Source organism: Mycoplasma sp. CSL7475-4, from assembly GCF_024834065.1.
GTDB lineage: Bacteria > Bacillota_I > Bacilli_A > Mycoplasmatales > Metamycoplasmataceae > Mycoplasmopsis.
The window spans coordinates 1-57,671 of the sequence record NZ_JANUYA010000004.1 but is presented as its reverse complement, the minus strand read 5'-3'; the positions used below and the strand labels follow the sequence as shown (position 1 = coordinate 57,671).

Genomic DNA, 57,671 nt, shown 5'->3' with positions numbered 1-57,671 from the left:
AAATGTTCTTGAATTGATATCAAAACACTCAAAGGCAACTCCACGTGTCGCAATACATTTATTGAAAAGAGTTATTGATTTTTCAATTAAAAACAATGAAAATCAGGTTAGTGTTAGAACCGTGAATGAGACTTTTAAATATCTTGAATTATATGAATTTGGTTTAGGTAGAGAACACCTAGAATACTTAAAATTATTGAACGATACTTTCGATGAGAAAAGTGCATCTTTGGACTCTCTTATTGGAATATTGAATTTTCAACGTGACAACATCATATATGATATTGAGCCGTTATTACTTTACTATCACTTAATAGAGAAAAGTCCACGTGGGAGAAAAATTACCAAAGAAGGTGTCGAATATTTAGTTAAAAATTATAGATATTATTAAGACGTTTTTCAAAGAATAAACGTCTTTTCTTTATTTATTCAGTCTTTTTTCAGTAATTTTATTGAAAAATACCGTTGAATATCTTAGTTTATTGAAATTGAATTATTAATTATTTAAAATTAATACTTAATATATAATTTAAATAATTATGAAAAAAATAGTGCAATTTTTTAAAAACATATTTTCTGTTACTAATTGAAAAAAAATTTTCACCCTTAACAATTGAAAAAGGTGATTTCTTTCTTTTTTCATTGTGACTGCTTCAGTTACAACAGTTGCACTCGGAACAACTCTATATACTTCGAAGAATGTTAAAAAATCTATTAAGTATGGTGGTGGTCAAGAGTTCTTAGTTTCAATTGAAAATGAAGGCGATTCAAAAACCCCTGCTAGCGAGGTTGCACGTTCAATCGAAAATAGAATTGGCGATAGTAACAGTTTTAACGATGTTAGAGTCGATGTAGAGAGTGATGACAAACTTAAAATATCGAAAACCGGTGATTTGAGTGTAAAAGAGCGTCAAACTTTTGAAAATCTTCTAACAACTAAATCTACATTAATTTTTACTGATGTTTCAGGCCAACCACTTTTCAGAAATGGAGTGTTTGTTGAGCCGAATGATAGTAACAAAATTGTTTGAGATGATGTCGTTAATAATGAAGAAATACTAAAATCATTCGTTCCACCAATTAAAGGAGCACGTCAAAACTTTAATTCGTTTGGCAACAATAATAATTTTGTTGTTGATGTTACACTAAGCAATAAAAGTTCTGAAATTGAATGAACTAAAGCTACTCGTTACCTTTCGGAAAAACAACCAGGTCTAAATTTATTGTTAACATGATTAAATATTGATGATTTAATAAATATTGCACGTAGTGAATTTTCTAGTGAATGAATAAAAGCAAATAAGAATCCATATAATTTTGTTTATGTTAATGAAAACCCCGGTCAAAATGAAAACCCAGGAGTTTTAAAAACATATTCGATAAACGCTGATAATTATTTAATTAATAAAGTCGGTGTTAGTTCACCACTTAGAGGCGATAGTTTCAGTATACCTTCGAGTGCTAGAGGTGAAAGACTTTCTGATTCATCATCAAAAAAACTTGCTGAAAATATTAATTTCGGTATTGCTAAATACAACCTAAAAGTTGTTTCAAGTAATTTCATTAGTCCGGCCGAAACCAATGATGCATACATGTTATCATTAATAGCTATTGGAGTAATTTTTGTTCTAATAGCAGTTGTGTTGATAGTTAATTACGGCCTATTAGGTGCTTTAAGTACAATCTCAATGTCGCTATACATATTTATCACAATGTTGATGTTTACAGCTCTTCGGGGTGAATACTCACCGATATCACTTGCATCAATTATGATTGGGTTATTAATTTTCTTCAATTCAGTTGTTGTTACTTATTCTCGTTTAAAACAAGAGATATACCGAGGAGAAAAAATGCGCAAGGCACTAGCCACAACAATGCGTTCAACTCTTCCTACTCTCTTCGATTCTAATATCGTAATTATTCTAATTTCATTTATGTTATTTTATTTTGGGGCACAAGGTATTAGAACATTTAGCATAAGTTTGGTATTCTCAATTATTGGTGTTGCCACCTCTACTATATTGCTAACTAGATTTGTAGCAAGTATGATCGTGAATACTCAATTATTTACCAAAAAACCACAATTACTAGGTATTAGAACTAAAAAATTAGTCTTAAATAATCAAAGCAGACTTGCTAAATTAGATTTTATTTCTTATTCAAAATGATATTTAGTTGCTGTCCTGATTTTTGTTTTCATTGCCGCAATTGTTTTTGGTGTATTTGCTTACATTAACCATAATGTTGCTGGTGGATTTAATCGTGCATTGGAATTTCAGGGCGGAACTAATATTACAATTCAAGGTAGACAAGATTTAAACACAACTATCAATATTGAGCAAGCAACACAGATTAAAAATTACTTGATTAATAATGCTGTGGGCTTAGGTATTAACGATGTCAATGAAGTAATAAATCTAAGTGCATTAGACTCACAAAATAGTGCATATAGTGTTGTGATTAAAACAACACAGTCAATTACTCCAGAACAAATTAGTGCTATTAGAAACGGTGTTCAAGCTATTGCTGGTGTCGATATTCTTTCGTATGGTTTTAACTCACAATCAGCAATTGATTTTATGCTAAAAACTCTTTACGCTACTCTAGCAGCTTTAGGAATCATATTTATTTATGTCTTAATTAGATTTAAATGAACCTACGCACTTGGTGTATTAGTTGCATTGATTTTCGATATTATTTTAGGTATTGCCTTTGTTGCATTGACGAGAATTGAACTAAATACATTAACTATCGTCGCTTTTGCTGCAATCCTAATTGTTTCAATAAACGATAAAATTGTACTTATTAGCAAAATTAAAGAATTAATGTCATTGAGTTTCCATACTGATTTTGTTGAAAAAGAAGGCGTAGACGAAGTGGCTAATAGAGCAGTTCGTAGCAATATGAAACGTAGTATTTACTCGTTCTTAGCAGTTGTACTTATTGCTGGTGTTGTTGCTTTATTCATTTATCCAATAGATTATTCATTCACAATTACATTAATTTTTGGAGCATTTTCTAGCTTAGTATCTTCAATGTTCGTTACAATGTACATTTGAAATAAACTTGAAATTAAACGCCAAGCAGGAATTAAAAAACGTTTCAAAAATAAATATTGAGTATTGCCAGGTGTCGATGAACAAACATTCCCGGGCATCAATGACTTTATTGCTTAATTATTTTCAATATCGCTTCGGCGATATTTATTATTTTAAGGAGACCAAAAATGTTTTTTTTATTAAATAAACCCAAAGGTATATCATCGTTTAAACATATTAAAAATTTTCAACACGAACTAAAAATAAAAAAATGTGGTCATAGTGGTACTTTAGACCCGCTAGCGTCAGGTTTGTTGTTAATTGCTACTGACGAAGACACAAAGTTACTGCCTTATATCGCAGATAAACATAAAACATACATCACTACTATACAATTTGGCAACTCCACTTCTACCTATGATGCTGAGGGGGAAATAACGAATAGATCAAGCAATCTTTTTACTGAAAAAAACATTGAAAAAGCTCTGCAATGACTCAAAGAACAAACATCACAAATTCCACCGGTTTTCAGTGCTAAAAAAGTCAATGGCGTGCGTAGTTATGATTTAGCCCGCAAAAATATTGATGTAGAATTAAAGCCACAAAAAATTGAAGTAAGCGATGTTGAATTTATTGACTTTGATTTTGCAAAACAACAGTTAAAAGTTAAATTAAGAGTAAGCAATGGAACCTATATTAGATCATTAGCAAATGATCTAGGTTTAGCTTTCAATACTTATTCATTTATGGCGGAACTAGAAAGAGTTGAAATTAGTGGTCTTGAGAAAAATATTTTAGCAAATCAAAATTATATTGCTATAATTAATATCCTTCCTTTTTTGAGTATTGATTCATTGGAAGTAAATTCAGAGCAATTAGACAATTTAAGTAAAGGAAAAATAATTACTTATATTGCTAATGATGGTGAATATGTGCTTTACAATAAATCGCAATCAAAATTGGCTCTAGGCATTGTTGAAATCAAAAACAATTATTTAAAAGTAAAAAAACTTTTCGGTAATCGTTTGTAAGGAGTTAAGATGACTAAAACCAAACTAAAAGCTAACATTAAATTGGCTGCATTTGATATTGATGGAACTTTATTGCCATATGAACAACTAGAATTTAGCGATAATGTGACAAAAATGTTTAAGGCATTAAAAAATAGTGGTATTTACAGCGTTTTGGCCACCGCCAGAGAGTTCATTACCATCGGAGAATTAATGAATAAAACACCCGACTTAGACTATTTTATTGGTGCTAATGGTATGTTTGTTTACGATCTTAAAAAAGAAACAATAATTTACGAAAGAACAATATCATTGCATGATCTACGTATAATTTACGAGGCTTTAAAAACAATTCCTCAGTCAAGGGGACTAACTATTACTGATTTAGATTGATGTTATCACACACCTGGCATGAACTTAGATACTTGATTTTTGAGACCACACCACGCTAAAATGCGTCCTATGGACTTTGAAGCTATCGACAAAGAACACTTACATATAATCACAATTCAAACAAATAATCAAGAAGAAACCGACATTGTCGTTAAAGAGATTAAAGCAATTATTGAAGAAAATAATCTAGATGTTGAAATTAATTCAACATGACATCGTGGTTTGTTTATTTGCCCAAAAGGTGTTACTAAATCACACACTATTGACTGATTAGCAAATCATTTAAAGTTGAGTAATACACACAATGTTATTGCTTTTGGAGACAGTTCAAACGATGTTGAAATGGTTTCAAATGCTGCTTGAGGTGTTGTTATGGAAGAAGCTGATGAATCATTGAAAAAATTAGCAAATGATATTGCTAAAAGTGTAAAAGTTGATGGTGCATATTTAAAATTAAAAGAATTAGAACTAATTAATTAATTTATAATATATCTATGTCTTTATATATATATAACTTAAAAAATTTACCTAAACTCAATAAACCAATCTTTATGATTGGTTCTTTTGAGTCATTTCATGCAGGTCATAATTTATTGTATGAAAAAGCAAAAGAAATTAATTCAGACATAAACAATCCTCGTGATATAGTTATTGTTTATTTTAGCGATGTTGAACAAATGCCTAAAAATGCCGGCAAGAAATTTACTGACCACATGTTTAGATTGAATTCATTTGCTCATCTTGGGTTTAAACACGCATTGAAATTAGACTATAAGCTTATTCGTGGTTTAAGTCCAGATGATTTTATAGATTTAATCATTGATAAACAAGACGATTTTGATATTGTTATCGGAGCGGATTTTAAATACGGAATTAATGGTAGCGGCGATGTTAAAACTCTAAAAGCGAGATTTAAAAATAAAATTCATTCAATTGATATTATGAAATTGAATAATGAACAAAAAGTTTCTACTTCATTTATAAAAGAGGCATTAATTGCTGGCGATATTGATTTAGTGAATTTATTAAACCTTTACAAATACGGTTTTAATGCTCGAGTTTATAAGCAAAGCGATGTCCTAAATATTGAATTTGATCAAGATTTAGTTCCTATGCGTCCAGGAGTCTATAGCGTCAATATAATTATTGAAGACACATCATATTATGCTTTACTACTTATAACAAATGATAACAAGCGTCAAATTGAAATGATAGACTTTCAATGAACATCATTATCTAAACATGAGTGTCAAATAATTGTTCATTCATTCCTACGTCCTTTCTTTATAAATTCGCAACAAGAAAGCAATGATGATGACTTTAAGCGAGCAAAAGAATACTTTGCATTTTTATTGAAATAAATATTCCTAAAAACACTATTTTTAAATAATTAAATAGTGTTTTTTTTCATATTTTCCCGTGAGGTTTATAATTCATATTATGAAGTTAGGTGTATTAGAACATGGGTTATTAACCAAAGAAAAAAACTATAAAAAAACATATCAAGAAATTATTGATTTGTGCAAATACGCTGAAGAATTAAATTATGATTCTTTTTGAGTTAGTGAGCAACACAATGTTAATGCATTGATTATTTCTTATCCACTTATACTTCTAAATCATTTGGCCAATCACACTAGCAAAATCAAAATCGGTTGTGGGGGAATAATGTTAAAAAATTATCAGCCATATTCAATTGCTGAGCAAATTAACACATTGAATATACTAAACCCTAACCGATTTATTTTTGGTTTTGGTAGCAATCCGGGCACTGACGAGGTTCAAACATTGTTTAACTCACAAAATAGTGAAAGTTACAATAAAAAGATTGAAAAAGTAGTCCATTTTCTCAATAACAAAAACAATGAAACTATTAAAGTAAATCCGAAAAATGACAAAGCGACTACACCTGTATTGTTAATTACCTCAGAACAAAGTGCAATTTTTGCTGCTGAAAATAAATTTGACATTATTTACGGCTGATTCTTAAATCCATCAATAATATATTCTCAAATTGTTATTGATGCATATATAAAAACTTACGAAAAAAAATGAGGAACAAAGCCTACTAATATCGGAGTTTGTGTGAATGTTGTTAGCGGTTCTAACGAAATTGAAGCCGAGCAAAACAGAAAAACTCTTGCCGCTTTTAGAAAAGGCTCTAACAATTGAAACGAATTCGAATACTATCCTGAGTTTGCTGATTTAAACGAAGAAAAATACGTCAATGATACTGATTTTCAAAGATTTTATAGAAATATATTTGTAATTAACTCAGTTGCTGATGTTAAAGGCCTAGATCAATTTTGCAAAAAAATTAATGCAAATCACTTGTTACTTTTACCAACTATGTCGAAACAACAAGATAGAAAATTAGCATTAAAATATGTTGCAGATTTTTATAAAGAAACGGAGAAAAGATGAAAAAAATAGCAAAATATCTAATTATTGAAAAAGTAGAATCAAATTTATATTACTTAAGAATGACTCCTGAAATGCAAGATGATATCGGTACAATTGGATTTTTACAATTCAAAAACACTGATAAAGCAGAATTAAAAGCAAATGATGAATTTGCATCACTTGAAGCATCTAAAGCAGTCTTAACATTGAAAATGCCACTAGATGCTAAGGTTGTTGAATGAAACGAAGCTGCCAAAACTGATCCAAAATTAATTAGCTCAGCAGATGATAAATTAAATTGAATCATGAAACTTTCAGATATTGAAAAAGATGTTTTTGAAGCTTTAGAAGACTTTTAATTATGTGAAATAACGATATTAAAAATAATAGTGAATTACTAAAATTGATAAACGAAGCAGATGCAATTGTTTTAGGTATTGGTTCAGGTATGACAAGTGCTGACGGAATTGGTTATACTGGTACAAGATTTGAGCAAAACTTCAGTGATTTTATTGAAGAATTCAAATTTTTAGACATGTTGCAGGCGAGTGTTTATCATTTTGATGATATACAAAATTACTGAGCATTTCACAGCAGATTTATGGAATTAAATTACTTTAATCAGCCTGCTAGCCACAGTTTTATAAATTTAAAAAAATTTTTAGATAACAAAAACTTTTTTATTATCACCACTAATTCAGACAACGCTTTAGAAGCGGCGAATTTTGACGATCAAAAAATATTCTACATCCAAGGTAAATACAATTTATTGCAATGCAAATCAATGTGTCACAATAAAAGATACTCAATGGATGATGCGGTAAAGGAGATGATTATTAAACAAAAAAATATGAAGGTTCCTTTAGATATTATTCCCCGCTGTCCGATGTGTGGTGATTTTTTAGAAGTCAATAAAAGATTAAAAGAAAAAGGCATGGTAGAAGACGAACAATTTTTTGCCGAAAAGAAACGTTATCTAGATTTCATTGATAAACACAAAAACAAAAAAATATTATTTTGAGAAATTGGTGTTGGTTATTCAACACCAATGTTAATTAAACATCCATTTTGAGATATGACTCAACAATACAAAAATTCTTTATATATTGCAATGAATAATCGTAGTTACCGTATCCCTAAAGAAATAAAAGATCGAACAATTGTTGTTAACACTGATATAAGAGAAGTTATAGATTACTTAGTAAAGGAACAAAATGATTCTAGTAGAACCAATTAGAAATGGTAAATATATTAAAGATGGTGCTTATTGATTAGCTATTCAAGTTTGAGCAATGAATAACCTAAAATTGGATGATACAATTGTTTTCCCTGGTATCGTTGATCCACACGTACAAATCGGATATTTTCAAAATCCTGAAGTCGAAGTTAATTTTAAATATCTACACGATAAAAAGATTGACATAGTCCGTAGAAATACAGGCGGCGGAGCTATTTATATTGATTCAAATTCATGCAATATTTGCTATCTTATACCATTTAAAGACAATGAGTCAATCATTGGCAACTTTCAAAAATTTTACGACCCGACAATTAAAATTTTAAAAGATATGGGAGCAAAAAATGTTACCCAAACTGGCAAAAATGATTTAACTATTGACGGACGAAAAGTTTCTGGTGCAGCAATGATGCTGGTTAATGATGTAATTTATGGCGGCAACACATTGCTTTATAACGTTGATTATGATGCGATGATTGACATTTTGAATCCAAACCGAAAAAAAATCGAGTCAAAAGGCATCAAATCTGTGAGACAAAGAGTCGCTGCACTAAGCGAGTATTTAGATGATGAATTTAAAAACTTAGATATTTTTGAGTTTAAAGACATTTTTATAAAAAGATTATTTAATACAGATGATTTATCTAAAGTAAAAAGATATGAATTGAGTGAAAAAGATTGATCTGAGATTGATAATTTAGTAAATACAAGATACAAAAATTGAGATTGGACATTTGGATTAAGCCCACGTTATTCTTATAACAGGGACGCAAGATTGTCGATTGGTACTGTGAATTTTTCAATAGATGTTGAGAAAAGCAAAATTGAGAAAATTAAAATTTCAGGTGACTTTTTCACTAAAAAAGATCTTTCAATTTTAGAGAATAATTTATTGGGTGTTAAAATGATTCGTGAAGAATTGGCGAAGGCGTTTGAAAAAGCAGATTTTCAATCATATTTCTTCAATGAATTAAACGTTAATGAGATTGTTGATATTATTTTAGATGAGGTTGAATAATGAGTAAATATACTGAACTTTTTAAACCACTGACAATTAATGGTTTTGAGTTAAAAAATAGATTTGTTCTTTCGCCAATGACATTGAATTTAACAACTATTGACGGTAAAATGACACCACAAGAAATTGCCTATGCTAAACGTCGTGCTTATTCAGCACCTCTTCAAGTTACTGGCGGTGCGTATTTTGATGATTTTGGACAATTATTTGAATTCGGATATAGTGCAAAAACTGATGATGATATTGAATCATTAACACAATTAGCTAACGCTATGAAAACTAAAGAAAATAGAGTTATTTTACAATTAGCTCACGCTGGTAAATTTGCGAAAATTGCGTTAAAAAAATTCGGCTACACCTACGGACCTTCAGAAGAACACAATAATTGACCTTTTAAACATGATGTATACGAAATGAGTATTGACCAAATTAAAAACGTGGTTAAAGCTTATTCTGATGCCGCAAAACGTGCCATTAAAGCTGGTTTCAATGGTATTGAAATCTCAATGGCACAAAGACTACTGATTCAAACATTTTTCAGTAAAATTGTCAATAAACGTAAAGATATTTATTCGGCTGAAAATTTTGAAAACCGTTCAAGATTGGCGCTAGAAATAGTGAGTTCAATACGTGATGTTATTGACAAATACGCACCTAAAGATTTTATTTTCGGTTTCAGAGCAACTCCTGAAGAAACATATGGTGGCGAGTTAGGTTATACAATAGATGAATTTAACCAATTAATTGATTCTATAATTGAAAAAGGAAAAATTTCTTACCTAGCAATTGCTAGTTGAGGACACGACATATATTTGAATAAAGTTCGTTCAGAATCAAAACACAAAGGTGAATTAGTTAATAAAGTGATATACGAACATGTTAATGGTCGTATTCCTGTTATATCTAGTGGCGGGATAAATACTCCTGATAAATGTCTTGAAGCTTTCAAATATAGTGATTTAGTTGGTTTGAGTTCAGTGTTTGTAGCTGATCCTGAATTTGTCCAAAAAATTGAGCAAAATGAGATTGAAAAGATTGAATTAACTGTTAAAAAAGAACAGTTAGCTCAATTGGCAATACCAGAAAATTCATTTGCCGGCGTTGTCAATATGTTTGGCTATTGTGAAACAATTCCGAGCGAAACATTGAATATTCTTGAGACAAATGCTAATAATAAATAATCAAACAGCAAGTTAAAACTTGTTGTTTTTATTTTAATGTTTATATTAATATTAATTTTTAATATAATTTTAGATATTAATTAACAATAAGGAGTCATATGTCAGAAAAAAATTACAAAGATACACTTAATATGCCGAAAACAAATTTCGAAATGAGGGCTAATTTAGTTAAAAAAGAACCTGAGTATCGTGAAAAATGATTACAAAATGAGCTATATCAAAAAGTATTAGAACAAAATAAAGGTAACGAAAAATTTATACTGCATGATGGGCCTCCGTATGCAAATGGTAATTTACATATAGGTCATGCACTGAATAAAATTTTAAAAGATATTATTGTCCGTTACAAATCGATGAATGGTTTTTATTCTCCATATGTTCCTGGATGAGATACTCACGGTTTACCAATTGAACACAAAATGTTGCAAGATGCTCATTTAAGTAAAAATGAATTATCGCCACTTGATTTACGTAAAAAAGCCAAAGAATACGCTTTGAGTCAAGTTAATATTCAAATGGAACAATTTAAACAAATGCAACTTCTTACTGATTTCAATAAGTATTATGTTACACTTGATCCAAAATTTGTGGCGCAACAACTTCGTTTATTTAAAAAAATGGTTCTGGATGGACTTGTTTATAAAGGTTTAAAACCTGTATTTTGATCTCCATCGTCACAATCTGCACTTGCTGAAGCCGAAGTTGAGTATAAAGATATTGATAGTCCTTCTATCTATGTTGCATTCGAAATTACTAAACCGGTCAATGATAAATTAAAACCGGGAGATAAATTAATTATTTGAACAACAACACCATGAACTTTAATTGCTAACGCCGGTGTTGCTATTGGGGAAAATTTCGATTATTCACTTGTTGAATTCGAAGGGCAAAGATATGTTATTGCGACAGAATTGGTTGATAAAGTAACTCATATTTTTGACTGAAAACAATACAAAACAATTGAAGTTTTAAAATCAAAAGATTTAGTCGGCACTATTTATACCAGTCCAATTAATTCTAATGAAGCTCCAGTAGTTATTGGACACCATGTTATTCTTGAATCTGGTACAGGTTTAGTTCATATTGCCCCTTTATTCGGTGAGGATGACTTTTTAATTGGGCAAAAAAACTCATTAAATATGATTATGCATATTGCTGATGATGGAAAAATTAATTCTGAAGGTGGCAAATACGAAAATCAATTTTATTCAAAAGCTGATAAATCAATAACTGAATATTTAGAAGAACAAAAATTATTGATCCACGCAACAACAATCAATCACTCGTATCCTCACGATTGAAGAACTCACAAACCAATCTTATTCAGAGGTACTCCACAATGATTTGTTTCTATTGACAAAATTAGAGATGAAATTTTGGCTCAATTAAATAAAGTTAATACTTACCCTGAATGAGCTAAAAAACGTTTAACAAACATGATTCAAAATAACCATGATTGAACTATTTCACGTCAAAGAACATGAGGTGTTCCGTTGATTATTTTCTATGATCAAGACCAAAAACCAGTATTTAATGCACAAATTTTTGATCATATTATTGATTTAATAGAAAATAACGGTGCTGATATTTGATGAGAAAAAGAAGCTGATGAATTGCTACCAGAAGAATTTAGAGGCAAAGGCTATACTAAAGAAATGGATATCATGGATGTTTGATTTGACTCTGGATCTACTTCGTTGGCTGTTGAAATCGACGAAAACGTTGAACCGCCATATGATTTATACCTTGAAGGTAGTGACCAATATCGTGGTTGATTCAATTCATCGTTAATAAACTCTGTTGCTTTTCGCTCTGTTCCACCATATAAAAACTTAATGTCACATGGTTTTGTTTTAGACGGTAAAGGCGAAAAAATGTCTAAGTCAAAAGGAAACACTGTCGATCCATTAAAAGTTATTGCTAAACACGGTGCAGATATTTTACGTTTCTGAGTAGCTAATAGTGAATACACTAATGACATTACAATTTCTGATTCAATCTTGACACAAAATTCTGATTTATACAGAAAAATAAGAAACACAATTAAATTTATGCTAGGGAATTTGGATGGATTCCAATATGACCCTAATTTACCGAGAAAAGGCGTGCATTTATTCATCAAAGAGCAATTAGAGCAAATTAGAGCCAATGTTTTAAAATCTTTTGACGAGTTCAAATTTATCAATGGAATAAAATTAATTAATAATTATGTAATTGAGTTATCTAGCTTTTATTTAAACTTTACAAAAGACATCTTATATATTGAAGAAGTTGACTCAATTAACCGTAAAATGACCCTAACTAATTTTTATGAGATTGTTGAATTTCTAATCACTATTTTGGCCCCTATTTTACCGACAACAACTGAAGATGCATATGATAATTTCAATAAAGAAAATAAACAAATTTCTGTACATCTTGAAAAATTACAAAGAGAAAAAGAGGTTGATGTTGAAATTATTGAACAATGAAATGAGTTTTTTGAGCTTAGAGATGAAGTTAATTTAGCCATTGAAAGTGCTGTTAAATCAGGTTTAATTAAAAGAAGTAATGAAGTTAAGTTAACCTTAAAACCAAAATCAAAATTCATTGAGTCACTTGATTTAAAACAATTATTAATGGTTGGTATTGTTGAGTTTGGTGAAGAGTTGAAAATTGAAACATTTGACTCTGTAAAATGTGAGCGTTGTTGAAATCACTTTATTCCAAATCATGTAGTTGATGGTCTATGTTCATTATGTACAAGAGTAATGAATATCAGAGGTAAAAATGAGTAAAGAAGTTGACGGTACAAAAGTAAAACCTAAAAAAACATGAAAAGAACGCAAACAGGTCATTAAAGACTTATTTACTAGTGTCAAAAATTACACAGTAAAAAGATGAAAAGAAAATAAAAAGAAAATACTTATAAAATATGCAGTCTTTTTATTGATTGCTTTTGCAGCTTACTTCATAGACCAATTCACTAAATTTCATTTTTACCCTGGTGAAGCTCAATATCAAGCATATGAAGAAGGAAATATAACCTATGTTTATCAAGGCGCTTTCCTTGGAATTCGTCTGGTGCCTCATCATGGTGTGACTATTATTCCCTTTAAAACTAATGCTGTTATTATCATTGTTCAAATAATAAGTGTTTTAGTTTTATTAACTTTCACTATATCTATTTTCTTTTTAGACTCATTTTTATGAGTAACTATTATTGCTTTACTTATGGCCGGCACGGCGGGTAATATGACCGATAGGTTTTTATGAGATGGAAATGTAAAAGACATTTTATATCTACCTTACTTTGAAAAAGTAACCAAACGTGATTTAGGTACTTTTAATGTAGCCGACCTGCTAATTATTATCTCGATTTTAATATTAATTGGTTATCTAATAATTTCTTTATTTACTGAATATTTTAGAGAGCAAAAAGAGAAAATTGATAAAAATAGCGATCAAGATAGTAACACTGATGCTAATCAAAAAGTTAATCCATCAAATAATCAAAATCAACATAATTTAGTTTCCTAACTTGATTTGTGATTAAACACCAACAATCTTTTGTGGTTTGTTGGTGTTTTTTTGTAATTTTTCAATAAATTGATTGCGAAAATAAAAAAAATTGGTATCAAGGAAAATTGATACCAATTATTATTTTTAATTAAACGTGTCTTTTTAAGTTGAAGTATGTTTTATCACCATCGAATTTAGAAGTTTCACCCAATTCATCTTCGATTTCAAGTAGACGGTTGTATTTAGCAATACGATCTGTTCTAGATAGCGAACCTGTTTTAATTTGACCTGTATTTAGAGCTACCGCTAGATCAGCAATAGTTGTGTCTTCAGTTTCACCTGAACGGTGTGATACAACACATGTAAATCCTGCTTTGTGAGCTAATTCCATTGTGTCAAGTGTTTCAGATAATGAACCAATTTGATTTAATTTAATCAAAATTGAATTCATAACATCTTTTTTAATTGCTTCACGTAAAATTTCTTGATTTGTTACAGTTAGGTCATCTCCTACAATTTGTAATCTGTCACCTAGACGTTGTTTCATTAATTTGAAACCTTCTCAATCGCTTTCAGCTAAACCATCTTCGATTGAAATGATAGGATATTTATTTACTAGTTGTTCATAGTAATCAACCATTTCTTCAGTTGTGTATTCTAATTTTACGTCTTGTAAATGATCAAAACCTGGACGTTTTTCTTCGATTGCTTGTTTTAATTTTTTGAATACATATTTTTTTGAACTTTCATCATAAAATTCACTTGAAGCTGGGTCCATTGCAATCGCAACAGCTTTTTCACCACTTGTGGCTGGAACTAAACCTGAAATTTTAATTGCTTCAATCATGTAGTCAAGAACTTCTTCGTGTGATTTTAAGTTAGGAGCGTAACCACCTTCATCACCAACTGTTGTTCCGTGTTCTTTTTTCAATAATTTACCTAAATTGTGAAAAACTTTGTTAGCCATTTGTAGAGCTTCTCTAAAGGTTTTAGCACCAACAGGCATAATCATAAATTCTTGCATATCTACGGTGTTAGATGAGTGAGCACCACCGTTCATAACATTAAGCATTGGAACTGGTAATGTTCTAGCGTTTGTTCCACCGATGTATCTGTAAAGTGGTAATTGTGCTTCTGCAGCGGCTGCTCTAGCAACAGCTAGTGAAACACCAAGTATTGCGTTGGCACCTAAGTTTGTTTTATTTTTAGTACCATCTAGCTTAACCATTGTCATGTCAATTAATCTTTGTTGACTAACTTCAAGTCCAAATAATTCCGGAGCGATGATTTGATTTACGTTTGTAACGGCTTTCATTACACCTTTACCACCAAATCAATTGTCTTTAAATTCTGGAAATTCTTTATCTCTTAATTCACATGCTTCTCTTGTACCGGTTGAAGCTCCTGAAGGCACCATAGCCACACCTTCGTAACCTAGTTCGGTTGTTACTTTAACAGCGATTGTAGGATTACCTCTTGAATCAAGAATTTCTCTTGCGTAAATATCTGTTATTTTTGACATATTATTCTCCTTTTTTTTCTATTTTTAATACTTCTATGTTGTTTTTAATTATATTACTTTCGTATTTTTCTAAATCAAATAGTTCATTTTCCAAACTTAAAACATCTTCCAAACGAGGTTTGGTAACGGGCTCTTTGGGCGCAAACATTTCACATGTTTCATTTGCTGAAACAATACTGATATCATAAGTTCCAATTTTTTTAGCAATGTTTATTGTTTCAACTTTATCTTTTGTCAGTAAAGGACGCAATACTAATTTTGAGCTTGACGCATTAATTACTGATAAAGATTCTAATGTTTGCGATGCTACTTGTCCTAAATTTTCACCATTTGATAGTGCAATATAATGTAAATTATCGGCCAGAGTCGATGCTAAACGGTAAAAACTTCGTCTTAATAAAGTTATTTTAAAAGCAGGATTTGAAACTAATGAAATATAGTTTAATATTTGCGAATAATCAATTAAATAAAACATACTTTTTGGTTGAAAATTATTTAATTTTTCAATCAATTGCTTCATTTTATCGATAGTTCTTTGGTCAGTTTGGGGAGGTGAAATAAATGAAAGAAATGAAACTTCCAATCCCCTTTTCATTAATTCAAATGCAGCAACAGGTGAGTCAATACCGCCACTCATTAAATGAACAACTCTACCAGAAATACCAACTGGTAAGCCTCCTAAACCTTGAAATGAGTTTTCGAACACGTAAGTAGACTTATTTCTAACTTCAACATAAATAGTTTGATCGGGGTTATGAACATCCACACTAATATTAGGGAAAGATTTTAAAATAAATGCACCTAGTTGCATATTGATTTCATGTGATGATAATTCAAAGTTTTTATTTGATCTACGGGCAGCAACCTTAAATGTTTTAGTGTCCATTTTTATTAATGATTTAGCAGAATCGAAAATTTTATTCAAGTCATTTTCGACCTCTATTACTGACGAGTATGAACTAATTCCGAAAACATATTGTAATTTTTCAAGATTTTTTTCTGAAAAACTTAAATACATTCTGTCAAATTTAGCATCAGGACGTTCACCGGTAATGTTTTTAACATTACGCGCCAAAACATCAATGAAATTTTGTCTATTTTTTCCTTTAAGCGTTAATTCACCATATCTAATTAAAATTTTAGAGTACATTAATTTTTTCCTTTCTAATTAACTGTATTGTATCTGCGTAAGCTTTTGAAAATTCTTTATTTGCGAGTTTGTGTGAAATATTTTGTAATCTCAATGCTATTTTTTCGTTGTTTATTGAATATTTATTGATTTTATCCATTAGTGCAGTTGTCATGTATTTATATGTTTTTGCTTTTTGAATAACCTTATATAAATTTCGTAATTTTTCAATAAACAAGTTCATCTCATTTGCTGAGGTGGTTTTATTTTTTAAGATTTCTTCATGAAAACGAATTAAGTCACTAAAAATTAAATCATTTTCAGTCGTATTTTCTAAAAATTCGCGTTTAGTTAAAAGACTATAATATCACTCTTCAAGAGTTGTTCAATAAGATTTGAAATACTCATGTTTAAGCGATTCATTTTGCTCGTATCTCGACAATTTATTAAATTCATTTATTCAGTTAATCAAGATATCGACTAGTGAGTCAAAATCGAGAAAAACTGTGTTATTTTTATTGTCGTTTTTTTGAGATAAAATACATTCAAAATCTTTTTTTATGTTAATAAATCGTGCTGAAAGTTCAGCAATTTTTTTCTGTCTGTGTTCGCTTTTAATTACACCAAAATTACTAATTTTTTGCTCTACATTATCAATTATTGACTGTATTTTAACGGTATTATTACCAATATAATCGTCAATTTGATTTTCTATATTATTTTTATTTTTTAAATAATAGTATTTATTCAGTAATTTTTTAACTTCATCGTTTGTGTCTTGAAATGGTTCATTTAAATAGTTGCGCTGTATTTTAACTAATAAAGCCGCTAAATTAGAAACATCTTCGCTTTTTTGATTATTCCCTAATAATTTGTTTAACATATTGACAATAGTGCTAAAAATCAACTTTTCCAATACTAATGCATGGGAAACTTTAAGACCAAACATTCTTAATTTAGGGTCATACTGACTTAAGGCATCACTAATCTCATCCAGTGTTGTTCTATCTTTATTTTTCTCAATATTGCTAAAAATAACTCTAAAGTTTTCTAATTCCTTGGACAGTGTATCATACGAGCGAACAAGTTTTTTCTTATTACTATTAATTATTTTTCTTAAAACCTTAATAAAAGATTGGGCATTGGTTAGCAAGAATTCATTTACTTCGAATCTTACATTATCGAGTTCTGTTTCTAACTGAACATTAAGGAAGGCATCTTCAAATTTTTTGTAAATGCTATACATTTCTGAATTAAGTGCCTTAGCTTTCTTTATGTCACGTTTTTCAATGTGTTTAAGTATAAGACTATTCTTTTCTTCAAATTCATAGTATAAAATGTAGATTTCCTTATTTCAAAGTTCTTTAAGTTTTTCATATTTATCACGATATACTCTATTGATATTCGATAAATCCTTAAATCTTATTGTTCGTACTTTTGTGTAATTATACTGTTTAGTCATTTCATCATACAATTCACTAATTTCTCTTTTGTAATTTTTTAAGTTATTATTACGTGTGAATAAAATGATTAAAACTATCAATAACATTGCTATTAATGATAGTACAACACCAATCATAGAGATATAAATTACTGAATTTTGGTTTAAATTGCTCTTCATATTTTTATATTATATAAAAGTGAATAATTTATAAAAACAAATGCGAAAGTAAATAAAAAAATCTGCTAAACAGATTTTTTTAAAAGTGCACTGGATTATTAGTTGTTACGAGAATTGATACTTCTGTAACCTTCAACGATTTTATCTCTATAAAATCCACAAAATTGGCAAACTCTATGTTGTTGGATAAAGTTAGAACAATTTTTACATGAAACAAGGTTTTGGATTTTTAACGCATCATGAGTACGTCTTTTGTGTTTACGTTGTTTCGAGGTTTTACGTTTTGGAACTATAGCCATTATTCCTCCTTCAAATATTATAAGATCTTATTATTTATTTAAAATAACGTAAAGTTATTATAAGACAAAATGCAAAAAGTAAAAGTAAAAAACAAAAATATATAAATTTTTTTGTTACGTGAAAATTAGTGTAACATTATTCCAGATAACATAAAGAGTTGCCTAGCTCGACAGCGTTGAGGCATGCCAACCCCATTTTGGAAGGTGGAAAGTCAGGAAGAGATTTCTTTAACATGTTGAAAACTTTTTTTGCTTACTCTTTGTTTTATTTGACAAAGGAGTTTTTTTTATGAACAAAAATTTTATTTTAAATGATGTGAATTTATTCACATCTGAAAGTGTTGGACAAGGACACCCAGATAAAGTTTGTGACCAAATTTCAGATCGTATTTTAGATGCTTACGTAAAACAAGATCCTAACTCTAGAACAGCAATCGAAACAGTGGCGACAGGAAATATGGTTATTGTTGCCGGAGAGGTTTCGTCAACAGCTAATATTGATGCTATCGCAATCGCTAAGTCTGTATTTGAAAAACTAGGTTATTCGATAGAAAATGTTAAATTTATCACTGATATTAAACAACAAAGCCCTGATATTAGTCGAGGTGTGGTTTTATCTGAAGATCAAATTGGAGCCGGAGATCAAGGCATCATGTTTGGTTACGCAACTAACGAAACCAAAAATTATATGCCTTTAGCAATTACCTTAGCAAATGAGTTAGTGAAAAGGGCTGATAAATTACGAACAAGTGGCGAATTTAAATGAGCTAAAGCAGACATGAAAAGCCAAGTAACCATCAACTACTCAAACAACACTGTTGATACGGTTTTAATGTCAATTCAGCACGCTGAAGATTATGTTGAAAGAGAATTTAAAGACTTTATTAAAGCTAATATTATTAAACCGGTTTTGACAGAATATAATTTAGAATTGCCAAAGAAAATTTTAATTAACCCAACAGGCCGTTTTGTAATTGGCGGACCAATTGGCGATACTGGTTTAACTGGTCGTAAAATTATTGTTGATACATACGGCGGTTATGCACGCCACGGCGGCGGAGCATTCAGCGGTAAAGATGCAACTAAAGTTGATAGATCTGCTGCTTACGCTTGTCGCTGAATTGCAAAAAACATCGTTGCGGAAGGTTCTTTATGTAATTCGCTTGAAATTCAAGTTTCATATGCGATTGGTATTGCTGAACCGGTCTCAATTAGTGTCAAAACAGACAATAAAGTAAATGATGCTTTAATTAAGAAAATAGTAGAAAATGTTTTTGATTTAAGACCAAGAGCAATAATTAAAGATTTAAATTTAAAATCTCCTATTTTTGGCGATACAAGTTATTTTGGCCACTTTGGTAGAGATGATCTTGATTTACCTTGAGAAAGATTGAATAAAATCAACGAAATTAGAGAATATTTAAAAGCTAACAAATAATCATTATGTTATAATTTCAAACATATTATGTTAAATTAACCACACAACAATGATAAAGGAGTATTATGAGAAAAATAGTTAGACAAAAAAACAAAGAACGTGCTGCTAAAAGATTACACAAATTACAAAAAGAGCAAGCTAGAGATGCTCGTAGAGCAGCTAGAGAACAAGCTTAATTTCTTTATTGGTAAATAAAAACAGAGAGAGCATTTTGTCTCCCTGTTTTTATTTATAAGAAATTGTGATTTTAAATTTACCCATAGGTTGGTCGGCAATACTGAATAATTCATATTGAAAGTGTGCTTTTTCCGGATCGACAATACATTTATCCATTAGCGTTTTTAAAAATAATTTATTTTTGTCTAAATTGATTTGTGAACCACCATGGTATTTTTTGAAGCGCAGTTGCAAGGTAGCATTACTAGTAATAACATTAACACTTTTGGGATTTATTTCAATTCTGGTCAACTGTTGATTTTGTGGATCTCTAAATTCATAGATATCGTATTCAAATTCTTTATTTTCCAGTGGGTGTTTAATTATTTGTTTTGAGTATTTTGCTTCTGCTTCAAATTCGGTAAATTGTTCTTTACCTTCTTGATTGTAATCGGAGCGAAACTTTATTGTCATATTTTTAATCTTTCAATAATTTTGTCTTTACCAAAAAGATAAATTGCTTTAGCTAATTCAGGTCCGTGTTCAGCGAAGGTTGTTGCTTTTCTAATTGGCATAAATAATTTTTTACCATTTACTTTTAGATTTTGTTTAGTTTCATTGATTGCTGCTTGAATGTTTTCGATTGAAAACTCTAAGTCTTTTAATTGTGCAAAAAATTCTTTAACTACATTAATTTCTTCAGCATTTAACTCAAATATTGGTGATTCTTGAGTGTTTTTATACATAAGTAGGTGATTTTTTAATTCACTGATTGTACCAACACTTTCTTTAAATGTTTCAATGAATAATTTACTTCACTCTTGATTAATATCAATATTTAAACTCTTAGCGATTAAGGTGTTATCAAGGTTTTTGAAATATTGTTTAGAGAATCAATGCATTTTAACAATATCGAATTTAGATGGTGATTTTGAAAGACGTTGTGGGTCAAATTTTGCAATGATTTCTTCCTTAGACATTATTTCGCTTGCATCTTCAGATGTTCAACCTAGCAAGGTTAAAAAGTTGAATACTGCTTCGGGAACATAGCCTTCATTTCTATAATCTTCAATAAATTGTTTTAATGATGTATCTCTTTTTGAAAGTTTTTTACCTTCCATATTTGTTATAACAGTTAAATGGCCAAATGAAGGAGCATCTCAACCTAAAGCGTTATAAATAACAAGTTGTTTAGGTGTGTTTGTTATATGTTCTTCACCACGTAAAACGTGCGATATTGACATATCATGGTCATCAATAACAACTGCAAAATTGTATGTAGGATAGCCGTCAGACTTAACAATAACTCAATCACCGATATCTGATGAATTAAATGAAATAGGGCCTCTTACTAAATCATCTCAACCTAGTTCTATATTTTTTGGCATCGACAATCTAATTGAAAATTGACCATTTTTCTCACGTTTCATTTTCTCTTCATCACTGATTTTTAATCAATTTTTATCATATTTGAATGACGGAATACCTTTAGCTTCACTTTCTGCACGTTGAGCTTCTAATTCTTCACTATTGTCATAAGCTTTATAAGCTAGTCCTGCATCTAGCAGTTGTTGGGCTACTTCACGGTATCTATCTAATTTTTCGCTTTGTCTATATTTACCACAATTTGGGTTAGGTTTAAATGGGCTTTCGTCAGGAATAATTCCTAATCATGCTAAATTTTCTAACTGACTTCTTTCGCCATCTTCAACGTTTCTTTTCACATCGGTATCTTCCAATCTGAATACAAATTCACCATTGAAATGTTTAGCAAATAAGTAAGAAAATAATGCTGTTCTCGCTCCCCCAATGTGTAAATAACCAGTTGGACTGGGTGCGTATCTTGTTCTAATTTTTTTGGTCATACTACTCCTTTAAAATCTATTTATAAATTTTATATTAATATTAGATTAAAAACAAAACAAAAACACCAATTAAGGTGTTTAATGTGTTTTTAATCGTTTTGTTATTGTTTTTCCAACAAAATTTATCAATAATATTGCAAAAGTTGCCAGTCATGTGTAGGCCATAGCTATTTCAGGATGATAATTTCTAGTATTCAAATTAGTTCAAATTTTAGTTCCAATGTTTAATTGTGAAGGTGCAAAAATTGAATATGTTATTGAATTTCTAAAAATTAGTTCAAAATAGAAAAATGATAAAGCAATAAAGTCAAATTTAATGGCTGGTAAAACATATTTGAAATAAATTTGATTATTACTAAAACCTTGCAGTCTCATATTCAAAATTATTTCCTCATCTAAATTATCAATAGCCTCGGTTAATTGTTTCGAAATACTTGACATTTCGTGCAATGAAATAATTAAGATTATCAAAAACAATGCCGATTGAAATAAGGGTTGCAAAACGAAGAAATACACAATTGTTGGCACTAATCGTATCAATACATTGAGTATTCTTCATGTGATTGCTCAGTATTTATTATTTAGGTGTAGCGACTGCAATCTTATTGAAATAAGAGTTAAAAGCAGACAAATTGTGAGAGCGAGAATTGTAAAAGACATTGATTCTCATAAAACATAGAATGGATTGGCTAAATTTCAACTTCTGAAATCAAAAACTGTAAAATCTGGTCTAAAAAAGTATTCGAAAAAACCTTTTGTGGCCGACAATTCAAAGAAAAGCCATTTAGTTGTTATTAGTACATAAGCAGTTACTATTAAACATAAACTAAATATTACTGAATAAACGATTTTTCTTACATTCAATTGTCTTGTTAATTGTTTGTAATTAATGTATTTAAATTGCGAATTTATTGAAATTTTCTTTGTTTTGGCCTCAATTAAATATTTTTTAAAAAGAATATTAATTATTTCTAAAAAGACAATGAATAGCATTAGAAAAAGTAGCGGAATACCTAATTCTTTAAAGTTGGCAGTTTGACTAGCACCGTATGAAATTAACACACCAATTCCTGGAAGTGATAGGGCACCTAAAATTGATGATCAACGCATATTAGACTCAAAAGAAAACAAAAACAATGAATAAATTCTATGTTTAACTCTTGGTCATATTTCTTTATAAAAAGCCTTGAATTTATTGTTGCCTTGACTTATAGAATTTCAATAAGAGCTTAAATCAACATTTTCAAAAATCTCAATATAATATTTATGTAATCACAACCAAGTAAATCAGACAAACACCAATAGCAAACTCAATTCATTACGAGCTGTAAAAGTAATTACTCTAATGAACACAAGTTCAGGCATTGCTCTTAAAATCAAAATGATGGATTTAAAAGCAAATGCACTGTATTTATTGGTTGCTTTTGAAAAAGATAATACACTCGTAACAACAGCTAAAATAAACCCGATAAATGTCCCCACTAAACCTAATTTTATTGATATTCAAAGAGCAGTAATTGAATCCATTAATAGTGAAGTGTATTCACCGCTAGTACGCCCAGTGAGACGATAACTTTTGGTGCCAAAACTGAATAAATTCTGTATTTTTTGCACTATAAAACCAGTGTTATCAAATTTTAATTTACTAGATTTTTCATAGAAAATATACGCTAATAAACCAATTGCTAATAATATTATCAAATGAATGAAAATTGGATGTAGTTTTCAACTTGTTTTTTGCTTACTTTTTAAACTTTTGTATCTGTAGCGAAATAATTTTTTTTCTTTTATTATTGAGTTGTTTTCACTGTTTGAATAAGTTCTCATTGTTCAACATCCCTTGTTTTTTTAGCCAAAACAACTTGTTTGTTTTTAATACCAATTACGTGTGTAAAGTGCGATTTGATAAAACTTAAATCGTGAATGTTAACTAATATGGTTTTGCCTTGCTTAGCTAATTTTTTCAACAATTCCAAAACATCTTGACTGGTTTGGTTATCTAAATTTGACGTTGGCTCATCAGCTAAGATTAAATCCACATTTTGAATCAATAATTTGGCTATTTCAACACGTTGCTGTTGTCCGCCACTCAATTCGCTAACACGATAAAAAGATTTATCTAAAATTCCTAATTCATCAAGAGTTTGGAAAATTTTAATTTTTTCTTTTTTGGTTAGTATTCCGAAAAATCTTTGAAAAAAATTTGAATAATTAACATTGGTTCGTTTGATATTTTCAAAGACATTTTCAGTGTTGATCAAGTTGGCTTTTTGTGTTAAAAACCCGATTTTTTTCATCACTTTTTTTCAATGTTTTTTACTGATTTCGTTTATGTTTTGATTGAAAACTTCAATATAACCACTCTGTGGCTTAACTGCCTTAACGATTAATTTAAATAATGTACTTTTTCCCACGCCACTAGGCCCAATAATGGCAACCATTGAACCTTTTTCAATTTTTAAATTTACGTTTTGCAATACAAATTCTGATTTTTTGTTATATGCAAAACTAAGATCATTAATTTTAATTATTTCTTGCATCGGTTATTTCCGGTATTGAAACATTTTTATCATTTTTTGTTTCAGCTTGTACTTGTAAATACATAAATTTTTGGAATGTTTCTAAATCAAGAGGTTGAAATTTATTATAGCCAGTGTAGATACCATAAGTGTTTTCGTTTAGTGAAAGTGAATTAAGGGCTTTAGAAATTAAATCTGCTTGTTTTTGACTAATTCCTGTACGTGCTAAAACAACATCGTAAGCTGCTGGATTAGTTAGGGTTAGCGTTCTAATCACAACGTTATCTTCGCTATCGTATGGTTGATTTGACACAAAACCTTCAGGTTTGAAATATGTATCGTGTTTAGCATTGTTTGTTCAGTTATACACTCCTTCATCATCAAAACCAATTAAAGGAATTATGTTTGAACTATGTCTTTTGCCCAGTGTGTCTTGAATTGATTGACCTTTAATGATGTTTTCTGAATCTGATTCTAAATATGTGTTAATTTCTCTTAAAGATTTGTTGAAGTGTCTTGCTAAAAGAGCAACTTGGTATTTATAGCCACCAGAACTTGTATTTTTCTTGAATGCTATACCGTGCCCAACAAACGCATCTCAATCTTTATTATTTCAATCTTGAATTATTTGATCTCTTTGTGCTTTATTTCCTGCGATATAAATTGCCCCGTGATATACATATGTCAAGGCGTTATTTTCGTAAAATTGAATGAATTTAGAACCGTCAAAACTCAATTTTTTCTCACTGACAGCTTGTTGCCAATCTGGATATTCATATCCAGTATTTTTTACTCAACTTTCATTGTTTCTATCGGCGGCCTGGCGTAATTTATCATCGCTTAAACCATTAGAATATGTATCATTATCACTGCCTTGTCAATTGAATTTCAATGTACTTGTTTGTGAAACAAGTTTAATACCGTGTAGATCATTTACCTTGCCAGTTTGATCGGCAAATGAATTAAGATAAGTAGCATAGTTAGCAATCATCAAATCCAGTGTAGGATTATTACTCTCTAATTTACTATAAAATGTGTCCTTGTCTTGATTTGTTTCAATAAAGAAATTAACATCAGGTAAATCTTTTGTTTCTTCATCCTTATTTTTAAAATCATTGAATCTTTGGGCCAATAGTGTTAAAAAGTTTCTTTCAATTTCGCTTTGACCTTTGTCATTTTCAGATTTGAAACCTGGATTTATTCACGAGTTTACAATTGTGATATTTGTGTCTCACTTGTCGGCAATATCATTTTTATTTTCAACTGTTTTATTAGTACAACTAGTTGCCAATACTGAAATAGATGACATAACCAACGGACTCAGTCATGACACTATTTTTTTATTTATTTTCATTATTTCTCCTTAACAAGGAATAATATTTAAAGAACTAGCAACGCATGAATTACCATGATCCGCTATAGGTATGTTCTCAGCCGTTTTACCAGCACCCTTGTTATTATAATTATAAACGAGCGTGAAATTATTTACTTTACTTTAAATATTTAATTTTCAAATTGTAGTAAATATAAGAGATATTCGTTAACTATTGTATAATTTAAATATTAAAATTTAATATTAATAGCAAGGAGAACAAAATGTCCAATAATAAAGAAGATAAAAAAGACCAAATCGCTATTGAAAATGAGCAAAATAAGCCAAAAATTGAGGAATTTGATGAAAATTCAATTCCAGATGAAGAATTATTCGTAGCGTTTAAGGAAGAAAAAGTAGAAGAAGTTGCGGACGAGGAAGAAGAACGTAGCCCACAAAGCAAAGAAGACTATGTTGTTCAATCACAAATTATTGACACTCCAACTGATGGATTGCATCCAGTTGAAATTGATCGTGAAATGAAAAATTCATTTCTTGAGTATGCAATGAGTGTTATTGTTTCTAGAGCCCTTCCAGACGCAAGAGATGGACTAAAACCAGTACATAGACGTATTCTTTATGACATGAGTGAATTAGGTATCACATATTCAAGTCAACACAGAAAAAGTGCTCGTATTGTTGGTGACGTATTGGGTAAATATCACCCACATGGTGATTCATCAGTTTATGAAGCGATGGTGCGTATGGCACAAGAATTTTCAATGCGTTATCCATTAGTTGATGGTCACGGTAACTTCGGTTCAATTGATGGCGACGGCGCTGCTGCTATGCGTTATACTGAAGCGAGAATGAGTAAGGTTGCATCTGAAATGCTAGACGGTATTAAAAAAGATACTGTTGATTTTGTTGATAACTATGATGCCAGCGAAAAAGAGCCGGTTGTTTTACCATCACGTTTTCCTAACTTGCTAGTTACCGGTGGTTCTGGTATTGCGGTTGGGATGGCAACTAATATTCCGCCACACAATTTAGGCGAAGCAATTGATGCTACTATTGCATTAGCTAGAAATCCTGAAATAACTATTGATGAATTAATGAAATTTTTACCAGGTCCTGATTTTCCAACAGGCGCCACAATTTTAGGTGTTAAAGGTATTAGAGATGCATATAAGACTGGAAAAGGTTCAATTACAATGCGTTCAGTGTCTAAAATTGAAGAATTTAAAAATGGTAAGTCTCGCATCATTGTGACTGAAATTCCTTACGAAGTTAAAAAAACAGCAATTATTGAGAAAATTGCTGAATTAGTAAAAGACAAGTCAATTGAGGGAATTTCTGATTTACGTGATGAATCAAATAGAGAAGGAATCAGAATAGTTATTGATTTAAAAAGAAATGTAAACCCACACATTTTGTTGAATAAATTGTATCGTCAAACTAATTTGCAACTTAACTATAATGTAAACTTTGTTGCTTTGGTTGAGGGCGAACCTAAATTGTTAAATATCAAAGAAGCTATTGAAGTTTATTTAAAACATCAAGAAGAAGTTGTGACAAGAAGACTGAAATTTGACTTGGAAAAAGCAAAAGATAGATTGCATATTCTTGAAGGTCTAAAAATTGCGGTTGAAAATATTGATGAAGTTATCAAAATTATTAAATCATCTAAAAACGATGCTGAAGCCCAAGAACGTCTAGGAAAACGATTTGATTTAAGCGAAAGACAAACTAAAGCAATAGTTGATATGCGTTTAGGTCGTTTAACTGGTCTTGCTATTGAAAATATGATTGAAGAAATGAATCAATTGATTGCGGAAATTGAACGTATTGAATCAATTTTGGCAAATCACGATAAGTTAATTCAATTAATTATTGATGAATTAAACGAAATTAAATCAAAATACTCAGATGAAAGAAGAACTCAAATTGATTTAGAAGGCGGTGGTGAAATAACTGACGAAGACTTGATTCCAGTGCGTGACATTGTAATTACCACTTCTTCAAATGGATACGTAAAGAGAATTGATTTAGAAGAATATAAAACACAAAAACGTGGTGGAGTTGGTATTACAACAATGAAAACCTATGATGACGATGATATTTCATCTCTTATTACCTGTTCAACACACACAGATTTATTGCTATTTTCAAATCTAGCTCGTGTTTACAGAATTAGAGCACACGAAATTCCTGAATTATCTAGACAATCAAAAGGGGTACCTTTTATCAATTTAGTACCAACTCTTAACACAAAAGACAATGAAAAAATTGTCTCAATATTGCCAATTAATGAATATAACGAAAATGAGTATTTATTCACTGCCACAAAACTAGGTATTATTAAAAAAACATCTCTTAAAGAGTATGAAAGAATCAATGTTGGTGGTAAATATGCCTTTAATTTACGTGAAGGCGACGAATTGGTTAGAGCTCTAAAAGTTGATGATAATGCAATAATTATGTTGGCAAACAGTAACGAAAGAGTTGTTAAGTTTCTTTCATCAGATTTTCGCCCACTATCAAGAACTGCGTATGGTGTTAAAGGTATTGCTTTAGATGAAAATGAATATGTTGTTTCTGCTTCGTCGAATTTGGAAGGTGATATCGTATTGACTATTGGTAGTCATGGTTATGGCAAATTGACCGGACATGATGAATTTAGATTGATTAAACGTGGTGGAAAAGGTGTCAAAGGTATTAATACTAAGTTGGCCGGAAACATTGTTTTTTCACGTTTCGTTAATCCAACTGACGAATTATTGATAATCACCTCATCTGGAACAACAATTAGAACAAAAATAGCAGATATTTCGGTTGTTGGAAGAGCAAGCAAAGGTGTTAAACTAATTAATTTAAAAAACAAAGAAACAATCCAAGCTGTTGAAATTATTAAAAATGAAGATGATGTAACAGAAACCCAAACTAATAACGATACTCAATAATTATGAAATTAAATTCAAATAAAAATAACCCTAAAGATTCATTGATGCTAGTCAATAATTCTTTAATTTTTAAACAAAAAACAGAAAAAAAACCAATTTCTAAGTCTTCATTAATTTTGTTAGCAAAAGGAATTAATTCGGTTATTGAAGCTAATTCAAATATTTTAATTTCAATTGAAGGAGTAACACAAAATCAGTATATCAGTAAAATAGCGTGTTTTTTACAACAACAAGGACACAAAATATACGAATTTGATAAGCACATTTCTATTCCACTAATGGTTGATGAATTTGTTGTTAAAAATGAACCGATAGATTATTTAATTAAAATCAGTATTTCTGTTAAAAACAAGTTTGTAAAAGTGCAAATCAAGGACAAAAATTTTGAAAATTTGAACGGGAAAGACATTGAAGAAATCACTCAAATTTATGATCAAAATCCAGTCTTTAATATTGATTATGAATTGCAACCATTCGAGCAAATTGAGTATAAAAAATACTGTGATTTATTGACCTCCAAAGAACAAATATTGAAACCTTTTTTAAACATTAAGCAAAGATATTTATCAACTCACTTGCTTTCATACACAGTTAAAAGTAATTCAAAAATTTTGGAAAAATTACTAATCAATAACGGCAGTGAAGATACATTCAAAACCACTCGGAAAGCGCACAGTTTTAAGTTTTTAAAATTTCTAACTTGGTTTAATAAAAGAAGATTATTAAAAAGAAACATAAATAACATTTTCCATATAGATGAATTATCTGAGTTAAATGTCGGTTTATTGATTAACAATAAATACCGTTTTCTAAATTCTAATTTTCTTGCTCTTCTTTATCTTGATTTTTATTTAGAAGAATATAAGAGAGGAAAAGTTGATGTTTCTCAATTCAAAATTTTAATTCCTTATACTGCTAATTATGCTGTTAAGGATTTGTTATCTCAATACCATATTGAATGAGAATATTTTGACGAAAACACCTATAGAATGTATAAAGACGACAAAAATTTTGTCTTTGCTTACACTGAAAATAATTTTATTCCTAACCCCAAATATTCCCTAGAGTTTAACAATTATTATTTTTTCGCTTGTCTACAATGAATGTTAAATTCATATGTTAATAGAAATAATTTATTGAGTTTTAGATACAACAAACTGATAGAAAATTTTGGCGTTGTTAAGACCAAACATGAAGAATATAAATTACAGCCCAAAAACATAAAATACATTTCTAGTTTTATAAGAAATTTATACAACGGTAAAAAAGACAAGCAATGAGCTCAAATGGAAGTTATTGAGAAATGGGATAATGGTAAATATTATTTATTTAGAGTTGAAACAATTAAAAAACACGAAATATTAATTTATTATGACTTTTATAAAAGCAAGATTTGCGTTGATTTAAAAATGTGTATGATATACGAATATCGCTCTAATTATTCATTCTTAGATCACTCGAATATACAGTTTAAAATTTGAAAAATAACAAACAATCTTAGAAATTATGTAAAAAAACAGAAAAAAATAGAAAAACAAAAGCAAAAAATGTCTATTTAAAAATGAAATTATCTGTTTTGATAAATTTGCATTTATATTATAATTCAAAAGCATATTACAGCTGATAACCATGGCTATGACATATTTGTTCATAATGGATTTGAAAGTAGGATTGCTGAAAACCGAAATCATTAAACAAATATTAATTAGCTGGAGATTATCCCTTTTGACGTTTTATGCAGAAAGAGGAAACATGAGATACACAGGTCCAGTTTTTAAAAAATCACGTCGTTACGGTTTCTCAATTTTGGAAACAGGTAAAGAGTTTTCAAAAGGTAAAAAGAGATCTTACGCACCAGGACAACACGGTAACAAACGTGTAAAATTATCAGACTACGGTCTACACTTATACGAAAAACAAAAAGTTAAATTTGTTTATGGTTTAAATGAAAAACAATTAAGAAAATTATTTGAAAAAGCAGCAAAAATCAAAGGTGTTTTAGGTACAAACTTAATTCAATTACTTGAATCACGTTTAGATAACTTAGTATACCGTGCTGGTTTTGCTAACACAAGAAGACAAGCAAGACAATTAGTTGCTCACAACCACTTTACATTAGATGGTAAAAAAGCAAATATTCCATCTATGTTAGTTAAAGTTGGTCAAAAAATTGCTCTAAAAGAAAAATCACAAAAAAATGTACAAATTACAGCAAACTTAGCTGAAAAACGTACAGCAGGCTGAATGACATTAAAAGAATTCGAAGTTTCTTTCGATCGTCTACCTGAAAGAACCGAAGTATTACCAGAAATTAAAGAAAACCTAGTTGTTGAGTTCTACTCAAAATAATTAAGGTTTAGGAGACATTTATGAAAAAAGATATACATCCAAAATACAACACTGTTAAAGTTGTATGTTCAACATGTAATACAGAATTCGAATTCGGTACAACAAAATCATCAATTTCAGTTGACGTTTGTTCAGGTTGCCACGTAGCCTACACAGGTGATAGAGCTAAAACTAAAGCAACAGGTATGATTGACAAATTCAATCAACGTCTTGCAAAATCAGGCAAAAAATAATTTTTCACTAAAACGCCGATTGGCGTTTTTTGTTTTTGTTGCGTTAAAACAAAGTACAAAAACAAATAAAATAATACTGACCTAAAAGTCAATAAATTGAACGAATAGTATTGCCAACAAAAAACATAAAATATCAATAAATTCAGTAGTTTAATCAATAAAATATTCAGCTTTTTGAATAAAATACCCTTTAATTTATTGTTCTTGTTTTACTAAAGCGTTTGCGTGTTTAATTTAAGGCTAGCCAAAAATAAAGCGTTTAAATATCTTTAATTTTCTTAAAGTTGCAAACTTTTATTTCAATAATATACTCACATTTTTTTGAACTAAATTTAGCACTCAAAAGGTAAATTTGCTAAAAAATGGTATAATAATTTTATGAATAATTATGATTTAAATCCAGACAAACGATTGATTTTAAAATCAGTTATAGATTTGTATATTGAGACAGGACAACCAGTAGGTTCAACAACACTTGTTGAGAGATTTGGTATTAAATTTTCAAGTGCAAAAGTTCGCTATATTATGAACGATTTAGAACAAATGGGATATTTAGAAAAAACATATACATCAAGTGGTAGAATCCCTTCAGTTAAGGGTTATAAATACTATGCAAATTTCCTTGTTCTTCACGATTCATATTCATTAAGAGAAAAAATTAAAGATATTTTTGCTAATCGTCGTGCCAATGTTGATGAAACAATTAAAGAAGCATGTAAAGCTATTTCGGACACAATAGGATTAACATTAATTACCAGCGAAACTAACGAAAATTCAACACTAAAAAGTATTCAATTAGTTCCGTTGAGTAACGACATGGCAACAATAGTTTTAGTTACTTCATTTGGTGAAGTAAGTCATAAAACTGTAAATATTGATTTAACCAAAAGCGACATGGAAGATTTAAGAATTGCTATTAGAATTTTTAAAGAGAGAATGATTAATGTTCCAATTTTAAAATTAAAAGAAACAGCGGACAGTCTAGCTCCAATTTTAGCGGCACAAATTAAAAATTATGAATCAATACTTGAAAGCATGGTTAATAATGTATTTGACTTTGAATTGCAAAATAAAAACGTTGTATATGGAAAAGACAAAATTGTTCTAGTTGACGAAATATCACGTAGAGATCTTTCGAACATTTTATACTTAATAGAAAATCAATCAATTTGAAAAACAATTGAAGGAGACAAGAGCGATGATGATTCAACACTTAAAATATCAGTACGTGATGATCACAGCTCAATAATTACTAAGAAAATTGAAGGCGGCGACAGTAAAATTAGAGAGATAAGTCTAGTTGGCTCAAATAGAATGAATTATCATAAATCAATCGCAGCAATCAAATTATTAGAAGATTTAATTATCGATAAAGGAGAAAAATAATGAAAAAATTAGAATTGGGTTCAAAAATAAAAGTTGATGTTAAAGTATTTAATCAAGGCAAAATTATCAAACAATTAACAAAACGTAATTTTTTGATGACATTAGGTAAAAATCAAATTGCCCCAGATGTTGATGATAAAATCATTCAAGCTGGATGAATGGAAAAATACACTATTTCGCATTTATTTCAGAATACAAATGACCCTGATATTGAAGGTAAAACTTTAAATATTGAAATTTTTAACCTTACTTTCAAAAAACGTTATTCAAAAAAAGAAAACAAAGAGCAACAAAAGATTGACAATTTGAACACAGAAATTGAAAATTTAACCAAAATCAATAAACAACTGAACGAAAAATTTGTTGTTTTGGAAGAAATTAATCAAGATTTAAAAGAAAAAGTGCGTGAATTATCTAATAAAATTGCCGAAAACAAAAGAATTACAGTTCCTGAAGACGAAATTAAAAAAATTAGACAATATGCATTGCAAAAGTTTTTTGAAGAATTTAGCAATCCTTATTCAACATTAAAAGCAGCAATTGCATCAGGAGTTAATACTCCCGACAATAACGTCAAGACCTATGTTAAAGGGTTTGAAATGGTTTTATCAATGGTCGAAAATGTCTTTGGCTCACACGGACTTAAAATTGTTAAGCCAAATATTGGAGATGCATTCGATCCTAATTCTCAAAAAGCAATCGACTTTGTTATTGATAACGATAAAGAAGCAAATACAATTGTGAAAGTAAATTCTGATGCTTACATGCTTTTTGATAGAGTAATAAAACCTGCGATAGTGGTTTTGAGTAAAAAAGAACAATAAATTCAATATTAAATCGGAGAAAAACTTCACTATGAAAAAAGATAATAAACATTTAAATAAATTTAAAACCGCTAGCAAAGATGCATGAAGTTTAGTCAAAAAGAGCAACATGTTGATGTTGGCTATTGGGCTTTTAATCGGGACTTCATTTAATACAGTAGTTAAATCATTGGCTAATGACGTTATTTTGCCACCGATCGCATCATTATTTGGTTTTAGTGAAATTCAAAAATGAACTATTGGCGAGAACATTTTAATTGGTAAATTCCTAGCAGCATTACTCGCTTTTATTATTGTCACAATTGTTATTTATTTAGTAATGATGACAGTGTTTATCATAAAAGCGGTAGTTGATTTTAGAAAATTATTAAAACTTAAAGAAAAACCAAAACCAGATCCAACCACTGAAGAATTGATTTTAGCTGAATTGAAAAAATTGAATGAAAACTTTGAAAAGAGACAATAATTACAAACCGCACAACTGCGGTTTTTTATTATTTTTTTCCTTTTTTGAAAAAAATTTCGTTAAATCGTATATGTCAATTGGGAGGTAAAATGAAATACAATATCAAAAAAATTCCAATCAAAGAACAAGCAAAAATTTATGGAGGTAGCGCGCTTTCGGCATTCACAGCAATTGCACCAATTGTAATATCAGGTTTTAGTGCAATTGCCAATGTAATTAGAATGTTCACTTCTAAATCAGGTGAAAGTAAAACCGGAACCAATTCAATAAAATGAAACAATGAACCGGGCAAAGCGGTAGAAAATTCAATCACAAAAACAAAAAGTATTTATTTAAGTTATTAATTAAATAAAAATTCTTTTCTTTACGGGCTTATGTATTATAATAACAACGTTACTTTTGTAACCATTCTGAACGGGTTTACAAGTATGCTTCGCATCACCCTTAAGATGAGCCACAAAATTCAGGAGATTAATAGATATGATCGCTATTATTGAAACTGGAGGCAAACAAATTTTAGTCAAAGAAGGACAAACAATCTTCATCGAAAAAATCGAAGGTGAAGAAGGTTCAAAAGTTAAATTTGACAAGGTTTTATTGGTTGGTGAAAAAATTGGTCAACCATATCTTGAAAAAGCGTATGTTGAAGGAGAAATCCAAAAACAAGGCAAAAGCAAAAAAATTATCGTATACCGTCACAATGCTAAATCAACTCACAAAAGAAAATTAGGACACCGTCAACCTTATACACGTGTTCTAGTAAACAAAATAGTAGGATAATTTAGAAATGGCACACACGAAAGCCGGTGGTTCTACCAAAAATGGTCGTGATAGTCGCGGCCAAAGACTTGGTATAAAACTAGGTGATGGTCAATTCTGTACAGCAGGATCAATTATTTTCCGTCAAAGAGGAACAAAAATTTTTCCTGGTACAAATGCTGGAATTGGTAAAGACGATACAATTTATGCTTTAATTACAGGATACGTTAAATTTGAAAAACGTAGAAACCGTACATATGCCTCAGTATATGAAGAGAGAGTTGTAACTCCAAAAAACAAATAATATTATAATCAGCGCAAGCTGATTTTTTATTTTCAAATTTAGAAAGTAATAAAAAAGTTCTTTTTTTAAAATAAAAATCAATTTATTTGTTGAAATATCGGAGGTAGAATGAATGAATTACTAATTTATTTCTCATATATCAATAGAGGCGATAATTATAAAATTTTTAAGGATTTAGTGAATAAAAAGCGAGTCGAAGAGTCTAATATCCAACAAGTGTTGAATAATTTAAAAAGAGAAGGAGTTAAATATATCACTGTTTTTGATGACGAATATCCGCAAGCACTAAAAGCACTTAAATATGCACCATATGTAATTTACTATAAAGGCAATTTAGACATTTTGAATAAAAATCTAATTTGTTTAACTGGCGATATAAATAATAATGATACAGACAAATTTATTGAAAAAAGTATTGATAATTTCAGTAAAAACTTTGCATTAATAACAACTGATTTTAGTCAAATGGACCGAAACATAGCTAAATATTTCCGCCAAAATAATAATCAAATATTACACATTCTAGCAAGTGGCCACTCATATTTGAGTCCCAATGTCAATATTGAAAACGAGTTGTATATAAGTCAGTATCCACCACAAGTGAATCCAAAATTACAAAGATTTAAAGAAAGGAATATTTTAACAGCAGCGATCGGAAAGCATTTAGTAATTTATGGTTCAAAGGAAGGCTCGGGAATAATCAATTTAGCATATAGTTTTACTGATTTTGGTAAAAATGTTTATTGTTATCCGAGCACAAATTTAGAAGATGGCAATAATTTTCTACTGAAAAATGGAGCTAACTTGATTACTCATATTGCTGATTTAGTTACATATTAATTTTGATTTGAACAGGAAAAAATATTGCCCGATTATATATAAATATATATACTAAAAAAATAATTTTAATTATAATATCTCTATGAATCATCAAAACAATAAGAATAAAAAAACTGAACCATTGGCAGTTCGTAAAGTGAATCAAAAAATTAGAGAATTTAAAATGGGTTCCTATGCTTATGATTTTGAAAATCCACACGAAAAAGAGGTTAAACATAAACGTAAGTTGCAATATTTACAACGAACATTTTACATGTTTTTGGTGGCCTTTCTTTTCAACTTTGGTGTAATTGTTTTTTTACAAAAATCTGAAACTATTCCCTCTGGACTTTCCGGAATACCAATGCTAATCACTTTGGTTTGATCTAGCACGAAACCATATTTCGCAGTTTTATATTTGGCGTGTAATGTTCCACTGTTTATCGTGTTTTGACGAAAAACAAAATTATCCTTTACACTCCATACTTTAGAATTTATGCTCTTTCAAATTGTAATTAACTTTTTATTAACAATTGGGGGTGAAAACTCGGTGGCCACATGATCACAAAAAGTTTTCAATATTGCTCCTGGATGAGAACAAGTTATTGAGGTTATCAACGAGAAGACAGGAATTTCACAAAAATTTGAAAACCCAATAACATGACCTATTATTGCTAATGGTTTAATTGGTTCAGTTTTTGTTGGTATATCAATCTCACTTGCGTGAAAATTCGGCGGTTCAACCGGCGGAACAGATATTATTGCTTATTACTTTTCAACTAAAAAACAAAAAAGTGTAAGTTGAATGTTATCAGTGTTTGCAATTGTGACTACAATTATTTTCTTAGTTATCTTCTCTTTTGCTCGTAAACATTATCCAGCAGCTAAAGTAATTCACTTTGCTGATGGTACACAGCAATATAAAGTTATCAATCAACGTGTAATTATTGGTATGCGTGAATTAACTACATTTGTTTACATATTTGTTGTAAATGGCTTGATTTCGATTTTATATCCAAAATATAAAAAAGTGAATGTCGAAATTTCGTGTGGTGCATCATTTGCACGTATTGTTGAGTACTTTAAAGAAATTAAATACTGACATGCATATTCAATATTTACCACTGAAAGTGGTTATACTGGGGAAAAAGTATACAAAATCAATACGACAATGCTTTTATTAGAAACGAAAAATATTATCAAAGATTTAAGAGCAATTGACCCCAATATTTGAATTAGTATTAAACCTACTTATCAAATACACGGGAATTTCAATACCCATTACGTGGATGAAAATTAGAATAATTATCAATTTAAAACATCATGGCTTACAACCATGATGTTTTTATTATTATTGAATATCTTCTTCAACTTCTTTTTGTTCATCTGCAACTAGTTTTTTAGCATCAGCTAATTGAAGGCTGAAAAATGTTGTAACACCACGGTTTTGCATTGTTGCTCCAAATAATGAGTCAACACGTGACATCGTACCGTGACGGTGTGTAATTACTAAGAATTGTGTTTTAGCTTTTAATTCTTGTAGATATTCAGCATATCTAACAACGTTAGCTTCATCAAGCGCCGCCTCAACTTCATCTAGAATACACAATGGTAAAGGACGTGCTTTTAAAATTCCAAATAATAGCGAAATTGCTATCAATGATTTTTCACCACCAGAGAACAATTTAATGTTGGCAATGTTTTTGCCTGGAGGTTGAGCTTTAATTTCAATACCTGATTCTAAAATATCGTTAGGGTCGGTTCAATATAATTCAGCTTTACCACCACCAAGCATGGTTGCAAAAACATCGTTGAATGGCCCATTAACATCATCAACAATACCGGTCAATCTTGAAATGATAATTTTATCGTTTTCTTCAATTGATTTTTCAATTTTATTTTTGGCATCAGTTAATTCTGCAAAGCTATTGCTGAATTTGTTAAATCTTTCTTCTTCTTCAACTAAAGCTTCCAATGATTCAATGTTTACGTTTCCTAATTTGTCTATTTCTTCACGTAAATCACGAACAATTTCTTCAGCTTGTTCACGTGGAAGTTCAAGTTTATAATTTTCAGAAGCCGACTCAAAAGTCATTTTGTATTGTGAAGCAAGTCTTTCTCTTGACTGGTCTAATAATAATTTTGAACGATCTTTTTCACTTAATTTGTTAGCGTATGATAAAACTAATTGATTAAGTGTTGATGAGTAATCATTACGTGTTAAATTAGTTTGTTCAATGTCATTGTTCAATAATCTAATTCTTTGTGCTTTAGCATTTAACTCTGACTCAAGAGTTATTTTTTTGGTGTTTAAAGCTTCTAAATCACTCTGTGCTGTTTTGACATTTTCTTTATTTTCGTTGTTCAACGATAAGATTTGAGCATTTAAGTTTTTCAATTTAATTTCAAAACTATCAAGAGCATTTTGCTCGTTAGCTTTTTTAGAATTTAATGTTGAAATTTGACTTTGCAATGATGCTTCAAGTTCGTAAGCTTGTTTTCTCGAGTTTTCAACTTCATGTAATTTAGTTAAAATTAATTGAATTTGAGCATTAATTCCGGGAATTAAACCTTGTAGTTCTTTAATTTTTTCATCAAAACCTAATAAACTTTGAGTTTTATCTTTAGCACCACCAACTATAACCCCACCAGGTCTAATTGTGTCTCCATCTAATGTCACAATCATGTAACGACGCTCTAATATGTTTGCAATTTTGTTGGCTTGATCAATGTCAGTAACAACAATCACGTTACCTAACAAGAATTTTTTCAAAATGTCAAATTCGTTAGTTGTATCAACTAAATCCGAGGCAACGGCCACGAACCCTGGATGACCTTGAATACCCAACAAATGATCATCACGAACAAATTTTGCTTGAATTGACGATAACGGAATGAATGTTGCACGCCCGCCATCATTTTGTTTTAAGAAATTAACAGCTTTCACAGCAGTTTCTGATTTATCAACTACGATATGTTGAGTTGCATTTGCTAAAACTGTGTCAATAGCACGAATATATTGGTTGTCAATTTTAATTAAGTCTGCTACTGTACCTTTTAGTGGTTTTCCGAAAAAGGCTTTATTTTCTAAAATTGTTCTTGTACCTTTAAATAATAGAGTATTTGATTCTTTTTGTTGCTCTAAAACTTGAAGATGTGTACGAATTTTTGTTAAATCGTTATCTTTTTTGTTTCTTTGAATGTTTAGTAAACTAATAGCTTCTTCAGCTTTTTTTAGTGTCATTCTATTTTCGCTGGCACGAATGTTTAAGACTTGAATTTGTCTGTCAACTTGTTGAATGTTTTTAGCGTGCGTTTGGGCTAATTTTTGGTATGCATTAATTCTCTCTTCGTTACTTGCACTAATTTCACCTTGCGCAATTAAACGTTCACGCGCTGTTTCTTCTTTAAGGACTAATTCGATGTTACGAAGTCTTTCGTTTATTTTTTTTAGCTCAATGTCTAGTTCGTCATATTGTTTTTGTGCTTCAATTCTAAAACTAGTGCTTTGACTTATTTTAGTTTCGCACTCTTTAATGCGTTCGTCTAGATTTATTTTTGTCTCTTGCACACCGTCTAACTCTTGCGAAAGAGATTCATATTTTTCGCCAAAAGTTTTGATGTTATCAACTAAAAGACCAATTTCAACTTCTTTTAATTCATCACTTTTAGCAATAAAAATTTTTGCTTTTTCCGCTTGTTTACGTAGCGGAATTAATTTACGCTCGATTTCTTTGATTCTAATATCAATTTTTTCCAAACCTTCTTGAGTACGAGCTAATTTAGTTAATGCTTCTTTTTTTCTAAATTTATATTTTGATACTCCGGCCGCTTCTTCAAAAATTGCTTTACGTTGTTCAGCTGTTGATTGGGCAATGTCTGAAACAGTACCTTGCGAAATGATCGCAAGACTTGATTTACCAATTCCAGATTCCATCGCAATTTCTAAAATATCTTTTTGCCGACATTCTTCACCGTTTATATAGTATTTATTTGAACCATTACCACGTTCTAAAACCCGCGAAATAGTAAAAATTTCGTGTGGAATTGAATTATTTCCTTCTTTATTGTCAAATGTTAAAGTAACTACAGCACGATTCATGGCTTTTGCTGTGGCTGAACCTTGGAAAATAACATCATCCATTTTGTCACCACGAAGTTCTTTAGCGCTTCTTTCTCCTAAAACCCATCGAATGGCATCGTTAATATTCGATTTTCCTGAACCGTTAGGACCAACAATACCTGCTACACCGCCATCGAACGTCAGTGCAATAGGATCAGCAAATGATTTAAACCCATGTGCTTCTACCTTTATTAATTTCATTATTCCTCCTGACTTTTACAAATATTATATTGCGTTTTGTATATTATTCAGTGTTTGCAAGTTTAGTTAAAGCATTTTTTGCTGCATTTTCTTCAGCTTGCAATTTATTTTTTCCATAGCCCTCACCAAATATTTGGTTGTCATGCATTGCTTTGGAATAAAATTTGTTTTCAACCATTACAGTTTCGTAAGTAACTGAGTTACGTGAAAATGATTGAATATATTCTTGAAATAACGTTTTTGAGTCTTTTAACTTATTCTCGTCGATTTCAGTTTTAAAAAGCGTTTGTTGTAAAAATGTATTGACTTTCTGAATACCTTGATCCAAATATAAAGCACCAATAAATGATTCGAATATATCGGCACCAACTTTTTCAGAGCGCATAATTTCTTCATACATCATTCCTGGTCCTGTTAAAAGGAATCTTTTTAAGCCTAATTTATTACTTAAAGAGTTTAAACTTTTTGTTGAAACAAGTTTAGAACGCATTAATGTTAAATTTCCCGCATTTGAATTACTATATTTAGAGTAAAGAAATTTTGAGCTTAAAAACTGCAAAATTGAATCACCTAAAAATTCTAAACATTGATAATCAACTGCTTCGGGTGCTTGCTTACGACTATTTTTAAAGCTTGGGTGTGTGAAAGCTGCTGCGTAATCAGAAAATTTTTTGTAGTTAATTTGGTAAGACTTTAAAAATAAAACAAAGTCATCAATCGTTTTTTTATTCATCATTACTTTCTAAAGCAAGTTTTACTTTTTGCAAAACATCGCCTTCAAGTGCTATTTTGATTTGATTTAATGCACCTGTGTAAGCTTTGTTATCACTACCACCGTGTGATTTAATAGCTACACCATTAACTCCAACTACTCATGCAGCACCAACGTTACGATAATCTAGTGTTTCAGCAACATCTCTAAAAGCATTTTTGGCCATTAAGGCACCAATTTTTCTTCATGGCGAAAGCATGATTTTACTTTTTAGCAATGTTTTAAAACTTAAGACAGCTCCCTCAAGACTTTTTAACACTAAATTACCGCCATAACCATCAATAACAGCTACATCACAGACAGCATTTAAAATTTCCCGTGGTTCTCTAAAACCGATATAGTTAATTTCTTGTTTTTGTTTCAGTAATTGGTGTGCCGCTTTAATGTTTTCAGTTCCTTTATTATCTTCAGTTCCGATATTAATTAGGGCTACTCGTGGAGTGTTGATTTTGAGCATAACTTGTGCAAAAACATTGGCAATTGTGGCTCATTCAACTAAATATTCAGGTTGAACATCAATGTTAGCACCAACATCTAACATGACAAACTTGCGTCCTGTAATAGTTGGCATAATTGGCATAAATGCGGCACGGGAAACATTTTTTAGTCGTTTTAATTTAAATGTGTTTGTCGCTAAATATAATCCACTATTTCCTGAACTTAAAACTGCGTCAGCTTCATTGTTTTTAACTAAATCGATTGCAGTATTCATTGATGTGTTTTCGTGTAAAGAGGCTCTGAAATTTTCTGGATCATTAGCCAAGTTCGGCGAGTGCACAATTGAAATATTTTTAGGTTTCTGGTCAAAACCTTGAATTTTTGTTGCATTAATTTCGTTTTCGTCACCCACCAAAATTATGGTGAAATTAGGGTTTGATTTTGCAAAATTGTAAGATGCTTTTAATGCTGCTAAAATTCCATTGTCATTACCCATAATATCGAAAGCAATTTTAAATTGTCTATTCATTTTATTCAAATCCTATAATAAAGTGGTAATTTGGCTGACTTCCGTTGTATATTTCAACTTCAACATCATATTTACTTTCAATAAAACTTTGAATTTCACTTGCATCTTTTTCTGAAATATTATTACCGTAATATACTGAAATAAATTCGTGATCTTCGGTAATTGTTTTATCAATTAAATCTTTGGCTGCTTTTATGTAAGTTGACTGGCTAGTGATAATTTTACCATCTGCTATACCAATAAAATTACCTTCTTTTATTTTGATATTGTGCATTTTTGTTGTACGAATTGCTTGTGTGATTTCACCAGTTGTAACTGTTTTTATTGCTTCGTTTAATAATTCAAGATTGCTTTGTGCATCTAAATCATGATTGAAATTCAACATTGCGGCAATTCCTTGTAATTGGCTTCTTGTTTGGATAATAAAAACATTTTTATCATTGATAATTTTTCCGGCTTGTTCAGAAGCTAGGAAAATGTTTGAGTTATTAGGTAAAACAAAAACATTTTTCGAATTTACTGAATTAATTGCGTCAACAATATCCTGGGCTGATGGATTTTGTGTTTGACCACTTTCAATAATCGCATCACAGCCCAGCTCACGCATTCTCGAAATTATGCCCGCTCCTAAATTACATGAAATAATTGCGCATTCTTTTTCGTCCTCAGATAAGACAGCGTTTGATAAAGTAACATTTTTATTACGTGTTTGTTCAGCTTGTAAACTCATATTTTCAGACTTAATTTTGATAAATTCACCGTATTTTTGACCAAAATTCAACAAACTACCTGGTTTTAAGGTATGTCCGTGTACTTTTAAAATTTCATTATCTTGAACAACAACTAAACTTGTGGCTTGTTTTCCGATTTCTTTTTCAAAATATTTTTTGTCAAAATTTTTGCAATCATTTAGCTCAATTATAAATTCTGTACAGTAACCAAATTCGCCATCATAAACTTCGCCATCTTGAATGAAAGTATTTACATCACTTGATTCTTCGCTAATTGCAATTGGTTGCCCTTTGATAAATGAATTCATCCCTACTAAAATTGTGTAAAAACCTTCACCACCTGAATCGGTAACGCCAACTTCACGTAAAACTTTTAATAAGTTAGGTGTGTTGTCACAAGCTTTACGAGCAAATTTTTCTGCTAATTCGAAAAATACTTCAAAAGTTGTATTTTTATCAATAATCTTAGTTAACTCCTCGGTTGTTTCACGAATAACGGTTAATATAGTTCCTTCAATTGGTTTCAACACTGAAGCATAAGCTTTTTCAGTAGCTTTTTTAAATCCATTTAACAAACCTAGAACATCAACACTTTTTTCATTTTCGAAAGCAAGTGAAAATCCTTTAAAAATTTGACTTAAAATAACTCCTGAATTTCCACGAGCACCAAATAGCATGCTTTTAGAAAACTTTTTCGCCACTTCTCCCAAGTTAGCGTTGCTGCGGTCAATTGCATCGATAGCTGATTTCACTGTTGAAGACATGTTTGTTCCAGTATCGCCATCAGGCACCGGAAAAACATTTAATGCATCAATTCTGTTTTTTGCATTAATTAAATTATTTGCCCCGGACAGACACAAATCATAAAACATTTTACCGTCTAATTTATTAGTCATTATTTAGACCTCCTATTAAAATATTTAGTTTTCCTAGTTTTTGATTTTTCTTTCTAAGTGCGAATCTTAGTAAAGAATTAATCGAAGTAACAATATTTTTTAAGTTACTATTTTTTAAAATTGTTATTGAAGCTGTAAAATCTCACACGTTATCACGCGAATTTACAATCACACAATCATCATGAATGTGTGATTGTTCATCGTAAGGACATTTAATACTAAAAACGCCAGGTGTTGTTTCGAGAATGTCAATAAAAATTTTGCTTACATCTAATTTATCCACTTTGCCTCCATTACTTTATTTAGTGCCAACGAGTAAATAAAGTTATCATATTATATATTAAATTATAAATATAATGTATTATATAAAAATATGGCAGAAACAATAGAAAACGCAATCATTTTAGGAATCAGTGATTCGCCAACAAGTGTTGACGATTCTTTTGTTGATTTTTTCACTACGAGTGGTCGCATTAGATTATTAGCAAAAGGCATTAATAAAGCACAATCTAAAAACCGTGCTAATTTACAAATTGGCTCAGTAGCACAAATTGAATATTTTAAGGCTCGCAGAATCAATAGTGTTGGCCGTCTTAAACGTTCAAATTTACTCGAAAATATTGATTATAGCAACGAACAAAATTTGAAATTTGTCAGTAAAATACTGGTAATTTTTGAAAAAATTAAAAATAAATCAGTAAGACTTTTCGATGCTTACTGATCTGCAATTCAAAAATTACATGAAGGTTATAATGAAAGATTGCTTTTATTTGTCCTGGCCAATGCCTTATCATATTTTGGTCTTATGCCAATTCCTGATAGGTGTGTTATTTGCCAAAAATACACAAATTTGTGTGATTTTAGTTGATATTTAGGCGGCTTTTTGTGTGATAATCACAAAAAAAGCATTAGATGAAATAAAGAGTTAAAAACAATTTATTTTATGTTTTATGATTTAGATAAATTTCTTGCTATGGCTAATGACAGTATTGTTGCCCTAATAAAGCACGAATTGCTAGACTATTATCAAAGTAACGGAATTTATTTTGATTTTTAATAAATTACAAACTCAGTGTTTCTAATTCGCTGCGCAACTCCGGATTTTGACTCAATATATCTTTTAGGGCTTTTTTGCCTTGACAAATATTTTCGCCTTTATAAGCAAACCAAGAACTTTTTTTAACTAGTACTCCTTTTTGAGTTGCTAACTCAATTAATTCACCCAATGAGTCAATTCCTTTACCAAAAATTATTTCAGTTTGGAATGATTTAAAAGGGGCGGCAAGTTTATTTTTAACAACTTTAACTTTAATGTCATTTCCCACAATTTCTTTGCCTTCAACAATACTTGAAACACGACGCACTTCTAATCTGATCGATGCGTAAAATTTCAAGGCTCGACCTCCGGTTGTGGTTTCAGGGTTACCAAACATTACACCAATTTTTTCCCGTATTTGATTGACAAAAATAATCGTGGTATTAGTTTTATTTAACGATGCCACAATTTTTCTTAATGATTTTGACATCAAACGTGCGTGTAATCCGATTTGGTTATCACCAACTTCGCCGTTTAGTTCGGCTTCAGGAACTAAAGCGGCAACGGAATCGACTATGATTAAGTCGATTGCACCGCTTTTTGCCAAGTAATCGACAATGTCCAGGGCTTGTTCGCCACTATCTGGCTGCGAGATTATGACTTTATTGGGGTCAATTCCTAAATTTTTGGCATAAACAGGGTCAATTGAATGTTCAGCATCGATAAAAGCTGCCACGCCACCTTTTTTTTGCACCTCGGCAATAGCATGCAAACACAAAGTAGTTTTCCCGCCACTTTCGGGTCCAAAAATTTCGATAATTCGACCTTGTGGATAGCCACCAATCCCTAATGCTTGGTTTAATAAATATGAACCACTTGGAATAACATCAACGGTAGCATCTAAATCTTGTGAGTCAAAAAAAGTTATTGCCTCTTTACCAAATTTTTTAGTTATTTCACTGATTGCTTCTTGTACAGCAGGATTTAATTTTATTTCTTTTTGATCTTTGTCCATAATTTCCTTTCGCTATACTAAAAAGTTTTCATGTCTTTTTTGCTAAGAAAAAATTTTTTTATTATTTTTAGCCAAATAACATTATTTTTTTCCGAAAAGACAGCAACATCTATTATTTCTCTTTATTTAATTATTATATTATATTACTTATTATATTTCGTTGCTGCATTCTTATTCAACAACGCTTGTCAGTGTTCCAAAAAAAATGAAAAAATGAGAATCAACAACGCTTATTGGTGTTTCGTGTTAAAAATATTTGTTTTTTTAGTTTCGCTTTTTTTGATTTTATATTAGAATATTTAAGCAACTATACTTAGAAGCGTAAGGTTGTTAAGCGGCCATGAGTTGTTGAGGACTGCTTAAGAAATTTATGTGGAGTATCGTTCAAAAATGAACAAAGGAGACAACATGAGTAAAATCAATATCAAGCTAAAAGCTTTCGAACATGAACAACTTGATTTTGCTGCGAAAAAAATAGTTGAAATCGCACAAAAAAATAATGTTAAGTTCTCAGGTCCTGTAGCTGTGCCAACAAGAAGACACGTTGTTACAATTCTTAGATCTGTACACATTAATAAAAAATCTCGTGAACAATTCGAAGCAAGAGTACACCAAAGAATCGTTACTCTAATTGATGCTGATGCGAAAACTTTAGACCAAATTCGTAGATTCGAATTTCCAGCTGGAGTACAAATCAGCGACATTAAAACAAATTAATTAATTTATTTTAAACAAATCCAACTTCAAATGAAGCAATGGTCGTTATTTATAACGTGAAGGAGAAAATATGAAAGGAATCTTAGGACGTAAAATTGGTATGACTCAAATTTTTACTGAAGAAGGACTATCAGTTCCAGTTACAGTAATCGAAGTTAAACCAAATGTTGTGTCAAAAGTTCTAACAGCTGATAAAAATGGATATGTTGCAACACAATTAGCTGTTGAAGAATTAAAAGCTAGTGCAGTTAATAAACCACTTGCTGGTCAATTTAAACAAGCTAACACAACACCTAAGCGCTACATTAAAGAAATTCGTGGCATGGAAGGTTACGAATTAGGACAACTAATTAAAGCAGATATTTTTACATCAGGACAATTAGTTGACATTACCGGAACTTCAAAAGGTAAAGGTTTCGCCGGTACAATTAAAAGATGAAACCAACACATCGGACCTAAATCACACGGTGGTGGTGGTGGTAGCCAACCAGTTAGACAAACAGGGTCACTTGGTGATATCGCCGGAAACAAAGTTTTCAAAGGTATGACAATGCCTGGACATTTAGGTGCTGTTCAAACTACAGTACAAAACTTAGAAGTAGTTAAAGTAGATGTTGTTAACAACATTTTATTAGTTAAAGGTTCAATTCCAGGACCTAAAAAATCACTAGTTATCGTTAAAGAAGCTGTTAAAGGTTTACCAGCGCACAAACCAGTTGCCTTGGTTGACGTTGAAGAAGTTATTAAAATGAATGACTTAGTTGAAAGAGCAAAAAAATACGGTATTGAAGTTAAAGTTGGAATGCGTTCAAATGAATTAGAACCTCTAATTCTTGAAGCCGAAGCAAAAGAAGCTGCAGAAGGAGATAAATAATGGCTGTTAATAAATTCTATTTATCAGAAAAATTTGACAAAGACAGAAACATCTCATTCAACCTTAAAAAAGAAGGTGTTAAAAAAGCTAAAAACTTCAAAACTTTTAAAGAAGGTTTAGAAGAATTTGAAAAAGATGCTGCTAAACTTGAAGGTGAATCAAGAGTTTGATTCCACAGAGATGGTAAATTCTCTGGTTCGATTGCTACAACTAAAGTTAAAACTATTATCGACACTTTAACATCTAAAAACGTTAAAGATGAAGAAACAATTAAATTCTTAAACGAAGAAAAACTAGTTGATGTTTCAGCTGCTAAAGCAAAAAAAGAAACTAAAGCCGCAAAAGTAGAAGTTAAAAAAGTTGATGAAAATGCTAAATTTGAATTCGACAATTCTAAATTACCTGCTAATGTATTTAGTTTAGAAAAAATTTATGAACAAGCAATTTTTGACACAATTATGTCAGAGAGAGCTTCAAAAAGACAAGGAACTCACTCAGTTAAAACTCGTGCCGAAGTTAGAGGTGGTGGTAAAAAACCATGAAGACAAAAAGGTACAGGACGTGCTCGTGCTGGTTCAACCAGATCACCAATTTGAGTAGGTGGTGGACGTGCTTTTGGTCCTAGAACTGAAAGAAACTACAGTCTTAAAGTTAACAAAAAAGTGAAAAAAGCAGCCTTCTTCAGTGCTTTAACCTTATTAGCACAAGATAAAGCTGTTTTAGTTGATGATTTCAAATTAGAAACCATTTCAACCAAAAACGCAGTTGCTAAACTACAAAGTTTAAATATTGCTAACGTAAAACACGTATTAGTTGTTTCAAGTGATGTTAACGTATATAAATCACTAAGTAATGTGGCTAATGTTGCAGTTATTAAACCAGCATCAGTTACTGTTGAAGCTTTAATTTGAGCTGACGTGTTAGTATTATCAAATGAAGGACTACAAACATTCGAAGGGAGAGCTAAATAATGGAATTAACTCAAATTATTCGTAAACCGATCCTAACCGAAAAAACAAACCTTCTACAACAAGAAAATAAATACACTTTCGAAGTTGATTATCACGCTAACAAATACCAAATTAAAAATGCAGTGGAATTTATTTTCCAAGTAAAAGTGGAAAATGTTAACACAATTAAAGTTGGTAAAAAAGCTAAAAGAGTTGGGCGTTACAATGGTTTTACAAACCGTTACAAAAAAGCTATTGTTACTTTAGCTAAAGAAGACAAAATTGTTTTCTACCCTAACGAAGCAGAAGCGCAAGACGAAGCGAAAATGGCTCAAAAAGCTGCTAAAGCTCAAGAAGTTAAACAAGCAGATCAAGCAGCTGAAGAAAAATTAGCACAAAAAATTGCTGCTAAAAAAACAACTAAAAAATCATCAAAAAAAGATGAAAAATAATTTAAGAGGATTTTAAATTGCTTAAATGACAAATTCCTCATATATATTTAAGCAAAGGAGAGAATAATGGCAATTAAACATTACAAGCCAACTACTAACGGTCATCGTAATATGTCATCTCTTGACTATGGTAAAAATCTTTCAGGACATGCTCCTGAAAAATCATTACTAGTAATTTTGAAAAACCCAGCTGGTCGTAATAACCAAGGGAAAATTACAGTAAGACACCATGGAGGTCGTGTAAAGAGATTTTACAGATTAATTGACTTTAAACGTAATAAAGACAATATTCCAGCAGTGGTTAAGTCAATTGAATACGATCCAAACCGTTCGGCTAATATTTCATTATTAGCATACGCTGATGGAGAAAAAAGATACATTTTAACACCGAAAGGTCTTAAAGTAGGACAAACAGTTATTTCAGGAAACGATGTTGATATTTTAGTAGGTAACACACTACCTTTATCATCAATTCCAGAAGGTACATTAGTACACAACATTGAAATGCAACCAGGAGGGGGCGGAATTATCGCTCGTTCAGCTGGGGCCAGTGCTCAAATTTTAGGTAAAGACGATGATGGTAAATATGTAGTTCTACGTCTAAAATCAGGCGAAACACGTCGTATTTTAGCAAGAGCTCGTGCTACAATTGGTGAAGTTGGAAATGAAGAACATCTACTAGTTAACTTAGGTAAAGCAGGTAGAAATCGTTACAAAGGTATTCGTCCTACTGTACGTGGTTCAGTAATGAACCCAGTAGATCACCCACACGGTGGTGGTGAAGGTAAACAACCTATTGGACGTAAATCACCTCTTACACCTTGAGGTAAAAAAGCTCTTGGTGTCAAAACTAGAAAAACTAAAAAATCTTCAAACAAATTGATTCTAAGAAGAAGAAAGGATGCTAAATAATGGCTCGTAGTCTTAAAAAAGGTCCATTTGTCGACGACCACTTAATGAAAAAAGTCGAAGCTATCGTCGAAGGTGGCGCGGCAAAAAAACCAATCAAAACTTGATCAAGACGTTCAACAATCTTCCCAAATTTTGTTGGTTTAACATTCCAAGTACACAACGGTAAAAGCTTTATTGATGTTTATGTAACTGACGATATGGTAGGACACAAACTTGGTGAATTTTCACCAACTAGAACCTACACAGGTCATGGTGCTGATAAAGGTAAAAAATAATTATGCAAGCAAAAGCACACGTTAAAATTCAACGTATTAGCGTACGTAAAGCTGCTTTAGTTGCCGCTCTTTTCCGTGGAAAAGATGTGCGGGTAGCATTAGGTATTCTTAAAAACACCAACAAAAAAGCATCAGGTTTATTTATTAAATTAATCAATTCAGCAGTTGCAAACGCAACAAACAACCATGGAATGGACGCATCTAAATTATTTGTTAAAGAAGTTTTAGTTAATGAAGGTCCAACACTTAAAAGATTTCAACCTCACTCACAAGGTAGAGCATTTTCAATTTTCAAACGTACATCAAATTTATCAGTAGTTTTAGAAGAAAGAAACTAAGAAAGGCAAAATTATGGGACAAAAAGTTAATCCAAATGGTTTTCGTTACGGCGTAACCAAACAACGTAATACAACATGATTTGCAGAGAAAAAAGAATTTGGTACATTATTAGTTCAAGATGACAAAATTTACAAATTCTTTGATAAATTAGTACGTAAATACCAAATCGGTCAAATCGAAATTAAAAGAACACAAGCAAATAAAATAACTGTTGTTTTACATGTTGCTAGTCCAGCAAGAATTTTAGGTGAAGGTGGTGCTAACATTAATGCATTAAATGTTGCTCTACACAAACACTTAAAAGACAAAAAACTTGATATCAATCTACAAGTTAACCAAATTGCTAAACCAGAATTAAATGCTCGTTTAGCTGCCGAAGCAATTGCGATTAAATTAGAAAATCGTGAAAGCTTCAGAATTGCTCAAAAATACGTTATTAATGAAGCGTTAAAAGCAAGAGCAAAAGGTATTAAAACCGCTGTTTCAGGCCGTCTAAACGGTGTTGATATGGCTCGTACCGAAGGATATTCACGTGGTGAAATGAAACTACACACCTTAAGACAAGATGTTGATTACGCACAAGCAACCGCTCGTACAACATATGGTGCTATCGGTGTTAAAGTGTGAATTTCTAAAGGTGAAATTTTGGAAGGGGGATTAAACAATGCTTCAACCAAAAAGAACTAAATACAGAAAACCTTTCTTATTACGTCACGACAAACGTAAAGCACATAAAGGTAATAAAGTATCATTTGGTGAGTTCGGACTTCAAGCTGTTACATCAGCATGAGTAGATGCTCGTCAAATCGAATCAGCCCGTATTGCGATTACTCGTCGTATGGGTCGTGAAGGGCAAGTTTTCATTAGAATCTTCCCTCACTTCCAAAAAACATCAAAACCAATTGGTGTACGTATGGGATCAGGTAAAGGGTCACCAGAAAAATGATATACACCAGTTAAAGTTAACACTATGATGTTTGAAGTATCAGGTGTTAAAGAAGAGATTGCTCGTGATGCACTTCGTTTAGGTGGTCACAAATTACCTGTTAAATGAAAAATTGTTACTAAAGAAGATTCACAAGGAGGTCAACAATAATGGTTTTTAAAGATTTAAAAGCGAAATCAGTTGAAGAATTACAAAAACTAGTTAATGACCTAAAAGCAGAATTACTAACCCTTCGTTTTAAAAACAGAACTGGACAATTAGACCAAAGTCACAAAATTAACGCAGTTAAAAAAGATATCGCTAAAGCTCTAACTGCTATTGCACAACTTAAAGGAGACAAATAATGGAAAGATTAACAACACGTAAAACTCTAACAGGTAAAGTTACATCTGTTCGTGGTGATAAAACTATTTTTGTCGAAGTGGAAAGCTACCGTTCACACAACTTATATTCAAAAAGATATAGAGTTGTTAAACGTTTTGCTGTTCATGATGAAAAATTACTAGCATCAGTTGGTGACATCGTCAGCATCATGGAAACACGTCCACTTTCAAAAACCAAACACTTCCGTTTAGTAGAAATTAAACACAAAGTACAAAGAGGTGAAGAATAATGGTTATTGAACTATCTAAATTAAAAGTTGCTGATAACTCAGGAGCTAAAGAAGTTGGTGTAATTAGAGTATTAGGCGGATCGCGTAAAAAAACTGCTAATATTGGTGACGTAATCGTATGTTCAGTTAAAAAAGCACTACCTAACGGTGCTGTTAAAGAAGGTCAAGTAGTTAAAGCTGTGATTGTTAGATCACGTTACGGTATTAAAAGACCAAACGGATCACACATTAAATTTGATGACAATGCTGTAGTTATTATTAAAGATGATAAATCAATGAGAGGAACTCGTGTCTTTGGACCAGTTGCTCGTGAATTACGTGACAAGGGATATTTAAAAATTGTTTCTCTTGCACCGGAAGTATTATAGGAGAGCGATATGAAGATGAAATTCAAGAAAAATGACGAAGTTATCGTTATTGCCGGTTCTCACAAATGAGAACAAGGGCGTATCGTTCGTGTAGATGCTAAAAATAACACAGTATACATCAAAGATGTTAACATGCAAGTTAAACATAAAAAACCATCACAAGCAAGCGAAGGAAGCATTAAAAAACAAGAAGGTCCTATCCACGCTTCAAACGTGGCAGTAGTTGCTAAAAAAGGTACTAAAACTAGTGCTCCTGTGTATTCAAGAATCGGATATCAAGTGGCAAAAAATGGTCAAAAAACAAGAATTATCAAGAAAACTAATAAGGAATATTAATTATGAACTTAAAGAAACATTACAATGACAAAATCGTTCCAGCTTTAATGGAAGAATTTAAATTTAAATCAATTATGCAAGTTCCACGTCTTGAAAAAATCGTTTTAAATATGACCGCAGGTAGAGAAGTAACAAATTCAAAAGCAATCGAAGAAGTTCTAAACGAATTAACATTAATTTCTGGCCAAAAACCTTTCCAAACTGTTGCTAGAAAATCAAATGCTTCATGAAAATTAAGAGAAGGTATGCCTATGGGGGGTAAAGTTACTCTTCGTAGAGATAGAATGTGAGACTTTTTAGAAAAATTAATTCACATTGCAATGCCTCGTATTCGTGATTTTCGTGGTGCTAATCCTAAAGCCTTTGATGGTAGAGGGAATTACTCATTAGGTATTAAAGAAGAAATCATTTTCCCAGAAATTGATTTTGACAAAATTAGAAGAATTAAAGGATTAGATGTTCAACTAATCACATCTACAAATTCAGATGCACAAGCTAAAAGATTACTTGAACTACTTGGAATGAGATTTGTTAAAGGAGATAAATAATGGCTAAAGTATCACTAAAAGCAAAACAAAAAAAACACGCGAAATTTTCAACCCGTTTTTACACTCGTTGTGAAATATGTGGTCGTCCACACGCAGTTTTAAGAAAATTTAAAATCTGCCGTATTTGTTTCCGTGTTAAAGCACACGCTGGACAAATTCCAGGATACAAGAAAGCGAGTTGATAATTATGTTTATTACAGATCCAATATCAGATATGATTGTGCGTATTAAAAACGCCAACCAAAGAAAATTCAAATCAGTTAACATTCCATTCTCAAATAAAAAACAAAGAATCCTAGAAATTCTTTTAGCAGAAGGTTACATCCAAGCCTTAAATGTTAAAGGCGAAGGAATCAATAAAGTATTAGAAGTAAGTTTAAAATACAAAGGAAACCAAAGAGCAATCATTGATTTCAAACGTATTTCAAAACCTGGTTTAAGAGTTTATTCTTCAGCTCAAGAACTACCAAACGTATTATCAGGATACGGAACAGCTATCGTTTCTACCTCAAAAGGAATGATGACTGAAAAACAAGCACGCAAGGAAAATGTTGGCGGTGAAGTTATCGCTATCATTTGATAGGGGGTTAATATGTCACGTGTTGGAAACAGAATATTAAGCATCCCTCAAGGCGTTGAAGTTAAGCTAGAAGGTACAACTTTTAGTGCTAAAGGTAAATTAGGAAGCTTAGAAGCAACTTTTTCACCTTTAATCGCCATTAAAATTGAAGAAGATAAAATTAGCACTTTAAGAGCAAATGAAGAAAAATCAACCAAACAATTACACGGAACTACTAACGCATTAATTAGCAATATGCTAATTGGTGTTTCACAAGGTTTCAAAAAAGAATTAGTAATTAAAGGGGTTGGTTACAAAGCTGTACTTAAAGGACAACAATTAGAATTAGCAGTTGGTAAATCACATTTAGAATTACTAGACATTCCAGCCGATGTTAACGTTGAGTTACCAAAGCCAACTGAAATCACATTATCATCAATTTCAAAAGAAAGCGTTGGACAATTCGCTGCAATTGTACGTGCTACTAGAAAACCTAGTCCTTACTCAGGAAAAGGAATTGCTTACAAAGATGAAGTTATTCGTCGTAAAGAAGGGAAAACTGCTGCTAAGTAGTTGTGAAAGGAAAATAAAAATATGGCTATATTATCAAGAAACCAAGCTCGTCAAAAGAAACATTTACGTGAGCGTCAATCAATCATTGGTACCGCTTCTAAACCACGTTTGAGCGTTTTCAAATCACACCAAAACTTCTATGCACAATTAATTGATGATTCTAAAGGCGTAACACTAGCTAGTGTTTCTACTTTAGCAAAAGGTGAATTTCATGGTAACATCGCTTCAGCTGCTGAAGCAGGAAAATTAATGGCACAAAAAATTAACGAACTAAATCTAACTCAAATCGTTTTTGACCGTTCAGGTTACATTTACCACGGGCGTGTAAAAGCGTTCGCTGAAGCAGTCAGAGAAAACGTGAAAGGAGTTAAATTCTAATGTCACAAGTAAACCAAAACGCAGCTGCAACTACCGAAGTAGTTAAAGCAAACCCAGCAAAAGTCGAAGCTAAAAAAGAAACAAAACCAAGAAACAATCGTGAACGTTCAGCTCGTCCAGCTCGTCGTAGAAATGACAATTTCAATGATGGTTTCAGCGAAAAAGTTATTTCAATCTCAAGAGTTTCTAAAACTGTAAAAGGTGGACGTAGATTCTCATTCTCAACCTTTGTTGTTGTTGGAGATAAAAAAGGTCGTGTTGGATTTGGACACGGAAAAGCTAACGAAGTTCCTGATTCAATTAAAAAAGCAATTAAAGATGCTAAAAACAATTTAATTACACTACCAGTTGTTAAAGGGACAGTTCCACACGAAAATGAAGCAAAATTCCTTGCATCTAAAGTTATGCTTAAACCTGCTTCAAAAGGGACAGGGATCGTTGCTTCTTCAACTGTTCGTGCAGTTGTTGAACTTGCTGGTTACACCGACGTTTATTCAAAAACATATGGTTCACGTTCAAAATCAAACATTGTTAGAGCAACTTTAAAAGCCCTAACTCAAATGCGTACTGCTGAAGCTATTGCCGATATCAGAGGTAAAGAAGTTAAAGACCTAAGATAATTATTAATTTAGTTAAGCAACTTGAAACACAAGTTTCAAAAGTACTTTTCGAATTAGTAATTACATGAAAGGAAATATTATGGAAATAAAATTACATGAATTAAAACCAACTGCCGGATCACGTAAAGATAAACACCGTGTAGGTAGAGGTCATGCCGCTGGTAAAGGTAAACAAGCAGGTAAAGGACAATCAGGACAAAATAAACGTCACGGACACAGACCTGGTTTCGAAGGGGGACAAACTCCTTGATTCCGTCGTATCGGAAAACGTGGATTTACTAACGTTAACCACGTTGAATACCAAGTTGTAAACTTAAAAGATTTAGAACAAAGATTTAGTGCTAATGATACTGTTAATATCGAAACCTTAATTGAAGCTAATTTAATTAAAAGAAACTTACCAATCAAAGTTCTAGCAAACGGTAAACTTACTAAAAAACTTTCTGTTTTTGCCCACGCTGCTTCACAAAGCGCTAAAGAAGCAATTGAAGCTGCTGGTGGAAAATTCGAAACTCTATCTTTAACCTAATAATTTTCTTTGCCCACGGGCAAAAAAACACTAAACAGAAGCTTGTTTAAACTAGGACAAAAAAATTAGACCCGAATCGTAAGGTTCGGGTTTTTGTTGTGATTTATGTAATTAAGGTAAAAGAGGTTTTATGGGACGACATTTAAAAACTGAAGAATGAGAAGAAATTTTTGTGTTTTACAGGGAATATTTAAAGAAAAATATTACGAAAAGAAAATTTAAATATGAATATTTGAGAATTAGCAAAAGAGAATCTTTTTCAAAAGAAGTCATTTTAAATATCAGAAATAAATTTAAAAAATATAATTTAGGAATGAGTATAGAATCAAAATCAGGTAAGGCACCTAAAAAAGGTAAGGGTTCTGGAAGACCGAGAAAAATAGATAAAGAAGTAGAAAATCAAAAAAGAAGAGAAGCGTTAAAGAAGATAACTAGAGATCAATTAGAATTTTTAATAACAAATATTTTTTACGGGAAAATTTTAGAAAGAAATGATAGCAAGGACTTGGATGAAGCTATTGAAAAATTCAAAAAAAGATACGGTTTTTCAGTGAAAATTAAACAAATCATTGATATTTTAGGAATTAAAAAATCAACATATTACTATCGATTAAAGAAATCTAAAAATGATAAAAAAGTAAAAAAAATTCAATATGAAGACCAAATTAAACAAGCATTTAGAGAATGTAAAGGTAGATATGGCCGTGAAAGACTTGCTCTTCTTTTGAAAATGAAGTTTGGTGTTGATATAAATTACAGAACATTAGGTAGATATATGAACAAATTAGGTCTTTTTTGTGAAATTAGGAGAGCAAAAAGAAAGAGAGAACACAAGGTCACTAATGTTAAGTTCCAAGACTTGGTGCAAAGAGATTATGATGGAAAATTCAATGATGTATACGCTACTGATGTAACTTATATTCCTTCACCTTCAGATGTTTTAGGGAATCATGTTTACCTATCAGCTGTGATACATCATAAAACTAAGAAAATAGTTAGTTGAAACTTATCAAGATATAATGACAATAATCTTGTATTAGAACATATTAAGCAGACAAATTTTCCGAATAATTTTATTATCCATTCTGATCACGGGTTTCAATATTCATCAAATGAGTATATAAATTTTGTGAAATAAAAAACAAAAGTTCCACTTTTTTCGAATTTGTAAATGGGAACTTTTGTTTTTTATTTGGACTTATATTTTTGATATTATTTACTAGGTTGACTCCTTTTAATTCAACCAAAATTTAATATGTATTAGGAATGGTTAGATAAGACAAGCCATTCTTTTTATTTCTTCGAAAATTTTTTGCATTTCCTTATAGATTTCAATACTCACTTCATAAGTATGTTGCATTAGCGGATTTAAATCGTAGTTTTTTTCTTCTAATTTGTGTATCACGTTATATAAATTAATTGCAAATATTCTGCTGTTTTTGTAGAGTTTATACATAGGTTTTGAAAACATCTCGGTAGATGATATTTTGTACTGTAAGCAAAATTTTTGAAAATCATTTAACTCATCACCTTTTAGTATTAAAGTGTTAAAAATAATGTTGTTGATGCTTATTTTAATTTCGCCTTTACTATCTATCATTATTCGTGCATCATCATCGGGTCAAATTTTCAATTTTTGTCCTTTTTCATTCACGGCAACATAATACTGATTTTGATACTGAAATGTCGAAGCATAAGCTTTTCTTTTAATTTCTAGATAGACTTTGTGTTCGTTTTTCGAAGTGTCGCACGTCCTAAAAATATTTTGTTTATGAGCGTAAAATTTATTGTTTCATTGATGAAAATCGTTGATTAAAACTTCCTTGTTTTTATTAAAATCCGTTATTGTTTTAATGCCTAAATTTTTAAAATGGATAGGGAAAAATCGTTGTATTGCGTCGTTAGTGCGCTCAACAAAAGGCTTAAATATAGCTACACTAGAAGATTCAACTTTTATGTTCTTTTTACTCATACTTTCTACAAAAGGTGTGTTTTTCGCTTCATTTCCGTAAAAAGTTCTTCTTTTATCAGTTCTTATTAAGACTGGAAAACCTCATTTCGAAAATAAATCTTCAAGTAAAATCATATAACCTTGATTGGTCTCTTCTTTTTCAGCATGTAAAGCTAATATAATTCCCGTCGCCCGATCAACAGCAACATATATGTGAAACTTGTTATCGCAATTTCATCAATGTT

62 protein-coding genes and 1 pseudogene (1 of these 63 running past the window's edge) are annotated in these 57,671 nt (G+C 30.8%); 47 read left to right on the top strand and 16 right to left on the bottom strand.

Annotation, left to right across the window (positions count from 1 at the left end; all coding sequences use genetic code 4):
- The 12 genes from ruvB to NXS15_RS02185 form a co-directional block, all read left to right on the top strand.
- A protein-coding gene (gene ruvB / locus NXS15_RS02240) for a Holliday junction branch migration DNA helicase RuvB (protein ID WP_259290246.1) crosses the window boundary here: on the top strand, positions 1–391 show its 3' end. The gene continues 566 nt to the left of window position 1, outside the view; the window shows 391 of its 957 coding nt (coding positions 567–957); its start codon lies off the left edge, out of view; it ends in the stop codon at positions 389–391.
- A gap of 148 nt (positions 392–539) precedes the next feature.
- A complete protein-coding gene (gene secDF / locus NXS15_RS02235; RefSeq protein WP_396888598.1) occupies positions 540–3,176 on the top strand; it encodes a protein translocase subunit SecDF in 2,637 nt (878 codons plus the stop codon).
- A gap of 50 nt (positions 3,177–3,226) precedes the next feature.
- A complete protein-coding gene (gene truB / locus NXS15_RS02230; RefSeq protein ID WP_259290244.1) occupies positions 3,227–4,069 on the top strand; it encodes a tRNA pseudouridine(55) synthase TruB in 843 nt (280 codons plus the stop codon).
- A gap of 9 nt (positions 4,070–4,078) precedes the next feature.
- Positions 4,079–4,921: a YcsE-related riboflavin metabolism phosphatase gene (locus tag NXS15_RS02225; RefSeq protein ID WP_259290243.1), complete on the top strand. Its 843-nt coding sequence runs from the start codon at positions 4,079–4,081 to the stop codon at positions 4,919–4,921.
- Between the two features lie 14 nt (positions 4,922–4,935).
- Positions 4,936–5,802, top strand: coding sequence for an FAD synthase (locus NXS15_RS02220; protein ID WP_259290242.1), 867 nt, complete (start codon positions 4,936–4,938; stop codon positions 5,800–5,802).
- 79 nt (positions 5,803–5,881) lie between these two features.
- Positions 5,882–6,874 carry an MsnO8 family LLM class oxidoreductase gene (locus NXS15_RS02215; RefSeq protein ID WP_259290241.1) on the top strand — a complete coding sequence of 331 codons (993 nt, stop codon included), beginning with the start codon at positions 5,882–5,884 and terminating at the stop codon, positions 6,872–6,874.
- Entirely contained in the window at positions 6,862–7,203 is a 342-nt protein-coding gene (locus NXS15_RS02210) for a glycine cleavage system protein H (protein ID WP_259290240.1), read from the top strand. Before NXS15_RS02215 ends, NXS15_RS02210 begins: the two co-directional genes overlap by 13 nt.
- A 2-nt stretch (positions 7,204–7,205) precedes the next feature.
- Complete coding sequence (locus NXS15_RS02205; RefSeq protein WP_259290239.1) at positions 7,206–8,081, top strand: deacetylase SIR2; 876 nt, start codon at positions 7,206–7,208, stop codon at positions 8,079–8,081.
- Positions 8,059–9,099: a lipoate--protein ligase gene (locus NXS15_RS02200; protein WP_259290238.1), complete on the top strand. Its 1,041-nt coding sequence runs from the start codon at positions 8,059–8,061 to the stop codon at positions 9,097–9,099. The genes NXS15_RS02205 and NXS15_RS02200 overlap by 23 nt, the downstream gene beginning before the upstream one ends.
- Positions 9,099–10,280, top strand: coding sequence for an NADH-dependent flavin oxidoreductase (locus tag NXS15_RS02195; protein ID WP_259290237.1), 1,182 nt, complete (start codon positions 9,099–9,101; stop codon positions 10,278–10,280). The genes NXS15_RS02200 and NXS15_RS02195 overlap by 1 nt, the downstream gene beginning before the upstream one ends.
- 98 nt (positions 10,281–10,378) lie before the next feature.
- Positions 10,379–13,057: an isoleucine--tRNA ligase gene (ileS, locus tag NXS15_RS02190; RefSeq protein ID WP_259290236.1), complete on the top strand. Its 2,679-nt coding sequence runs from the start codon at positions 10,379–10,381 to the stop codon at positions 13,055–13,057.
- The gene (locus NXS15_RS02185; RefSeq protein WP_259290235.1) at positions 13,050–13,799 is read left to right on the top strand and encodes a signal peptidase II; all 750 of its coding nucleotides are present in this window, start codon (positions 13,050–13,052) and stop codon (positions 13,797–13,799) included. The genes ileS and NXS15_RS02185 overlap by 8 nt, the downstream gene beginning before the upstream one ends.
- A gap of 130 nt (positions 13,800–13,929) precedes the next feature.
- On the opposite strand, the gene eno is transcribed toward NXS15_RS02185, so the two are convergent.
- The 4 genes from eno to rpmF all read right to left on the bottom strand — a co-directional run bounded on the left by eno (position 13,930) and on the right by rpmF (position 18,352).
- The gene (gene eno / locus NXS15_RS02180) at positions 13,930–15,303 is read right to left on the bottom strand and encodes a phosphopyruvate hydratase (RefSeq protein WP_259290234.1); all 1,374 of its coding nucleotides are present in this window, start codon (positions 15,301–15,303) and stop codon (positions 13,930–13,932) included.
- Between the two features lies 1 nt (position 15,304).
- Entirely contained in the window at positions 15,305–16,453 is a 1,149-nt protein-coding gene (thiI, locus tag NXS15_RS02175; protein WP_259290233.1) for a tRNA uracil 4-sulfurtransferase ThiI, read from the bottom strand.
- Positions 16,443–18,053 (bottom strand): hypothetical protein, encoded by a 1,611-nt coding sequence (locus NXS15_RS02170; RefSeq protein ID WP_259290232.1) that lies wholly within the window; start codon positions 18,051–18,053, stop codon positions 16,443–16,445. Before NXS15_RS02170 ends, thiI begins: the two co-directional genes overlap by 11 nt.
- Positions 18,054–18,151: 98 nt before the next feature.
- Positions 18,152–18,352, bottom strand: a complete 201-nt coding sequence (gene rpmF / locus NXS15_RS02165; RefSeq protein WP_259290231.1) for a 50S ribosomal protein L32 — start codon at positions 18,350–18,352, stop codon at positions 18,152–18,154.
- 307 nt (positions 18,353–18,659) lie between these two features.
- Between rpmF and metK the strand changes: the two genes are divergently transcribed.
- Entirely contained in the window at positions 18,660–19,790 is a 1,131-nt protein-coding gene (gene metK, locus NXS15_RS02160) for a methionine adenosyltransferase (RefSeq protein ID WP_396888602.1), read from the top strand.
- A gap of 225 nt (positions 19,791–20,015) precedes the next feature.
- Here metK and NXS15_RS02155 read toward each other — a convergent pair whose 3' ends face one another.
- From NXS15_RS02155 to cypl, 5 genes are all read right to left on the bottom strand, one after another.
- Positions 20,016–20,420, bottom strand: a complete 405-nt coding sequence (locus tag NXS15_RS02155; RefSeq protein WP_259290229.1) for a hypothetical protein — start codon at positions 20,418–20,420, stop codon at positions 20,016–20,018.
- The gene (gltX, locus tag NXS15_RS02150) at positions 20,411–21,811 is read right to left on the bottom strand and encodes a glutamate--tRNA ligase (RefSeq protein WP_259290228.1); all 1,401 of its coding nucleotides are present in this window, start codon (positions 21,809–21,811) and stop codon (positions 20,411–20,413) included. The genes NXS15_RS02155 and gltX overlap by 10 nt, the downstream gene beginning before the upstream one ends.
- A gap of 78 nt (positions 21,812–21,889) precedes the next feature.
- A complete protein-coding gene (locus NXS15_RS02145; RefSeq protein WP_259290227.1) occupies positions 21,890–23,638 on the bottom strand; it encodes an ABC transporter permease subunit in 1,749 nt (582 codons plus the stop codon).
- Positions 23,602–24,351 (bottom strand): phosphonate ABC transporter ATP-binding protein, encoded by a 750-nt coding sequence (locus tag NXS15_RS02140; protein ID WP_259290226.1) that lies wholly within the window; start codon positions 24,349–24,351, stop codon positions 23,602–23,604. Before NXS15_RS02140 ends, NXS15_RS02145 begins: the two co-directional genes overlap by 37 nt.
- Complete coding sequence (cypl, locus tag NXS15_RS02135) at positions 24,335–25,684, bottom strand: ABC transporter thiamine pyrophosphate-binding lipoprotein p37/Cypl (protein WP_259290225.1); 1,350 nt, start codon at positions 25,682–25,684, stop codon at positions 24,335–24,337. The genes NXS15_RS02140 and cypl overlap by 17 nt, the downstream gene beginning before the upstream one ends.
- Positions 25,685–25,926: 242 nt before the next feature.
- Here cypl and gyrA point away from each other — a divergent pair, with 242 nt between their 5' ends.
- The 12 genes from gyrA (at position 25,927) to NXS15_RS02075 (ending at position 37,045) form a co-directional block, all read left to right on the top strand.
- Positions 25,927–28,605, top strand: coding sequence for a DNA gyrase subunit A (gyrA, locus tag NXS15_RS02130; protein ID WP_310592992.1), 2,679 nt, complete (start codon positions 25,927–25,929; stop codon positions 28,603–28,605).
- A 2-nt stretch (positions 28,606–28,607) separates the two neighbouring features.
- Entirely contained in the window at positions 28,608–30,164 is a 1,557-nt protein-coding gene (locus NXS15_RS02125; RefSeq protein ID WP_259290224.1) for an MAG5620 family putative phospho-sugar mutase, read from the top strand.
- A gap of 193 nt (positions 30,165–30,357) precedes the next feature.
- Positions 30,358–30,954 (top strand): 30S ribosomal protein S4, encoded by a 597-nt coding sequence (rpsD, locus tag NXS15_RS02120; protein ID WP_259290223.1) that lies wholly within the window; start codon positions 30,358–30,360, stop codon positions 30,952–30,954.
- Between the two features lie 20 nt (positions 30,955–30,974).
- Complete coding sequence (rpmE, locus tag NXS15_RS02115) at positions 30,975–31,187, top strand: 50S ribosomal protein L31 (protein ID WP_259290222.1); 213 nt, start codon at positions 30,975–30,977, stop codon at positions 31,185–31,187.
- 378 nt (positions 31,188–31,565) lie between these two features.
- Positions 31,566–32,573 (top strand): heat-inducible transcriptional repressor HrcA, encoded by a 1,008-nt coding sequence (hrcA, locus tag NXS15_RS02110; protein ID WP_259290221.1) that lies wholly within the window; start codon positions 31,566–31,568, stop codon positions 32,571–32,573.
- The gene (locus NXS15_RS02105; RefSeq protein WP_259290220.1) at positions 32,573–33,397 is read left to right on the top strand and encodes a nucleotide exchange factor GrpE; all 825 of its coding nucleotides are present in this window, start codon (positions 32,573–32,575) and stop codon (positions 33,395–33,397) included. Before hrcA ends, NXS15_RS02105 begins: the two co-directional genes overlap by 1 nt.
- Before the next feature lie 31 nt (positions 33,398–33,428).
- A complete protein-coding gene (locus NXS15_RS02100) occupies positions 33,429–33,863 on the top strand; it encodes an MscL family protein (RefSeq protein ID WP_259290219.1) in 435 nt (144 codons plus the stop codon).
- A gap of 89 nt (positions 33,864–33,952) precedes the next feature.
- Positions 33,953–34,207: a hypothetical protein gene (locus tag NXS15_RS02095; protein ID WP_259290218.1), complete on the top strand. Its 255-nt coding sequence runs from the start codon at positions 33,953–33,955 to the stop codon at positions 34,205–34,207.
- A gap of 136 nt (positions 34,208–34,343) precedes the next feature.
- Positions 34,344–34,643 carry a 50S ribosomal protein L21 gene (gene rplU, locus NXS15_RS02090; protein WP_259290217.1) on the top strand — a complete coding sequence of 100 codons (300 nt, stop codon included), beginning with the start codon at positions 34,344–34,346 and terminating at the stop codon, positions 34,641–34,643.
- 7 nt (positions 34,644–34,650) lie between these two features.
- Positions 34,651–34,926 (top strand): 50S ribosomal protein L27, encoded by a 276-nt coding sequence (gene rpmA / locus NXS15_RS02085; protein ID WP_130429698.1) that lies wholly within the window; start codon positions 34,651–34,653, stop codon positions 34,924–34,926.
- A gap of 108 nt (positions 34,927–35,034) precedes the next feature.
- Positions 35,035–35,766, top strand: coding sequence for a DNA-processing protein DprA (locus NXS15_RS02080; protein WP_259290216.1), 732 nt, complete (start codon positions 35,035–35,037; stop codon positions 35,764–35,766).
- 82 nt (positions 35,767–35,848) lie between these two features.
- Positions 35,849–37,045: a YitT family protein gene (locus tag NXS15_RS02075; RefSeq protein WP_259290215.1), complete on the top strand. Its 1,197-nt coding sequence runs from the start codon at positions 35,849–35,851 to the stop codon at positions 37,043–37,045.
- 51 nt (positions 37,046–37,096) lie between these two features.
- On the opposite strand, the gene NXS15_RS02070 is transcribed toward NXS15_RS02075, so the two are convergent.
- Genes NXS15_RS02070 through NXS15_RS02050 form a run of 5 tightly spaced genes read right to left on the bottom strand, consistent with a single transcriptional unit; the run spans position 37,097 to position 43,718 of the window.
- Positions 37,097–40,069 carry an AAA family ATPase gene (locus tag NXS15_RS02070; RefSeq protein ID WP_259290214.1) on the bottom strand — a complete coding sequence of 991 codons (2,973 nt, stop codon included), beginning with the start codon at positions 40,067–40,069 and terminating at the stop codon, positions 37,097–37,099.
- Between the two features lie 43 nt (positions 40,070–40,112).
- Complete coding sequence (gene rnc, locus NXS15_RS02065; RefSeq protein ID WP_259290213.1) at positions 40,113–40,802, bottom strand: ribonuclease III; 690 nt, start codon at positions 40,800–40,802, stop codon at positions 40,113–40,115.
- Positions 40,795–41,808 carry a phosphate acyltransferase PlsX gene (gene plsX, locus NXS15_RS02060; RefSeq protein ID WP_259290212.1) on the bottom strand — a complete coding sequence of 338 codons (1,014 nt, stop codon included), beginning with the start codon at positions 41,806–41,808 and terminating at the stop codon, positions 40,795–40,797. The genes rnc and plsX overlap by 8 nt, the downstream gene beginning before the upstream one ends.
- A gap of 1 nt (position 41,809) precedes the next feature.
- Entirely contained in the window at positions 41,810–43,435 is a 1,626-nt protein-coding gene (locus NXS15_RS02055) for a DAK2 domain-containing protein (RefSeq protein ID WP_259290211.1), read from the bottom strand.
- Entirely contained in the window at positions 43,428–43,718 is a 291-nt protein-coding gene (locus NXS15_RS02050; protein WP_259290210.1) for a hypothetical protein, read from the bottom strand. Before NXS15_RS02050 ends, NXS15_RS02055 begins: the two co-directional genes overlap by 8 nt.
- A gap of 90 nt (positions 43,719–43,808) precedes the next feature.
- Here NXS15_RS02050 and recO point away from each other — a divergent pair, with 90 nt between their 5' ends.
- Positions 43,809–44,492, top strand: a complete 684-nt coding sequence (gene recO, locus NXS15_RS02045; protein ID WP_259290209.1) for a DNA repair protein RecO — start codon at positions 43,809–43,811, stop codon at positions 44,490–44,492.
- A gap of 4 nt (positions 44,493–44,496) precedes the next feature.
- On the opposite strand, the gene recA is transcribed toward recO, so the two are convergent.
- Positions 44,497–45,486, bottom strand: coding sequence for a recombinase RecA (gene recA / locus NXS15_RS02040; protein WP_259290208.1), 990 nt, complete (start codon positions 45,484–45,486; stop codon positions 44,497–44,499).
- Between the two features lie 408 nt (positions 45,487–45,894).
- On the opposite strand from recA, the gene rpsJ reads away from it, so the two are divergent.
- From rpsJ to NXS15_RS01935, 21 genes and pseudogenes are all read left to right on the top strand, one after another.
- Positions 45,895–46,203 (top strand): 30S ribosomal protein S10, encoded by a 309-nt coding sequence (gene rpsJ, locus NXS15_RS02035; protein ID WP_259290207.1) that lies wholly within the window; start codon positions 45,895–45,897, stop codon positions 46,201–46,203.
- Positions 46,204–46,273: 70 nt separating this feature from the next.
- A pseudogene (gene rplC, locus NXS15_RS02030) lies at positions 46,274–46,897 on the top strand (50S ribosomal protein L3); the annotation flags it as partial.
- 179 nt (positions 46,898–47,076) lie between these two features.
- Entirely contained in the window at positions 47,077–48,048 is a 972-nt protein-coding gene (gene rplD / locus NXS15_RS02025) for a 50S ribosomal protein L4 (RefSeq protein WP_259290205.1), read from the top strand.
- Positions 48,048–48,479: a 50S ribosomal protein L23 gene (gene rplW / locus NXS15_RS02020; RefSeq protein ID WP_259290204.1), complete on the top strand. Its 432-nt coding sequence runs from the start codon at positions 48,048–48,050 to the stop codon at positions 48,477–48,479. The genes rplD and rplW overlap by 1 nt, the downstream gene beginning before the upstream one ends.
- A 66-nt stretch (positions 48,480–48,545) precedes the next feature.
- Positions 48,546–49,391, top strand: a complete 846-nt coding sequence (gene rplB, locus NXS15_RS02015) for a 50S ribosomal protein L2 (RefSeq protein WP_259290203.1) — start codon at positions 48,546–48,548, stop codon at positions 49,389–49,391.
- Positions 49,391–49,666, top strand: coding sequence for a 30S ribosomal protein S19 (gene rpsS / locus NXS15_RS02010; RefSeq protein WP_259290202.1), 276 nt, complete (start codon positions 49,391–49,393; stop codon positions 49,664–49,666). The genes rplB and rpsS overlap by 1 nt, the downstream gene beginning before the upstream one ends.
- Positions 49,667–49,668: 2 nt before the next feature.
- The gene (rplV, locus tag NXS15_RS02005) at positions 49,669–50,004 is read left to right on the top strand and encodes a 50S ribosomal protein L22 (protein ID WP_259290201.1); all 336 of its coding nucleotides are present in this window, start codon (positions 49,669–49,671) and stop codon (positions 50,002–50,004) included.
- Positions 50,005–50,017: 13 nt separating this feature from the next.
- On the top strand, positions 50,018–50,692 hold the full coding sequence (gene rpsC, locus NXS15_RS02000) for a 30S ribosomal protein S3 (RefSeq protein WP_259290200.1): 675 nt from the start codon (positions 50,018–50,020) through the stop codon (positions 50,690–50,692).
- Positions 50,670–51,101, top strand: coding sequence for a 50S ribosomal protein L16 (gene rplP / locus NXS15_RS01995; RefSeq protein WP_259290199.1), 432 nt, complete (start codon positions 50,670–50,672; stop codon positions 51,099–51,101). Before rpsC ends, rplP begins: the two co-directional genes overlap by 23 nt.
- On the top strand, positions 51,101–51,295 hold the full coding sequence (gene rpmC, locus NXS15_RS01990; protein ID WP_259290198.1) for a 50S ribosomal protein L29: 195 nt from the start codon (positions 51,101–51,103) through the stop codon (positions 51,293–51,295). Before rplP ends, rpmC begins: the two co-directional genes overlap by 1 nt.
- The gene (gene rpsQ, locus NXS15_RS01985; RefSeq protein ID WP_259290197.1) at positions 51,295–51,564 is read left to right on the top strand and encodes a 30S ribosomal protein S17; all 270 of its coding nucleotides are present in this window, start codon (positions 51,295–51,297) and stop codon (positions 51,562–51,564) included. The genes rpmC and rpsQ overlap by 1 nt, the downstream gene beginning before the upstream one ends.
- Positions 51,564–51,932 carry a 50S ribosomal protein L14 gene (gene rplN / locus NXS15_RS01980; protein WP_130429719.1) on the top strand — a complete coding sequence of 123 codons (369 nt, stop codon included), beginning with the start codon at positions 51,564–51,566 and terminating at the stop codon, positions 51,930–51,932. The genes rpsQ and rplN overlap by 1 nt, the downstream gene beginning before the upstream one ends.
- Positions 51,933–51,941: 9 nt before the next feature.
- Positions 51,942–52,268, top strand: a complete 327-nt coding sequence (gene rplX / locus NXS15_RS01975) for a 50S ribosomal protein L24 (protein WP_259290196.1) — start codon at positions 51,942–51,944, stop codon at positions 52,266–52,268.
- The gene (gene rplE / locus NXS15_RS01970) at positions 52,268–52,816 is read left to right on the top strand and encodes a 50S ribosomal protein L5 (RefSeq protein ID WP_396888601.1); all 549 of its coding nucleotides are present in this window, start codon (positions 52,268–52,270) and stop codon (positions 52,814–52,816) included. Before rplX ends, rplE begins: the two co-directional genes overlap by 1 nt.
- Positions 52,816–53,001 carry a type Z 30S ribosomal protein S14 gene (locus NXS15_RS01965; protein WP_259290194.1) on the top strand — a complete coding sequence of 62 codons (186 nt, stop codon included), beginning with the start codon at positions 52,816–52,818 and terminating at the stop codon, positions 52,999–53,001. Before rplE ends, NXS15_RS01965 begins: the two co-directional genes overlap by 1 nt.
- A gap of 2 nt (positions 53,002–53,003) precedes the next feature.
- Positions 53,004–53,399, top strand: a complete 396-nt coding sequence (gene rpsH, locus NXS15_RS01960; RefSeq protein WP_259290193.1) for a 30S ribosomal protein S8 — start codon at positions 53,004–53,006, stop codon at positions 53,397–53,399.
- Positions 53,400–53,408: 9 nt separating this feature from the next.
- Entirely contained in the window at positions 53,409–53,948 is a 540-nt protein-coding gene (gene rplF, locus NXS15_RS01955; RefSeq protein ID WP_259290192.1) for a 50S ribosomal protein L6, read from the top strand.
- A gap of 21 nt (positions 53,949–53,969) precedes the next feature.
- Entirely contained in the window at positions 53,970–54,326 is a 357-nt protein-coding gene (rplR, locus tag NXS15_RS01950) for a 50S ribosomal protein L18 (protein WP_259290191.1), read from the top strand.
- A complete protein-coding gene (gene rpsE / locus NXS15_RS01945) occupies positions 54,326–54,946 on the top strand; it encodes a 30S ribosomal protein S5 (protein WP_259290190.1) in 621 nt (206 codons plus the stop codon). The genes rplR and rpsE overlap by 1 nt, the downstream gene beginning before the upstream one ends.
- A gap of 85 nt (positions 54,947–55,031) precedes the next feature.
- Positions 55,032–55,475, top strand: coding sequence for a 50S ribosomal protein L15 (gene rplO / locus NXS15_RS01940; RefSeq protein WP_396888600.1), 444 nt, complete (start codon positions 55,032–55,034; stop codon positions 55,473–55,475).
- A 130-nt stretch (positions 55,476–55,605) separates the two neighbouring features.
- On the top strand, positions 55,606–56,613 hold the full coding sequence (locus NXS15_RS01935; RefSeq protein ID WP_259290188.1) for an IS3 family transposase: 1,008 nt from the start codon (positions 55,606–55,608) through the stop codon (positions 56,611–56,613).
- A gap of 132 nt (positions 56,614–56,745) precedes the next feature.
- On the opposite strand, the gene NXS15_RS01930 is transcribed toward NXS15_RS01935, so the two are convergent.
- Positions 56,746–57,671: hypothetical protein (locus tag NXS15_RS01930; protein ID WP_259290187.1), on the bottom strand; the 926-nt coding region annotated here is incomplete at its 5' end.